Origin of the sequence: Anaerotaenia torta, assembly GCF_050433395.1 — a bacterium.
GTDB classification, from domain to species: Bacteria; Bacillota; Clostridia; order Lachnospirales; family Lachnospiraceae; genus Mobilitalea; species Mobilitalea torta.
The window spans coordinates 173,014-230,684 of record NZ_JBNPXH010000008.1 but is presented as its reverse complement, the minus strand read 5'-3'; the positions used below and the strand labels follow the sequence as shown (position 1 = coordinate 230,684).

41 protein-coding genes (1 of these 41 running past the window's edge) are annotated in these 57,671 nt (G+C 48.3%); 12 read left to right on the top strand and 29 right to left on the bottom strand.

Going from position 1 to position 57,671, the window contains the following annotated elements:
• Window positions 1–164: 164 nt before the first annotated feature.
• Entirely contained in the window at window positions 165–1,223 is a 1,059-nt protein-coding gene (locus HNQ56_RS14550) for a Gfo/Idh/MocA family protein (RefSeq protein WP_429147571.1), read from the bottom strand.
• Between the two features lie 9 nt (window positions 1,224–1,232).
• A complete protein-coding gene (locus HNQ56_RS14545) occupies window positions 1,233–2,114 on the bottom strand; it encodes a sugar phosphate isomerase/epimerase family protein (protein WP_429147568.1) in 882 nt (293 codons plus the stop codon).
• Window positions 2,115–2,328: 214 nt separating this feature from the next.
• Between HNQ56_RS14545 and HNQ56_RS14540 the strand changes: the two genes are divergently transcribed.
• Complete coding sequence (locus HNQ56_RS14540) at window positions 2,329–3,078, top strand: AraC family transcriptional regulator (RefSeq protein ID WP_429147565.1); 750 nt, start codon at window positions 2,329–2,331, stop codon at window positions 3,076–3,078.
• A 72-nt stretch (window positions 3,079–3,150) separates the two neighbouring features.
• Here HNQ56_RS14540 and HNQ56_RS14535 read toward each other — a convergent pair whose 3' ends face one another.
• The 17 genes from HNQ56_RS14535 to HNQ56_RS14455 form a co-directional block, all read right to left on the bottom strand.
• Complete coding sequence (locus tag HNQ56_RS14535; protein ID WP_429147562.1) at window positions 3,151–4,089, bottom strand: hypothetical protein; 939 nt, start codon at window positions 4,087–4,089, stop codon at window positions 3,151–3,153.
• A 127-nt stretch (window positions 4,090–4,216) separates the two neighbouring features.
• The gene (locus HNQ56_RS14530; RefSeq protein WP_429147559.1) at window positions 4,217–7,447 is read right to left on the bottom strand and encodes an alpha-mannosidase; all 3,231 of its coding nucleotides are present in this window, start codon (window positions 7,445–7,447) and stop codon (window positions 4,217–4,219) included.
• A 144-nt stretch (window positions 7,448–7,591) separates the two neighbouring features.
• Window positions 7,592–9,910 carry a glycosyl hydrolase family 95 catalytic domain-containing protein gene (locus tag HNQ56_RS14525; RefSeq protein WP_429147556.1) on the bottom strand — a complete coding sequence of 773 codons (2,319 nt, stop codon included), beginning with the start codon at window positions 9,908–9,910 and terminating at the stop codon, window positions 7,592–7,594.
• A 129-nt stretch (window positions 9,911–10,039) separates the two neighbouring features.
• Window positions 10,040–13,804 carry a glycosyl hydrolase 2 galactose-binding domain-containing protein gene (locus HNQ56_RS14520; RefSeq protein ID WP_429147553.1) on the bottom strand — a complete coding sequence of 1,255 codons (3,765 nt, stop codon included), beginning with the start codon at window positions 13,802–13,804 and terminating at the stop codon, window positions 10,040–10,042.
• 197 nt (window positions 13,805–14,001) lie between these two features.
• A complete protein-coding gene (locus tag HNQ56_RS14515; protein ID WP_429147550.1) occupies window positions 14,002–14,274 on the bottom strand; it encodes a hypothetical protein in 273 nt (90 codons plus the stop codon).
• A gap of 26 nt (window positions 14,275–14,300) precedes the next feature.
• Window positions 14,301–16,391, bottom strand: coding sequence for an alpha-galactosidase (locus HNQ56_RS14510; RefSeq protein WP_429147547.1), 2,091 nt, complete (start codon window positions 16,389–16,391; stop codon window positions 14,301–14,303).
• 259 nt (window positions 16,392–16,650) lie between these two features.
• On the bottom strand, window positions 16,651–18,750 hold the full coding sequence (locus HNQ56_RS14505; RefSeq protein WP_429147544.1) for an alpha-galactosidase: 2,100 nt from the start codon (window positions 18,748–18,750) through the stop codon (window positions 16,651–16,653).
• A gap of 55 nt (window positions 18,751–18,805) precedes the next feature.
• Window positions 18,806–21,031 (bottom strand): alpha-galactosidase, encoded by a 2,226-nt coding sequence (locus HNQ56_RS14500; RefSeq protein ID WP_429147541.1) that lies wholly within the window; start codon window positions 21,029–21,031, stop codon window positions 18,806–18,808.
• Between the two features lie 23 nt (window positions 21,032–21,054).
• Window positions 21,055–22,080, bottom strand: a complete 1,026-nt coding sequence (locus HNQ56_RS14495; protein WP_429147539.1) for a carbohydrate ABC transporter permease — start codon at window positions 22,078–22,080, stop codon at window positions 21,055–21,057.
• Entirely contained in the window at window positions 22,067–22,990 is a 924-nt protein-coding gene (locus HNQ56_RS14490; RefSeq protein WP_429147536.1) for a carbohydrate ABC transporter permease, read from the bottom strand. The genes HNQ56_RS14495 and HNQ56_RS14490 overlap by 14 nt, the downstream gene beginning before the upstream one ends.
• Window positions 22,990–25,620 (bottom strand): DUF5696 domain-containing protein, encoded by a 2,631-nt coding sequence (locus HNQ56_RS14485; RefSeq protein ID WP_429147533.1) that lies wholly within the window; start codon window positions 25,618–25,620, stop codon window positions 22,990–22,992. The genes HNQ56_RS14490 and HNQ56_RS14485 overlap by 1 nt, the downstream gene beginning before the upstream one ends.
• A 4-nt stretch (window positions 25,621–25,624) precedes the next feature.
• On the bottom strand, window positions 25,625–26,251 hold the full coding sequence (locus HNQ56_RS14480; RefSeq protein WP_429147531.1) for a YIP1 family protein: 627 nt from the start codon (window positions 26,249–26,251) through the stop codon (window positions 25,625–25,627).
• A gap of 4 nt (window positions 26,252–26,255) precedes the next feature.
• Window positions 26,256–27,713 (bottom strand): NHL repeat-containing protein, encoded by a 1,458-nt coding sequence (locus HNQ56_RS14475; protein WP_429147529.1) that lies wholly within the window; start codon window positions 27,711–27,713, stop codon window positions 26,256–26,258.
• Between the two features lie 10 nt (window positions 27,714–27,723).
• Window positions 27,724–28,614, bottom strand: a complete 891-nt coding sequence (locus tag HNQ56_RS14470; RefSeq protein WP_429147526.1) for a carbohydrate ABC transporter permease — start codon at window positions 28,612–28,614, stop codon at window positions 27,724–27,726.
• Window positions 28,615–28,625: 11 nt separating this feature from the next.
• Window positions 28,626–29,567 carry a carbohydrate ABC transporter permease gene (locus HNQ56_RS14465; RefSeq protein WP_429147523.1) on the bottom strand — a complete coding sequence of 314 codons (942 nt, stop codon included), beginning with the start codon at window positions 29,565–29,567 and terminating at the stop codon, window positions 28,626–28,628.
• 12 nt (window positions 29,568–29,579) lie between these two features.
• Window positions 29,580–32,480 carry an extracellular solute-binding protein gene (locus HNQ56_RS14460; protein ID WP_429147520.1) on the bottom strand — a complete coding sequence of 967 codons (2,901 nt, stop codon included), beginning with the start codon at window positions 32,478–32,480 and terminating at the stop codon, window positions 29,580–29,582.
• 95 nt (window positions 32,481–32,575) lie between these two features.
• Window positions 32,576–34,660, bottom strand: coding sequence for a hypothetical protein (locus tag HNQ56_RS14455; RefSeq protein WP_429147518.1), 2,085 nt, complete (start codon window positions 34,658–34,660; stop codon window positions 32,576–32,578).
• 517 nt (window positions 34,661–35,177) lie between these two features.
• On the opposite strand from HNQ56_RS14455, the gene HNQ56_RS14450 reads away from it, so the two are divergent.
• Entirely contained in the window at window positions 35,178–36,047 is an 870-nt protein-coding gene (locus HNQ56_RS14450; RefSeq protein WP_429147515.1) for an AraC family transcriptional regulator, read from the top strand.
• A gap of 144 nt (window positions 36,048–36,191) precedes the next feature.
• Here HNQ56_RS14450 and HNQ56_RS14445 read toward each other — a convergent pair whose 3' ends face one another.
• From HNQ56_RS14445 to HNQ56_RS14415, 7 genes are all read right to left on the bottom strand, one after another.
• Window positions 36,192–38,411 carry an ABC transporter ATP-binding protein gene (locus HNQ56_RS14445; RefSeq protein ID WP_429147512.1) on the bottom strand — a complete coding sequence of 740 codons (2,220 nt, stop codon included), beginning with the start codon at window positions 38,409–38,411 and terminating at the stop codon, window positions 36,192–36,194.
• A 117-nt stretch (window positions 38,412–38,528) separates the two neighbouring features.
• Window positions 38,529–39,125 carry a DUF1854 domain-containing protein gene (locus HNQ56_RS14440; protein WP_429147509.1) on the bottom strand — a complete coding sequence of 199 codons (597 nt, stop codon included), beginning with the start codon at window positions 39,123–39,125 and terminating at the stop codon, window positions 38,529–38,531.
• 30 nt (window positions 39,126–39,155) lie between these two features.
• Complete coding sequence (locus tag HNQ56_RS14435) at window positions 39,156–41,501, bottom strand: ABC transporter ATP-binding protein (RefSeq protein WP_429147507.1); 2,346 nt, start codon at window positions 41,499–41,501, stop codon at window positions 39,156–39,158.
• Window positions 41,502–41,833: 332 nt separating this feature from the next.
• Complete coding sequence (locus HNQ56_RS14430; protein WP_429147504.1) at window positions 41,834–43,042, bottom strand: ABC transporter permease; 1,209 nt, start codon at window positions 43,040–43,042, stop codon at window positions 41,834–41,836.
• 2 nt (window positions 43,043–43,044) lie between these two features.
• Complete coding sequence (locus HNQ56_RS14425; RefSeq protein ID WP_429147501.1) at window positions 43,045–43,920, bottom strand: ABC transporter ATP-binding protein; 876 nt, start codon at window positions 43,918–43,920, stop codon at window positions 43,045–43,047.
• The gene (locus HNQ56_RS14420) at window positions 43,904–44,566 is read right to left on the bottom strand and encodes a hypothetical protein (protein ID WP_429147499.1); all 663 of its coding nucleotides are present in this window, start codon (window positions 44,564–44,566) and stop codon (window positions 43,904–43,906) included. The genes HNQ56_RS14425 and HNQ56_RS14420 overlap by 17 nt, the downstream gene beginning before the upstream one ends.
• A gap of 88 nt (window positions 44,567–44,654) precedes the next feature.
• Complete coding sequence (locus tag HNQ56_RS14415) at window positions 44,655–45,173, bottom strand: RNA polymerase sigma factor (protein WP_429147496.1); 519 nt, start codon at window positions 45,171–45,173, stop codon at window positions 44,655–44,657.
• A 340-nt stretch (window positions 45,174–45,513) separates the two neighbouring features.
• Between HNQ56_RS14415 and HNQ56_RS14410 the strand changes: the two genes are divergently transcribed.
• On the top strand, window positions 45,514–47,598 hold the full coding sequence (locus HNQ56_RS14410) for a beta-galactosidase (RefSeq protein WP_429147493.1): 2,085 nt from the start codon (window positions 45,514–45,516) through the stop codon (window positions 47,596–47,598).
• A 63-nt stretch (window positions 47,599–47,661) separates the two neighbouring features.
• On the opposite strand, the gene HNQ56_RS14405 is transcribed toward HNQ56_RS14410, so the two are convergent.
• The gene (locus tag HNQ56_RS14405) at window positions 47,662–48,561 is read right to left on the bottom strand and encodes a DUF362 domain-containing protein (protein WP_429147490.1); all 900 of its coding nucleotides are present in this window, start codon (window positions 48,559–48,561) and stop codon (window positions 47,662–47,664) included.
• Between the two features lie 38 nt (window positions 48,562–48,599).
• Window positions 48,600–49,193, bottom strand: a complete 594-nt coding sequence (locus tag HNQ56_RS14400; protein ID WP_429147488.1) for a DapH/DapD/GlmU-related protein — start codon at window positions 49,191–49,193, stop codon at window positions 48,600–48,602.
• A 289-nt stretch (window positions 49,194–49,482) separates the two neighbouring features.
• On the opposite strand from HNQ56_RS14400, the gene HNQ56_RS14395 reads away from it, so the two are divergent.
• The 4 genes from HNQ56_RS14395 (at window position 49,483) to HNQ56_RS14380 (ending at window position 52,764) form a co-directional block, all read left to right on the top strand.
• Window positions 49,483–50,244 carry a tyrosine-protein phosphatase gene (locus tag HNQ56_RS14395; RefSeq protein WP_429147485.1) on the top strand — a complete coding sequence of 254 codons (762 nt, stop codon included), beginning with the start codon at window positions 49,483–49,485 and terminating at the stop codon, window positions 50,242–50,244.
• A gap of 277 nt (window positions 50,245–50,521) precedes the next feature.
• The gene (locus HNQ56_RS14390; RefSeq protein WP_429147483.1) at window positions 50,522–51,067 is read left to right on the top strand and encodes a flavin reductase family protein; all 546 of its coding nucleotides are present in this window, start codon (window positions 50,522–50,524) and stop codon (window positions 51,065–51,067) included.
• Window positions 51,054–51,185: a hypothetical protein gene (locus tag HNQ56_RS14385; protein ID WP_429147480.1), complete on the top strand. Its 132-nt coding sequence runs from the start codon at window positions 51,054–51,056 to the stop codon at window positions 51,183–51,185. The genes HNQ56_RS14390 and HNQ56_RS14385 overlap by 14 nt, the downstream gene beginning before the upstream one ends.
• A gap of 34 nt (window positions 51,186–51,219) precedes the next feature.
• Window positions 51,220–52,764, top strand: a complete 1,545-nt coding sequence (locus HNQ56_RS14380) for a flavodoxin (protein ID WP_429147477.1) — start codon at window positions 51,220–51,222, stop codon at window positions 52,762–52,764.
• 33 nt (window positions 52,765–52,797) lie between these two features.
• Here HNQ56_RS14380 and HNQ56_RS14375 read toward each other — a convergent pair whose 3' ends face one another.
• Complete coding sequence (locus HNQ56_RS14375) at window positions 52,798–53,739, bottom strand: LysR family transcriptional regulator (protein ID WP_429147474.1); 942 nt, start codon at window positions 53,737–53,739, stop codon at window positions 52,798–52,800.
• Between the two features lie 219 nt (window positions 53,740–53,958).
• Here HNQ56_RS14375 and HNQ56_RS14370 point away from each other — a divergent pair, with 219 nt between their 5' ends.
• From HNQ56_RS14370 to HNQ56_RS14350, 5 genes are all read left to right on the top strand, one after another.
• Complete coding sequence (locus tag HNQ56_RS14370) at window positions 53,959–54,180, top strand: hypothetical protein (protein WP_429147471.1); 222 nt, start codon at window positions 53,959–53,961, stop codon at window positions 54,178–54,180.
• A 68-nt stretch (window positions 54,181–54,248) separates the two neighbouring features.
• Entirely contained in the window at window positions 54,249–55,112 is an 864-nt protein-coding gene (locus HNQ56_RS14365) for a DUF3737 family protein (RefSeq protein ID WP_429147469.1), read from the top strand.
• On the top strand, window positions 55,096–56,292 hold the full coding sequence (locus tag HNQ56_RS14360) for a MalY/PatB family protein (protein WP_429147466.1): 1,197 nt from the start codon (window positions 55,096–55,098) through the stop codon (window positions 56,290–56,292). Before HNQ56_RS14365 ends, HNQ56_RS14360 begins: the two co-directional genes overlap by 17 nt.
• A gap of 20 nt (window positions 56,293–56,312) precedes the next feature.
• The gene (locus tag HNQ56_RS14355) at window positions 56,313–57,293 is read left to right on the top strand and encodes an aldo/keto reductase (RefSeq protein ID WP_429147464.1); all 981 of its coding nucleotides are present in this window, start codon (window positions 56,313–56,315) and stop codon (window positions 57,291–57,293) included.
• A 71-nt stretch (window positions 57,294–57,364) separates the two neighbouring features.
• Window positions 57,365–57,671: the beginning of an iron-containing alcohol dehydrogenase gene (locus HNQ56_RS14350; protein ID WP_429147461.1), read on the top strand. The gene runs 872 nt beyond the window's last position; 307 of the gene's 1,179 nt are visible here — the first part of the coding sequence; its start codon is at window positions 57,365–57,367; its stop codon lies off the right edge, out of view.

Here is a 57,671-nt window from a genome sequence, read left to right as displayed (position 1 = left end):
GGAAATCGCAAGCAAGCTTGCATTTCCTCATTCCGCTTTCATTATATCATGAACCAAAACCAGGTTCATGATCTTGTTGCTCCAATCGGAGAATACAAGTAAACTTGTCTTCTCCTCATTCCGCTTTCATTACATCATGATTTTAGCCATCAGGTATCTTAGTATTATAAGATCACCTCATGACCGGCTGCGGCCGATTCATAGATCGCATCCAAAATAGCCATAATATCAATGCCGTCCTGAGCGGGGGACATACAAGGTGTCCCATCCATAATACAGGAGACGAAATGATCGATTTCTTTGGCAAACAAGCCGTCAAAGCTTAGAGAAGTCTGCGCATCCAGTGCAATATCCGCCATATAATCATTAATCTCACTGTAAAGCTCCAGTTCCGGATCCAGTTTGGCACCACCCTTTGTACCAAAAAGCTCTATTTTTCCCTCATCTTTCTTAATATTCAAGCTGAAGCTCGCTTCAACGGAAAGAAGGGCACCATTATCAAAGCGAATCATGGCGGTCGCTAAATCTTCTACATCACAGATATCATGATCCGTAGCGCTGGAGGCCTTATAAGACTGCTTTCCCTTAATATTGCCCCTGTCGCCCAGTTTCTTAAAGGTAGCTCCGTATACGGAGACAGGTTTCGGGTTGCCCATTAAGAACCTTACCAGATCGATTACATGAACACCCAAATCAATCAATGGCCCGCCCCCGGAACGTGCCTTCTCACCAAACCATCCTCCGGGATTCCCTTTCCGCCTCAAGTAAGTAGCCTTTGCATAATAGATCTCACCGAAATAATCCGATTCGATAAATTCCTTTAAAATGCTGCAGTCATTTCCGTAACGTCTGACAAAACCAATCATCAGTAATTTAGCATTTTTTTCAGCTGCCTCTTTCATGGCCTGTGCGGCTTCTTTGGAAACCGACATAGGCTTTTCACACAGGACGTGTTTGCCTGCATTTAATGCCGCTATGGTACAGGGTGCGTGTGCGGAATTCCAGGTACATACGCTGACTGCATCGATTTCCTTCAGGCTCAGCATTTCATTCATATCGGTAAAAGTCCGCTTCACATTATATTTGTCCGCCATAAATTTCAGCCGCTCTTCGTTCAGATCACAGAAGGCATATAATTCCACATCTTTATTGTTCCGGTAAGCTTCGATATGCTGTTCGGAGATAGAACCTGTACCGATGATTCCGATTTTAATCTTTGCCATAACTTCCTCCTATAAACTTTTCATCCTGTTAAGAAAAACCACTGCATTTTTAATATCTTCTTCCGGATTGTCCCCGACCTCGCGCTCAATAGTCAGGAAGCCCCTGTAGCCAATGTCATCCAGAGCATTTAGATAGTCCTTGAAATTAACATCCCCTTTTCCCAGAGGAAGTTCAATAAATGGTTGGTTCGTATCCTGGGAAAGGAATTCATATTCGGCAGCATCACTGGCGGTATTGTCATCTTTGATTTTATAGATAATTTCAGGATCAATCACCTGAAGCCGCCTGCCATCTTTTGCATGGGTGTGTACAATATAATCTTTTAAGATATAAACAGCTTTGACCGGGTCATCTCCCGTAACCATTACAAAATTGGCAGGATCCAGATTGACTGCAACTCCTCTTGAATCGAGGGTATCTAAGAATTCCTTTAAAGTGGCTGCAATCTCCGGCCCGGTCTCAATGGCAAAATGTCCTTTCATAGAATCAGCAAAACGGCTCAAGCTATGGCAGGCTTCCTGCATAATCTTATATCTTTCATGATTCTTATCTGCCGGAATTACACCGATGTGGGTAGTAATAATATCCGTTTCCAGGTCCTTTGCCAGCTCCATAATGCGCTTTGACTTTTCAATGAGTTCGGGATTCTTGTCTTTGCTGCCAAAGCCATGGCCCAAATCCCCACATAGGGCAGAAAAAATAAGTCCATTTGACTTAACCATATCAAGAAGTTCTCTCCTTTTACTTCCCGTTAACGCTTCCGGGGAGTACTCCCCTGAGGTTGCATACATCTGGAGGCCTTTGGCCCCAAGGAGTGCCGCTTTTTCTATAGCATTTTTCGTACTCAGCTTAAAGGAATCCAGCATAACACCAATTGGAAAATCGTACATATCAACCATCCTTTCTATAAAAAAAGTTGTTTGTTTCTAAACCTCATTGTATAATTGAACTATTATGAAGTAAAGAAATGAAGTTGCCGCAAATTAACACTATATTGCTTAAATTCAATTTGAATAGAGGAAGACGACGATGAACGCAAATAATTTATACGAACCCCATATACACAAGGATCCTTCGTTTCCAATTATTTTCCACCTGGATACCATGAAAAAACATTACTCCGATTTTCTGCCTCATTGGCATGAAAACCTCGAGATCCTATATGTTCTAAAGGGGACGATCCATGTGATTGCAGATGCGGACAGTGTCACTGCCGGTAAGGACGAAATCATTGTTATCAATTCAAACAATGTCCATTATATCCAATCCTTAGCAGATGAATCCATCTACTACTGCCTGATTATAGATCAGAAATTTTGCGAGAACTTTAATCTGGATATCGGAGAAGTTGTATTTCAAAGAAAGATAACAGAAAATGAGCTAAGAGAGAAATATGAGATTATTAAAGAGGAATTTCAATTGCAAAAAGCTCTTTATAAAGCAAAAATAAAAGCAGCAACCATGGATTTAGTCATCTGCCTTTATCGGAACTACACCATACTCGAATCCACCTTATCTAAACAGATAAAAAACAACAAAATTGAAGTAATCAAAAAGGCAATCCGGTATATACAGTATCATTATTCTGAAAATCTTTCCATTCAGAGTATTTCAGAGGAAGTTGGCGTAAGCAAATATTACTTCTGCCGTATTTTCAAAGAGGTTACAGGTTATACCACCGTGAATTTTCTTAATATGGTAAGGTGTGCCAATGCAAAGAAGTTATTGCAAAGCAGTAAATATAATGTAGAAGAAGCTGCCCTGCTATGCGGTTTTGACAATCTGTCTTATTTCTCCAAGACTTATAAAAAACATATGAACCGCCTGCCTTCTTCCGATATTCCTTCAAAGTAAACACTATCACTTAACATATTATTTGCCCAGTTTAATAATAGTGGATTTTCGATATGAACCAGGAATACAATTTTACTGTTGAACCGAAGCAGGAGATAATAGCCTCATGAGTGTGCCATATAAGCTGTCCTCCAGAACCTTCCCTTCAACCTGGATATCCAATCCCAATTCCTCTGCCGTCAACAGCCTCCAGCTCTCCCTATGTCTGAGATTCTCCCCCGGTTTCAGCTTTGTAATAGGACTTAAGCTTTCCAGCTCTATAATCTCTAAATCCGTATAGATTTCAAAAGAAGATCCCATATCAGAATAGTTTGCATCCATGATATGCTTATACTTCTTAAGAAAGACCGTTTGCTCCAGCAAGTATGCCGCCCAGCCCTCTACATTGCCGGTTCCAGCCTTAAACCAGTCCTCAACCCTGCTGTCCTGCTTCAATGCTATGTAATCCTTGCATATATTCAATCTGCTGTCTTCCAGATTTGTATAGGGCCAGGTAACCAGAGCCTGATTTGGCAAGAAGCCGGTATCCCGCTTCGTATTCGGCCATATAGCCAGACCTCCGCCTGCCATGACCGACAGTGCCCAGGCGGTCAACTCTACCGGCCAGACCGTCTGGTTCCTGATCTCATGAAGGACTTCTACCTCGGCTCCATCCGAGGGTATCCGGATTGTAAGCTGCTTGCGCATGCCGGACAGGGTTTCCCGGTTACCTGTAAGGACAACCCCGTCCTTAAGAAGCTCATAACTGATTCTTTCATTATCCGGCTCATTGGGCCGAAAGCCGATCTGCGGACCATGCCACAGCCGGTGTCCTCCATAGATGCGCCATTCATCTCCGCCCGTCAGTCCCTGCTGCCCTGCTTTTTCATAAAAGATATTATTTCCTCCCAGAAAAGCAAACCGGAGCACCCTGGGACCGATCTGAGTCGCAGCAATCACCTCAATCCTGTCATTGGAGATTCTGACACAATCCTTCCAGCCATTATACTCACATAATTCTACCTTTACCATCGCCATCCCCCATTATAATCCTCATCGTTAATGCAGATATTCACAACACACCCTTCTGCTCGGCTCCTGTTCTCTTCCTTCTTCTGCCTGTCAGCAATCCGCTGCCTCCCGCCGAAGCATAACTGCCTTATTCCAATTTTAACAGAATTGTCTTAATTTCAAAAGGGCGAAAATCAAGTTCCACCTCATGGGCTGTTGCCGGCAACTCTCTTTCCTTCTTCTCCAGCATATTGCCCTCGTATGCCTTAAGTATCGGAAATGCACTGCGAAATGCACAACGGGTGCCCGCCTTCTTGGCTTCATACATTCGAAGAACCACGGTATCACTGCCATCCTCCGCAGGCTTTACCGTCTCGATCATGATATTGGCCTGATCTACGCTAAAGAAGCTTTGTTCACTGGCGAGGCCTGAAGCTGTCTCCAGAGGCACATTCAATTCGTAGCCCTCACGAACCACATCACTGTCCATGAAACTTCCTTCCCAGGCAGTAAAGGCATAGGTAAACCGGTGTATCTCGTTATCCGCGCGCATTTGCGGTGAAGCGGGTGCCCTCAGCAGGGTCAGATTGATAGAATGATCCAGCATGCTGACGCCATATTTGCAGTCATTAAGTACCGCGGCACCGTGGTTTTGTTCACAAAGCGCCGTATATCTGTGATTACACACCTCGAATCTGTCCCTGTCATACTGTCTGGATCGATGGGTAGGACGGGTGACATAGCCAAATTGAATCTCATTGATTCCCTCTTCGGCCAGGACATTGACCGGGAAGCTGACCTTTAATAACCGGTGCAGCTCCTTCCAGTCAACTGTGGTATCAAAGGTAACTCTGTGGCTGTCCCTGCTCAGTCCAATGATCTGCTCCAGCGAAGAATTTCCAATCTGCTTTTTCACACAGACCGCGCCATATACCGGCACAGCACAGCTTATGCTTATCTCCGCTTTCGGCTCCAGGTTGACAACAGCCTTCTCATAAGGGCTATCAATATCCCAGGCATCAAAATATCTGGGAACATCCTTATATAACAAGAATTGATTCATAGGCTGAGCGGCATATTCACGGCCGGTGGACTTCATTCTATATGAAGTGATCTCCCCATTGGCATTAAAAACGACCCGGACATACCCATTCTCCAGGACTGCACCCTCCGGGGTCACCGCTGTCTGTACTGCCATTCCTTTCTGCACCCCAGATATTATCTGGGCCTTTGTTATATCACTTGCTGCATTTCCTGCTATATCTTCTGCTGTATCTCTTGCCGTATCCCCTTGTGAGGGTGCGACAGGGATCAGAGCCAACACTCCGCAGGAAGGGACGGTAACCTCAGCAATGACCTCACCATCTTTCTCATATACATAGATAAATCTTCCCTCCGCGGTCATGGCTCCCTGTTTGAATTGTCCGGGAAGAACCACGATTCCCGTACGTTCCCAGGAAAGAGAGTTAAACACGGTTACGGCTCCCTCTGCCCTCTCTGTCAGCTTTCCTCTCGCTTCCTGTGCAATCAGGGCCGCCCCTTCCATAACCTCAAGATGTGTCCTGGCAACATCCTCATAGACTCGCGCAATGGAAGAGCCCGGCAGGATATCATGGAACTGGTTAAGCAGAACCAGCTTCCAGTATCGGTCCATGGTCTCAGCCGGATAAGAGAAGACTTTGCGGACACCGGCTATAGCACTCCATAATTCACTTTCCCTGAGCGCCAGCTCGCTCTTTCGGTTCCTAAGCTTTACTGCTGCCTGGGAAGTATATACTCCCCGATGGGCTGTAAAATATAATTCTCCCAGGTAGGTATGTTCCGGAGCGCCCTCCTTCTCCATATCCTGAAAGAATTCCAGAGGATGCGCAAACCGGAACCGGGGTACCCCCTCCAGATTCTCTTCTCTCAAACCATATTCGATAAAATCCCGGCTGGGTCCTCCTCCGCCGTCGCCGTAACCGAAGGGAAGGAGGAATTTATCCACAGGCTCCTCCTTTTGGACCCGGTTATTCCACACTTCAATCAACTGGCGTGGATTAGTATGATAAGTGTAACTGGTGGAAAGGAAGGAGATTACCTTGGAGCCATCCATCCCCTGCCAGGTAAAATAATGATAAGGAAACTTCTCCCCCTCGTTGCAGGACCAGAAGATCTTTTGCGTAAATAAGTAACGGATGCCGCAGTCCTTAAGTATCTGGGGCAATACTGCGGAGTAGCCAAAGGTATCCGGCAGCCAGAGTATCTCACAATCCACGTCAAATTCTTCTTTATAAAACCTCATGCCATGTACCAGCTGCCGAATCAAGGATTCCCCGGACGCCATATTAGTATCCGGCTCCACCCACATGCCGCCTTCACAGATCCATTGGCCCCGCTTCACCGCTTCCTTCATCCTGGCATACAGCTCAGGGTAATTCTCCTTGCATATCTGATATAATTGGGGCTGGCTCTGAAGGAATTTATACTCCGGATACATCTCCAGCAGCCTCAGCTGCTGGGCAAAGGTTCTGGCTGTCTTGCGGATGGTTTCGGCATAAGGCCAGAGCCACATAATATCCAGATGAGCATTGCCGATTGCGTACATAACCGGAGCCGTCGAACCGTTCTTCGCCTCCAGCATGGGCTTTAATATGCCTCTGGCTAACCTGTAATCCTCCATACGTTTATCCAGGGGCTGCTCAAAATCCACGGCATAGGTGAACTTCTTAAGGGCATCTGCTATCTTTGCCGCCCGAAGGCTGTTGTCGTCCAGGCACTGCATGGTCTCATACAAGGTTACCGCATCCAGCCAGAGCTGATGGGCCGTCTCATTCCATATGCCGATAGAGCTGGAGCCGATTCCGGACCGCAGCTCCTCCGGATCGGGCTCTTTAAAAGCCTCCGGCTTCACCGGCCCCACAGCAACCATGCCGAATTTGCTCATAGGAATATGGTGCCCCGTATAGGTCTCCATTACAAGCTCGTAACAGGTACCTTCCGCCCCTTGCTCCGTCAGTATATTATCCTGTACATAATGATGCCAGATACTGATAAAATCTGCCCGCTTAGTGCCAAACTCCCTGCCGTTCACATAGAGCACGGATTCCCCTCCGGGCCAGCCTCCGTTCCCCGTATCCAGGGACATAACGATTTTCTCTCCCTCAGCCTCTCTGGGAAGAACAATCTTAGCCCGGAACCATGCATATTCATACTGATGTCCCCACCTCGTTCCTTCCGGCATCGGCCGGAACTCCTGCTTCATGGCCTCTTCGTAGGATAATCTTTCACAGGTGGTAAACCCTTCAAATTGGATTGGCTGTATGGCCGTATAAAAATCCTGGGTCAGCAGGTCCAGCCAGTACTGCATACGTCCTTTCCATTCCGAAATAAACTCCATCTTAATAACCCATGCCTTTCTTTCAATCTATTTCTACAGCAATATCCATGCGCTGCCGCAACCCTGCGAATTGGGACAGCGCACAATCCGCGGAATGTAAAATCAAGATTTTCACTCTATTTCCGCTTGTCTTTCATAATCTGTTCAGCTTACCTCAAATACAAGCTTTCTTCCCTTTTTTAAAGATACCTGGTATACATCCTGTACCGGAAGCTGATTCCCATCTACCATCAAAGGCCTCTTCGACTTAGCAAAAGAGAATTCTACCTTCTCATCACAGCTTGGCTCCACAACCACCGATTTCAGCTCATATTCTTCTATAACCACGGATATCCTATGTCCGCCTTCGATGGTCATGCTGCGGCAGGAGCATTTGCCCCACTCATCCGGAATACCATAAGCGATATATACCCTGTCCCCGGACCGGTGGACAAACATCTCACTAAGCGCTGCCGGTACAATAAAGCCTGCTTCCACCGTAAAGGCATCTGAACTTTCCCCCGCATTGGTATCCGATACACGCAGAATACCGTTTTGATAGGGATCTCCGTTGACCACAAAGGTATTCCGTGCCCGGAAGGCCATGCAGTAAAGCTCCAGCATGGTGCGTGCCATATTGCCCCTGCCGCAGCGGGATGCAAAGATCGACATATACGGGAAGGACCATGCCGCATATTCCGTTAATCCCAGATCGATTACAGCATTGAGGGACCGCTCCGCTGTCGGGCTGTGGATATCCGTCCCCAGGGGGAATATGGGGAACAGCTGACAGAAATGACGATGGGATTCAAACACATCCTCATCCGGGAATAAAGGATATCCCTTCGCCGTGAGCTTGACCGGGGTCAGCCTCCGGTTGAACTCCGCATAACGGCTGCCATCCCTGCCCAGGAGCTTTGCATAACGCTCCATATGCTCCAGCAGATAATGAAGAGTGGAGATAACCACCGTGGCATCATCCTTAATCAGCATGGGCCCCCGGAATACCTCCGGTGAATTGGTAAAGGGAATATGATAATAGCCGTCCTCACCCGGATATGCAATTCCCTGATACAGATTAAGAACCCTTTCTATAAAGGGATATACACTGGACTCCAATTTCTCAAGGTTTCTGGAATACTCATAATACCAGCAAAAATCTGCCGCTACGAATAATTCCGGTCCCAATAATTCATTCCAGAAGCACCATTCCCCACCGGCTGCGTAGCCCTCCGGCGCCATCTGAACCGGACAGTGAATGGCATTCTTTATGCCGAACAGCTTATACGCCCGTTCTGTAAGACGCGGCATGGCTCCGGTATAATAATCAATGTAAGCTTCCGCCAATTCAATATTATTCGTCTTATATGCCGCCCAATAACAGGACTGCACATTCAGGTCGTTATGCATATCTCCGTACCAGGCGGGTATCTTCGCGTCATTATTCCATACGCCCTGCAGGGTGACGGGCCAGGAGCCCCTCCGTTCATTGGAAAATATTTTATACATCTCCTGATAAAAGGCCTGCTGCAGTCTGTCATTGGGTACGCTTAAATCAAACCGGCTCCAGAATTCTGCCCAGGAAGCCGTATGCGCCTCTCGGAATACTTCCTCATGCTCCAGATATTTCTCCAACAGCCCAGTATTCTCTGCAATCATTTCCTGGCTTGTTTTTTCTCCATAGTCTATTTTTCCGCCATGGTCCGCTCTTTCGCCATGGTCCGCTCTTCCGTTATGGCCTGCTTCTCCATCATGATCCGTTTTTCCGCCATAATCCGCTTCTACATCATAATCCCTAGAGGTATCTTTCTCCTGGATAACATGGGTATCCGCATTCAGGGTGATATAGATATCTCCGGGCTTCTCCATCAAGCTGATTACTGCCAGTCCCTGCCCGGAATAGGGCTGAAGCACATGATTGATGCTCTCCAGCCTCTGCACTGTATACCTGGAATAATTCCAGCCTGTCAGCTGGGCCAGCTTTCCGTCGGCGGTATCCCAGCCCTTGATCTCAACTGCATACTGCTCCGCATCAAGCTTAACCTTCAGGACATTAACGTTAGAGTCAACATAAACACAGCAATTAACCTGTTTTCCATTCTTTAAGATAACCCGGATATCCGCACTGGCAAGGGTAAGATCCAGTTCTGCGTAGAAGCCGGTTATCTCATCCTCCAATGCGATATTTAAGCTCAGCCCCGGAAGATGGCTGCGCCAAATTCTGGGCTCCGAAAGATTTGTCTGCGCCGTATAGGTTCCATTATGGAACAACTCCGGATTTTTCACAAAATCTGCAAATTTTGCAGCCGGCATATCCTGTGTGCTGTCCCTGGTCTCCCAAAGCTGTATACTATCCACGGAAAACCGAAGGGAATGATCAGCCACATACAGCAATCCCCCTATAAATCCGTTGCCCCAGAACAAGCCTTCATTAAAACGCTTAGGCAGTTGATCGATAATTAACTTTCTGTATTCTTTATTCATCAATTTATCCATCCTTATGTCCACGCCTTTTACCGCACAGATCGCTATGAAAATGCTGGCATGAACTCGGACCTCCCTTCATTATACCTTTTATTTCTTTCAACTCTCACTTTCCTTCGGGCTGATCCTCTATTTGCAAATGAGCCCCTCTTGGTGAATACCTACCGTCTGCCGGTGGATGTTAAAGCCCTCCACTACAAACTGAGGACTTTCTCCCATGAGATTACTGTTCCTGAATTCCAGCCGGACCCTCTTCCTCTCTCCGGGCATAAGGGAAAAATAATTATCCTCATAGAACACCGGCAATACCCGTTCCCCGGTCTCCTGCCGCAATACCTTGATCCGGATCTGCAAGGCCGGAACCTCCGAGAGATTGGCAAGCTCCATGCTGTATCCGCTCCATCCCGCCTCCTGCTGCCATGTCCCGTCCGCCTCTTCCATACAGGCCTGTAGATGAACATATTCCAGCTGTGACATGGTACGGAAATCCCTGCTGCTTCTATGGTTGTGCCAATAGAAATTCTCACCTGCAAGCCTGCCTTCTTCTCTGTCTGCTTTGCCAGCATCTCCTGTGTTCCCAGCAATATCTGCATTGTCAGTAATATCTGCGTCACCAGCAATTTTCGCATTCCCAGTAATGGATATGTCAACCGTGGATCCATCATCCGCAAAGTATACCCAGGTCTTAAGAAATACAATATCCGAAGCATACTCGCTGAAATCTACGGAAAACAACTCCTTCAAAGAAGACTTCTCCACCTTGGCGGTTTCCTTTCTCTCGCGGAGCAGCCTGCCCTGAAGATCATAAATTCTCAGAACCCCCGTCAGCTCCTCCTGTCTGGGTGTGCCATTAAAGAGCACCATCCGGTTATTGGCCCGGTTCCATATGAGGTTCACCGGCTGGCAGGCGGTCTTCAGGCCGTAATAACCTCCGTTCACATCATGGTAATAATCATAGCTCTGCCATACCAGGGAGGGCCATGCCGGATTGCTCATCCACATCATCAGACCGTGGCTGCGGGAAGCGATGGAACCCTCGAACATGGCCTTATGCAGCTCATAGCTCTGCATCTGGGCTCTCCGAAGCATCTCTTCAAAGCTGTCAAACCCCCCATAATCCTCTAATTTCTTCAAATAGCCTCCGCCATCCACATTCCACCGAAGGGCAAAATCATGAAGCGCCCACAGCTCATTATGAGGCCACAGCTTATCCTCCGAAAAAATCATCCGCATCGTCTCTGCCACAGGAATATTCGGCATACCCCGTTCACTGTTCATAAGATCCGGAAGAGTATTCTGAAAATAAAACTCCGGGAGCATTGCCTTATGAGGCCCGTCCTCGGCAACCGGCGCCTTGGCCGAATTGGGAATATAGTGCCTGACACCGTCCCGTACCCGCACATACTCTCTTATCCCCTTCTCAATCTCCTCCACCTCCGGATGCATCTCATTGGCTCCGCAATACAGGGCAATGCAGGCGTGGCTGCGGAACCTGCATATCCGGTCCCTTACGTTTTCAAGGAACATCCCAGGCTCCTTCGGGCTATGGAGCCAGCATCCGGGAAAGAAGAAATCATCCCAGATCAGAATCCCGTATTTATCACAGGCCTTATAAAGCTGCTCATCATAGGTCTGGCCGCCCCAGTTTCTTATGATGTTAAAATTCTCGTATTTGTGAAGGCGGATCTTGTCATCATACCGCTCCTCATCCACATTCAAATGAATATCCTCCAAGCCCCAGTTGCCGCCCCGGATAACAATGCGCACCCCATTGCACAAAATCGCAAGATTATTGCCGTTCTTATAACCATTCCTGTCTGTCTCATCACTTTCCGTCAGTGTATAGGTAAACTCCCTGGCACCAAATTGAAAATGCTTCGTATCCGATCCCTCTTCCTCCGCCGATGCCGTGACAGTCATATGATACAAGGGCTGTTCTCCGTATCCGTTGGGCCACCAGACCTTTGGCTCCTCAAGCACAAGAGGCCCGATAACTGCCTGAACGCTTTCTCCAGCCTTCAGTACCACCTCCTGCTCAAACACCAGCTCCGGCAGCTCTTCAATCCTTCCCCGAAGGACCGCCGTCACCGTCTCATCCGAGGAATTCGCCAGCTCCGCCTTTAAAGTCATATTCAGCCTGCTTAAATCCGGCTCCCCATTATCCTTCCGGTCAAATACGGTCACCACCCAGGGATCCTTCACCTGAATCGCCCCGGTATAGGTCAGATACACATCATTATAAATTCCAATATTACGTCCCCGTACCGTGGGAACCCAGTCCCAGCCGTTAGCCGCGCTGTAGGTAGGAGCATCCTCGCCGATCCTTCCGTCATTGCCAAACACCCCTCCCATGGTTCCGGGACCGTCATTGTTACTGGTATAGGCAGTCCCCGGATCCGTATTCTTAAGAATAAGAACGGCAAGGCTATTCTCTTCCCCATAGCGAATCAGAGATGAAATATCAAACCTTCCCCGGGTAAATCCTCCATTCACTGCGCCCACATAGGCCCCATTAAGGAATACCCTCGCTTTCCAGTTGATGCCGTCAAAATTCAGCCAAACCCTCTGCCCTTTCTTATTCCCAGGAACCGTAAAGCTGGTGCGATACCAAAAATCACTCTTAAAATGACTGTCGGAAGCACACCTCTGCCAGTCCTCAAAGCAAGGATCAGCCACTGCCCCGGCCCTTACATAGGAATAAAACACTGTCCCCGGTACTACAGCAGGGAGCCAGCCGGATGTGTCATACCTCTCGGATGCAATCCGCATCCCCAGCTCCATGTCGGAAGTACTGCAACTGCCGGTTTCAATCTCCCCTGCCAGCAACGTTCCCGCAAGCGGTACCTCGGGCAAGCCGTCTCGGTTCTCAAGTAATAATCCTAAGCTACCGGCTAATTCCGGGCTCTCGGGCAGTTTCAACCTCTCCGCCCTCTCCAGCTTCCAGGAATTCTGATTTAGGAATTGTTTCCCTTCCTCCTCTTTCCTGCCGCTCTCCGGAAGGTATTTCACATCATTGGTTCCAAAGACTTGGAATTCCCTCACGATATAAGCGATATTCCCCGGATCGGTTTCCTTAAGATACAGCCTCACATATCTTGCACTGCAGCTGAAAAAGCTTATTTCCTTCGTTCCCCCGCACCCCTGGCAATCCTCCGCCACCGTAACCCAGTTCCTGGCGTCCCCGGATACCTGAATCTCATACACTGTGGCATACATGCTGCCCCAATAAATCTTTACCCCCTGGATAACACTATCTCCTCCCAGATCTACATAAACCCATTCCTCCTGGTTGCCTGCGCTCATCCAGGCGCTGACATAGGAGAATACATTCTCATCATAGGATGCCAGAATCCGGCGGCCTTCCGTATCCTGAAGGGACCATTCCGCCATATGAATCCGATCCCCGCTTAACACCTCCTCGACGCTGAGCCGGTAATGAGTATAGCCCGCCGCTTCATCAACAGGATAGGTCTTCGTTTCATGCTGGGCAAACACCTGATTCACCTGGCGATCCAGCTCATGGTATTCCACCCCGTCTCCTGACCCGTACAAAGTCCAGACCGAAGGAAAAGGGCAGGAATCCCCGCAGCAGCTTCCCGCTTTTATCGTATAGCTGCCCAGCCGCGTTCTTCTCGGCAGCCGTACCTGTACCCATGTATCGGTGGTATAAGTCTCAAACTGAGTATCCTTTCCATAATCAAACAGATACTTCACATTACCGTACCTTGACTGATTCCCATCCCTGTGCAAAAATTCATATGCCATCTTCGACTCATCCGCAGGCTCCAGTCCGGCCGTCACCAGCTGCGCCGTCTCATTAACCGTATAGGAGCTGGACTGATAAGCCGCCCGCCGATAGGCAAGATTACGTACTTTCGTTATTTCTCCTGACATAAATCCTCCATATTTATAATCCATTCATTCCTTCTCATGGTTCGCTAATTAATTTCACCATTCACCAATTCAATTTTATAGCCTTCTCATTCAACTTTGCAGTTCACTTATTTAATTTTACAGTGCTCTTATTCAATTCTATAATTCCCTGCTTTAACTTTACCGCTCTCTCATCCAATTCTATAATTCATAGCTCACTAATTTAATTTTACAGTTCCCTCATTCAATTTTTTCAGTTCACTATTCAATGTTCCATCCAACAAAATGTTTCTCAATACTAATGCGGTAAATCTGAGTGGATCGATATCCATATGGGCGCAGACCGGGCTTCCCTTGATTGCCTGCACTTGGCAATCATGGGATGTTAAAGGCAAGCCCATATGGATATCGATCCACTCAGATTTACCGCACAGCCCAACCCATTCAATATCAAAAGGGTCAAAAGGCATCCTGCTCTGATCTATAACCATCCAGTATCCTTTTGACCCTCCTATCATTACACCCGTCTAATCCGGATAAAGCGGCTATCAAAGTCACCCCATAGCCCCGTCTCAAGACCCATCCTCATCAAAGTGCTTCCATGAAGAACCCTGTCATCCCCTTCTATCTGATATAACGCCTGGGAATCCAGTCCGCAAAGCTTCAGACTCGGCATTTCCTTCCCAAACTCATAACCCTGCCGGAAGGCAAATACTACAACTTCACTGTCATCCCTGCTGATATATTCCACCGCATGCAAGGTGCTCTCCCGTACGGAGGACAGGCGGTACTGCTTTCCATATTGCACAGTTTCCCGTATCTCTTTATACAGACTGATATAGTTCTTAAATTCCTCTAAGGTCTCCTCACTAAATTTGCTGATATTGGCCCCAATGCCCAGTCCTCCCATCATGGAAGAATGGAAACGGTAGCTGTAAGGTCTTTCAAATTTATTGGAGCATCCGGAGGAGGAATCCGTAACCCATGCAGTCATAATGCGAGGCGCATAGAAATAAGAGAAGCCCTCCTGAATAAACAGCCTTTCATATGCATCCGTATTATCACTGGGCCAGCATTGGTCTGCAAATTGCAGGATGCCCAGGTCAATCCGGGAGCCTCCGCCCGCACACACCTCAAAGTCCACCTTGGGGAATCTCTCCCGCAGGGTCGCCCATATCTCATAAAGGGCTTGGGCATGCCCGTACCAAAGCTCCTTATCCTTTGCCGTATCTCCCGCACTCACATCCGTCAGGGTCTTATTCATATCCCATTTAATAAAGGTGATATCCTCATGCTTTGATAACAAATCCGACATGAAACTAATAATGAATTCCTTAACCTCTTTCTTGCTGATATTTAAGGTATATTGATTTCTTCCCTGCATGGGCTCCTGGTCTTTAAAACGATAAATCCAATCCGGATGGGCACGGTACAGATCACTGTCCGGATTCACCGCCTCCGGCTCCACCCATATGCCGAAATCCATGCCCAGGGATTTTACATAATCAATGATCTCCGATAATCCGTTGGGGAACTTCTCCTTGTTCACATACCAGTCACCCAGTCCCGCCCGGTCATTATGACGCTCTCCAAACCATCCGTCATCGATGACAAACAGCTCCACACCGATCTGAGCCGCTCTCCGGGCAAGCTCCTTCTGATTCTTTGCGGTAACATCAAAAGCGGTCGCCTCCCAGGAATTATACAGAACCCTTCCCGGCTTCCGTCTGGGGAAGATATGGTCAACCTCAAAGTCATGGAGCTTACGGCTCATCTCGCCATAGCCTCCGGCGGAATAGCCGAAGGTCATAACCGGTGTGGTGATGCTCTCGCCTTTCCCCAGCCTATAGGAAAAATCAAAATTGCTGATACCGCCCGTTACCCGTACATTATTATAAACTGTCCTCTCAAAGGTTATCTGCCAGTTGCTGCTGTAGCCCAGGAGCCCGAACCATACACTGCCCCTTGTCTCATCCGCCGTACCGTCATCCAGGGCGAAGCTTGGATTATAGTGGGGTCCCGTATTGCCGCAGCGGGACTGGAGGGTAAATGCTCCGGTGGTGAGATACTGGTCATTAACCTGAGTCTCCGCAGCCCATTTGCCGGTGAGATATTTCACACGGTACTTCTCCAGCTTCGGAATACTGACGGAGGCAGATTTCAAATTCTCAAGAATGACCTCTTCTCCCTCGTTGGTGATCTTAGCATACCGGCAGATAATATCATATTCCGCATATACCTCATACACCACATCCGCATATAGCTGAGAGTAGCTGTTCTTAAACCGGAGAGTCAGACGCTCCAGCTTCTCATTCACCTGCTGGATGGAATGCTCCAGATAAACCATATCCAGCTTCCTGATCTCAGGATAATTCACCTTCAGGCAGCTTTCCAGGAAGGAATAGCTGTTCCAGAAGCCATATTCATCCCGTTCCAGGTTGAGGTTCGGATCAAAGCTGCTGTGTCCGCGTTCCTTGACATAGCAGGACAGATCCTCTCCATGAAGCTTCTCACCCCAGTAAATATTCTGCAGACAGTTGGAGTAGGCCATAACATAAGATGAATTCTTCGTAGTAATATTAAATAAATTATTCTGATGTGTAATCATTCGTTACCTCCATTGCGTGACCAGATGTCACCAAATATTTATACTATGATATTGCAAGCCATAATATGGTCATACCATGATACGGCAAGCCGTAATATGGTCATACCATGATGCGGCAAGCCGTAATATGGTCATACCATGATACAGCAAGTCATAATAGGTCATACCATGATACGGCAAGTCATAATAGGTCATACCATAATACGGCAAGTCGTAATATGATATGCTATGATACTGCAAGCTATCATATAGTGTATCATTACTCTCCTGCTTTGCAGGGACATATCCGGTACAGCTTCGGCTCCGCCTCTGCCATCCGAAGGGTTATCTCTTTCCTTACCGTCTCCCGCTCTCCCGACCACAGATCCTGAAGCACATAATCCCTGTCAGGATCAAGCCCCAAACGTTCCAGCTTAAGCTCCTTCACCTTCTTATCCGACGCACTGTAGTTGAACACTGCCAGATACTCGGCAGCTCCCTCTTCATCCTGCCGGATAAAGGTATCGCAGGCCTGATCACCCGTATTGCCCTCCACCGGACGGAAGGTGATCCCCGCCTTGGCAACCCCGTTGATCTCCTCGTTGGTGAGAATCTCCGCTGTTCGTTCCCTGGCCTCCTTAATCCGGAAATCATCGCTGTCAATCATCATGGTTCCGGAGATTGCCGAAGAGATATAGCGGGTCAGCCCCTCATGATAGAGAATGGGATCCCGGTGGTTATAGCTGTTATACACCACAATATGGTCCGGATCATTGAACCGGTATACGCTGTCGTTCATCCACCAGCCGTAGGTCAGGGAATTCAGCATGTACTCCGCAAAATTAATGGTTCCGAAGATATCACAGGAGATTCTGCGGCTGTGGGCATAGCAGGCCGGGAACAGGGGAGCGATGGACAGGCTGATAAAGAACTCCTGTTTCTCAATCTCCTCTTTCATAATATCCACTAACTGCTGCATTCCGTAGTTATAGGCAGCGATTCCCGTGGTGATATCCCGGTTATAATGAACCCCTTCTACACTGCCGTGGGACATAAAGTCCAGCTTCACATACTGGTAACCCCATGCACGGAATTTCCCGAACAGCTGCTTCAAATGCATATAATTTCCCGGATGGGTGGGATCGATGGAATAGCCCCCGTCATAGGCAGGCAGGATGTTCCCCTGCTCATCCTTCAGCAGCAGATCCCTCCAGGTATAAAGCCCCTCCGATTCCTCCACCGGCCGGTCAAAATCCTTGCCCCAGAAGGTAAAAGGTGTGGTATATATTCCGGGAAGCTGACCGTTGGCCTTCACATGCCTGGCCGCATTAATCAGCTGTTCCTCCGTAAGCTTGTTCCATCCGGCATCAAAATTAATGTATACCGCCCGGTCGCCGAAGCTTCCGGCCTGGAGCTTTTCCTTCACAAAATCAGAAGCTCCGGTATAGATCTCATAGCTGAGATCCTTGGCTACCGCCGACCAGCTGTTCCACCCCATGGGGACTCCCCTGTCCCAGGGAAGGGGCGGCGCAATAATCCCATTGGCCCTCCCGTAAGCCTCCAGACCGTCCCTGTAGTCCTGGAAGAAGCCGAAAAAAATCTTTGGCGATGATACGACTCTGCCTGTTACATAGCCATGGGGAAGGCTGTCTCTTGTCAGCTTTGAAGTAATGCCTCCAAATACCTTAAACCCTGTAAGCCCGGCATAACCTTCGGCACAGCTGCCGCTGTCATTGCTGCCGCAGTATTGCCCTGCCTGTATTCCTGTTTTCCAGATGTCATGGCTTACGGAGCCTGCTACCATACCCTTTCTTGTATCATTGTCAAAGATGGATGTAATCTCATAGCTTTCCCCGGCGGACTGCAGGGGCTGGGACGCGTACCGTACAAAATCATCATTGTCAAAGGGTGCGGATAAGAACCGCAGATCTCCCTTTATACTGCATTCCAGCTTTCCTTCCGCCAAGGGTGCAATATAGTTGGTGCTGATCCCGCCGTCCAGAAGCAGCACCGCCTCCAGCAGAAGATAATCATAGTCCTCGTAGGCATAAAAATTCTGTTCCAGAATTACCCCGTCTTCCCGCCTGCTCTGAACGGAGAGCTTTATCCCCTCTCCAAAGCCGTCCCTATGAGCGGTTACAAGACAGTCCGCTTCGGGATTTCTCTTCAGATCCTTACTGCTGATGAAGGTTCCATCCTTCAATTTCGCCTCAGCGGTTATTCCTTTCAGCAGATACTGATTGTCCGTATCCCTTAAAGCAACCGTCCCTGATGCTATGTCATATTCCATATGGAGCTTTCCTTTGGTTAACCGGATTCTCTGCTCATTCCGCTCTAACAAAATCTTCTGCCTGCAACAGTCTTTTTCGTGATTCCTCATAATTTCCCCGCCTTTCCTGTTCTGCATGATGCCAACCTTGTATTGTAATGTGCTGTTACTTATAGATCTTGAATATCTTAGGCTGCGCCTCTTCCAGGGTAATCTCTGCCGACCCTTGAATCTCCTGGTTTGTCTTTGACCACAGATCATACATCTGGTATTTTAACCCCGGATCAAGACCGATCCTGGAAAGCTCCACGGTCATCTTCTTATTCTCCGTGGCACTGAAGTTAAAGACTGCAAGATAGGTCACATCCTCCTCCGCGTCATAGCGCATAAAGGTATCACAAGCCCTGTCCTTCGTATTGCCCTCCACCGGACGGAAGCTGATTCCGGCCTTTGCCACCTCATTGATTTCTTCGTTGGTGAGAATCTCCCTGGCGCGCTCCCTGGCCTCCTTGATGCGGAAATCATCACTGTCAATCATCATGGTGCCGGCAATTGCCGAAGAAATGTAACGGGTCAGGCCCTCGTTATAGAGGATGGCATCCCTGTGGTTATAGCTGTTGTACACTACGATATGATCCGGGTCATTGAAGGGATATATGGTTCCGTTCATCCACCAGCCATAGGTCAGGGAATTCAGCATATATTCCGCATTCCCGATCTCGCCGAACACATCACAGGAGATACGTCTGCTGTGGGCATACTGGCTGGGGAACATGGGCGCGATGGAAAGACTGATGAAGAAATCCTGCTTCTTCACATCCTCCCCCAGGATATCCAGCAGCTGCTGCATTCCATAGTTGTACGCCTGGATTCCGGTGGTGATATTCTTATCATAGAATATTCCCTCTCTTGCCCCATGACTCATAAAGTCCAGCTTCACATACTTGTAGCCCCATTCCCGGAACTTGTCGAACATATATTTCATACGCATGGTACTGCCGGGGTGGGTGGGGTCAATGGACACTCCGCCGTCCACCGCAGGCAGAATGGTTCCCTTCTCATCCTTTAACACAAGGTCCTGCCAGCTGTATTTCTTATCGGTCCCTTCCACCGTACCTGCCGTGTAGCCCCCTCCCCAGAAGGTAAAAGGGGTATAATAGATTCCCGGTATCTGCCCGTTATCTATCACATGCTGGGCCGCCTGCTTCAGCTGGTACTCCGACAGGTTATCCCAGAAGGAGTCAAAATTAATATAAACCACGCCGTCATTGCTAAAGCTGTTATGCTGTAGATTTTCCTTAACAAAATCAGAGGAATTGGTATAGATATCATAGCTGACCTTATCGGCAACCGCTGACCAGCTGTTCCATCCCATAGGAACTCCCTTATCCCAGGCAAGGGGCGGTGCAATCACCCCGTTGGCCCTTCCGTAGGCCTCCATTCCGTCCCGGTAATCCTCATAAAAGCCCAGGAATATCTTAGGAGAAGCCACAGAGGAACCGGATACATAGCCATGGGGCAGAATATCCCTGGTCTGGATGGAGGTAATGCCGCCGAACACGCAGAACTGGGTAATGGCATCGATGCCGCCCTGCTTTACGGTAATCCCCGTCTTCCAGGTATCATGGGTGACGGATCCGGCAATCATGCCCTTACGGGTCACATTATCAAAGACCGCCGTGACCTCATAGCTTTCCTTCGCTGCGATTAACGGCTCCGAAGCATAGCGTACAAAGGCGTCATTATCAAAGGGAGTGAAGAGAAATCGGGTGTCCTCTCCGGGTATATTCAGTACATTTGATTTATAATCTCCCTTATTTGCCAGAATGGGTGCCATATAATTGGTCTTTACGCCGGAGGCGGAGCTTACCACGGATTCCAGGAGGATAAAGGGCTGCTCCTCATAGATATAGTAATTCTGCTGCAATGCGGTCTCATTCCCTTGGCTGTTCACCGTTACCAGGGCACCCTGGCCGAAGCCGTCGCTTATCTCCTGAACCTCTACAAAGTCCCGGGTATCCCTTGCCAGCTCCGTGCTTTTGACTGCGGTGCCATCCTCCAGGACGGTTTCCGCATATATACCGGAGAGAGCGGGAAGCTCCTCCTCCCCCTGGTAAATATCCGCCGTACCTGCGGTGATCTGGTATACTACCTTCATGGAAGAATTGGATATCACCAGTTCCTCCCCTATCTGATCTACCTGTAAGTTATTCTTATCCAGTAATTTTATCTCTGTCATGTCGTCTCCCTGCCTGTCTGCATTCTCATTCTCTTCGGTGTCTTCCTTCCGGCCGGTATCCGGCTGCCCCTTCCGGCTTCTGCTTGCCAGCAAGCCCCCGCAGACAACCAATAGGAGCAGACCTGCTATTATAAATAATTTCTTTTTATCCACTTTTACTCCCTTCCGCCGCAGCATCAGCCTACGATACCGACCCTGTCCAGATTCTCTACAATTTTACGCTGTACGAAGAAATAGATAATCATCAACGGTGCCAGGAAGGTAATAATGGAAGCCTGTTTTAAGGCCTCAAAAGCCAAATCATTGCTGGTGGAGGTGTCAAACCACTGCCGTGCCTGGTTATTGATATACCAGTTATTGGCATCCTTAAAGGTCCTGTCGATGATGACTCCGAAGTAGGGACCGTCCGGATTAAAATAGTTGGTGTAATAGGTGTCCCCGTAAGCCCATACAAAAGCCAGAACCGATACGGTCAATATGGCAGGCATGGCATTGGGCAGCATGATTTTAAAATAGGTCTTATAAAATCCTGCCCCGTCAATCAGGGAGGCTTCCTCGATCTCCACCGGCAGTCCCTTGAAAAACTGACGGAAGATGAAGATAAATAAGCTCTGATTGACACTGAAGCCGAAGATCGCCAGCAGGTACAGGGTCACCGGTTTATTGATCAGATCAATGTCGTGTCCCAGAAACAGCTTAAACAGCCCCAGAATATCAAAATGCTTAAAATGCAGGTACTGGGTAATCAAAAAGGACTGCCTGGGTATAAGGAACACGAATATTACCAGGAAGAACACCAGATTCCTTCCTTTGAAATCCGTTCTTGCCAATGAATACCCCGCCATGGCTGACATAAAGACCTGAATGAAGCTGATGCTCAGACCGTAAAACAGGGATTGTGCCATAATCATGGCCTCGCCCCGCATGACGGAACGGAATACGAATTCCAGACTGTTTACCCCGAATTTGCCGGGGAGCCATATGGCATCCGGTGATCCCAGATTGCGAAGGTCTGTAAATACCATGGGCAATAAGGTCAGAATCGGATACAGGATGGCAAAGCATACTCCGATGATCAGGGACAGGAAGAATACCTTTGAGGCAAAGCTTGTGAACTTTCTCATGGTAAAGGGATTCTCCAGATAGGCCGCCTCGCTTAAGGATGTGTTTTTCTTTATTCTCATGTCTTTACTTTTTCTCAATCAGATTCACCACCTTCAAAAACAGCATCACTATTCCCAGTGCTGCCAGAACATTAATCATGTATACGACGGACAACGCGGAACCAATTCCGATCTTGCTCTTGGCAAATGCAAAATTATATACCTCTTCTGCAATGGTTGAGCTTAAGAACAGATCGATCAGGGTATAAATCACCGTAAATACGGTTACATTGGCCAGCAGCGGGATCGTCACCTTCCAGAACACCTCATAGGAATTGGCTCCTTCGATCTTCGCCACCTCATAATGGGAGGGGCTGATGGACTGGAGACCTGCAAGGAATATCATGGTCTGTACCCCTGTCCTGGAAATCAGCTGAAAGATATTGCCGATGACCTCGGACAGGAAGAGGACCACCTTTCTGGGCAGGAAGGTATACTCAAACAACAGTCTGGCTCCCATCCGGTTGCCGAACAGTCCTCCTGACGCCGTCTCAATCAGGCTCCTTCCCACACTGTTCTCGGTCCACTCCACAATCAGCGGCAGTCCCAGGATGATGGGCAGGAAGAAGATGACACGGACGACACCCCTGCCGGGAAATTTGGCATTAGCCAGAATTGCCAGGAAGAGACTGAAGATAACAATCAGGGGCAGATTGGTCAGTATCTCCGCATTCTCATCCGCAAACAACCTCTGGATGGGCTGGCTTAAGGTAGTAACCTCCTTGGTAAACAAATCGATGTAATTGCGTATCCCATTGAAGGTAAGCACAATACCTCCCCCGTCCCCCACATCCACCTTGTTGAAGGAATACAGTATGGTATTCTTCAGCGGAACTGCAAAGAAGATAATAAAACCCAATAGCCAGGGCAGGACGAAGATAAAGCCGTTGACCCTTCTGCTGGTGGAATATTTCATTTTCCATTTTCTTTCTTTTGGTGTATTCTGCATTAATCTCTCCCGCCTTTCGATCGGATAATTGCATATCCAAGCGCTTCAATCTCACGATCTTCCAACTGAACCGGATATTTATTATAGTTGGTAATCACCCTGGCCCCATTGGCATAGGTGGTCTCAAAGACCTGATCTGCCAGAATGACATGATCCGCAATCTCCATGCTGCCAATCTGCTTATAGGCTTCTTCATATCTTTGATACAGCTCCTTAATGTCCTCGCGGAGTAAGCTGTACTGTCTGGATACGAATTCGGAATAGACCTTATTCTTCATAAGATCCAGGCTCTTCGCCGTGATAGTGAACTTCAGGCTGCTTCCCAGCTCCAGTGCCTGCAGGAGGAAATAATCCTCATCCACGCCTGCTTCATTCACATTCAGGGTCGTATAGGAGATCAACCCGTTCATAACCAGCTGCCGGAAGGGAATCTCCTCCGCAAAGCCGCCGTATCCGCTGCTCTCCCTGGAGATATTCACCGCATATTTGCCATAGGCAATCTTGTTCATATGGGGGTTATTTAAGGTCAGGGTCTTCTCTTCGCTCAGCTTCGTTAAATTATCATGAACCACTGCCTGGGCCTGAGCGGGCGTCACGATCTTATTCTTGCGGTAATTGGCATAATAACTGACAGCCAGGTCATCAATATACAAACTGTCATATGCCCCTGCGTTCTTAAGGAAGCGCTCCACCACCGAGGACAGATACTCCGGAGCCAATATATTATAAGGCTTAACCAGATCGGTGAACATGCCGGTCGGATAATGATAGCCGTAGACAAAAGCAGGATATCCGGTAAAGTCATAGGTTCCATGGGTGTTGGCGCGAAAGCCGCCGCCCTCGGCATATATCCTGGAAAAATCCGTACCCAGGTAGATTTCCTGTCCCTGTTCCTTTGCATAGCCCAGAAGCTCCTTCAGCTCCTTTCCGGAGCCGTTGGCCTTTACCGGTTCGGCATTGCTCATGAGCCGGTTATTCAAGCCCTCATCAAAAACTCCCAGGTAATCTACCACCAGGGGGATGTCCTGAAGATCCGTCATGATCTCCTTCAGCTCGGAATAGCTGGTCATGGAAATCACCTTATGATAGGCAATTCCCAGAAGCCGTTCCTCCAGAGTCAACGCTCCGGTCACATCCAGGTGCAGCTTCCCGCCGTCTTCATACCGGCGCGTCAGGCCGTATTTCTGAACCAGATAATCCTGATAGGTTCTGGCCATGGCATAATAGGTTACTTCCTCCGGATAGAGCTTATAGCAGATCCGATAGTCAATATCCATCATCCCCGTACCGGACATGAATTTACCGCCGCTGGAATCATAGGGCCCCATAATGCTCACCAGACTGTACTGGGTGGCATCAAAGCTGGAATACACCCTGTTATAAGTACCGCCTCCGCCATTGGCTTCTGCCGATGCCATAGCCGCCGTAATAAATGCCGTCTCATCTCCCTGATCAATGATGCCCAGAAAGCCGCCCGAGGCCGTCTCCCCTTTCCCATAGATCATACCGAAGACGGGCATGGAAAGGGATTCCGGATAGGAGTTCATATAAAAATAATCATTATAGTAAGTATTGTTGTATAATGCCCTGCTATAGGTACCGTAATTGGAGTTGAATTCATTCAGGTTTAGCAAAGCGCCCGATCCATCCGGTACGAAGGCATAGCCCTCCGCCGCCTGGGCCGGTGATACGGAGCCGAAGTAGGGAAGCACCTCGATCCTGGTTATGGTATAGTATTCATTTTCATTCTTAATCTGATTGGCGGGAACCCGGACGATAAAATCATCCCCGTCCAGAACCGCCTCCACCGGGATCAGGAAGCTGGCGGGTTCCACAATGTCCACGGATATTCCAAAATCCGCATTATCCGCCATCAACTGATCCTTCGTATAATTTAACAGCTTGGTAATCTGAATCAGCTGGTTGACAACACTGATGGGCGGTGCTTTGGAATAACGGTTATAATAGCAGTTCTTTTCCTCATCCCGTGCATAGGTCAGGGATAGCGCGGTGTCATATTTCTCCTTCTCCTCCGGCGTTATCACCCCCTGGGCCGCCTTTTCCTCCAGCCCTTTGACGAAGGTATCCTCATATTTTTCAATTGTGATTCTCTGGGGCACATATTCGTTCACCCGCAGGGAATCCAGCTCCTTCATGGCCAGATTAATTCTTACCCCGCCCTCAATCCGTTCAATGGTATAGGTTTTATCCTTTACGGAATATAGAAAGGAGTTCCAGGACAGGACCGTATTATCCTCTCCGATATAGGAAATCTTAAGGAGTGATTTCTCATCCTCGGTTCCCTCCGGATGAATGGCATTCCAGGTCTTTCCCGTCGCCTTATCCTCTACCCTGAGATTCAGAGTCCCGGAATTGAGATACAGCTTCCGGGTATCCGTCTCGGCAACCAGAACCTCACCGGCATCTTCTTCCACCATTCCTGCGGATGCAGCCAGCTCCCCCTGATATACCCGGGGTATGGGGGTCTGACGTATCTGAAGGGAAGGAAGCCACTTCAGTCCCCAGACCAGCGCACATCCCAGCAGGACCAGCCCCAGGAGTTTTATTACCGTATGCGTCCGGAAGACACGGAAAATAATTTTCTTGCTTTGATTCATCAGCTCTCTCACCTTGTCACCACCTTTTCGAGATTTCAGTTGCTATGGTGCTGACAAAGCTTATTACCTTCTCCAGAAGGGAGAAATACAGCACCAGCAGGAATATAATAATGATTGCAGCAGCCAAGGTTGCTAACAGAGTAACAATATTCTTTAAAACGGAGTATTCATGTATGGTACATAGGCCGGTAAAGATAAGAAAGCAGAACCAGACCACTCCAAGATAATTAAATGCCGAAAGAATGGGGCCTTCTTCTATGGTAATGACATTGCTGAGCAGAACCGTGGATACCTTGAACAGGATCAGCGGCAGCAGGGAATAGCAGGCCACAATATAGATATCCTTCAGCTTCCCGTTGCCGTTCATTAAGGTGGTGGTACTCCAGTTGCTTATGAAGAACAGAACCACCGGCAGTATGCTTGTCATGAAGAGATTGATGCTGTCCAGGGCAAAGGTGGGATAGAAATTGAAGATAAATCCGGTATATTGGGTAGAGAAGATCCCCAGGATACCATATAACAATAGCAATATCGTAGCCAGCAGGATGCTGCCCTTTCCTCTGAACTTGGTCTCAAAAAAGCCGTCGAAGGGATGAAAAATCACATATTGCAGGTATTTCACATCCATCAGGAATTTCTTCATATTCTCACCCCTTTCTTCTATGGTACCGGAATTCCGAATAAATCAAGGCGCCTGCTGCCAGCAGGAACACCAGAAGGATCCATATAAAATGATCCCGTACCCAGATATTCCGATAACCGTTGTATGCCTGGGAGTAAAACTTTCTGTCATTGCCCAGGTTAAAATAATGCATGGCCGCTTTAAAATCATCCTTCATCAGATAGTACTTGCCCAGGTTCACATAGGCCACGTCATAATTGGCGTTGAGGTGTATGGCCTCCTCTGCCAGCCGGGCCGCTTCCTCCCACTCCCCTGCATAATAATGCTTTGCCGCGCCCAGGGCTGCCTTGCCGAAATCCGTCATCTCATACACATAGGCACACCGCAGTGTTTTATCCGTTGCAATGAGCTTATCCCCGAACCAGGCAATAGCGGAGGGTGCCCGGAAATCTCCCTTCAGATCTCCGGAAGAGGCAAAGATATTGATGAGATTGCCGTCAAAATCATACAGGAATATTCTGCCCTTGGACTGATCCAGCAAAGCATACACGCCATAGTCATTAATGGCGATGTCCGTAAAGGCGCTTGGACCGGAATTCATATTAAAGGGCAGATCCCCCGTTACCGTCAGAGACCCCTCCTGGCGAAGAACATTCTCTCCCTTTGGGTTCAGGCGGAACACCATCTCCTGGGCGGCGCTGTCGATGGTGGTGGCATAGATAAAGCCTTGATCATCCACATCAATATTGTTAAAGGAGGGCGCATAGGTCTTCGCCATCTTGGATTTCTGTGTATCGCTGGAGAGGGTTTTCCAGAAATAATCCCAGAAGTTCACCACCGGTTTATTCACACCGAAATATCTGGAGAAGCTTCCCGACTCGTTCAGCTCTACGATACCCTCAAAGCCTGACTGAACGACAAAATAAATCTTATTGGCCTGATCCACCACGATCTTAGAAGGATTGAACTGGGTAGAGCCGATCATGTTATCCGGCCTTTCGATCATGCGCTTTAAATAATATCCCGTCCCGTCCAAAACAATGATCCGGCTGGCCCCCGTATCGGCAATATAGATCTCATCCATGGGCTCATGATACCAGACCCCCTCCGGATTGGTTAGAATCAGCTGGTTGCCTGTGTCCGGATCCGTCACAATCTTCTTGTCGGCATTACGGATCAGCTTTACGGAGGTGATCAGATTAAAATCCGCATCCAGAACCTCCAGCCTGGATTCCACCGTATCGATGAGGAAGACCCGGTCCTTTCCGGCACATACATCATTGAAGCCCTGTACCGTAACATCCAGTGACTTTTCATTAATGGTGCGGGTAAGCTCAAAGGCGGGAACACTCTTAACGGCCATCCCCCAGAAATCATAAGTATAAGTATCATCCATGCTGTTAGCGGCAAATGCCGGTGCCCCATGTAAGATGACAAGGGCAAAGGATAGCACAAAAATGATGATTTTCGCTTTCTGTCTCATAATCACTCTCCTATCCTTTTAAGCCTGAGGTTGCCATGGTTTCAATTACATTACTCTGGGATATCACGAACACAATAATGGGCACCGCCATCATAATCAGCGAGACAGCCGATGCCGTACCGGTTCTGGCAATCCCGCCTGCAATGATCTGGGACAGCATATAGCTTACGGGCTTTAATGTCTCCGTATAGATGAAGTTTCCTCCGGTGTTCCCCCAGAGGGACTGGAAGGAGAGGATAATCAGAGTCATCCAGGCCGGCTTTGACAGGGGCATGATAATCTTGAAGAAGATGCCTGCCTCCTTATAGCCGTCGATTTTGGCGGACTCAATAAGCTCTGTGGGAACCTGTACGATGAAATTCTGCATCAGGTAGAGCCCGAAGGTACCTCCGATGACCGGCAGCACCACCGCCCAGTAGGTATTCACCAGGTGAAGCTTCGTCATAATAATATAGTTGGGAATGGCCGTTACGGTCCCGTTGAACATCAGGGAATATACGATGGTGCTGGACATCAGCTTCGAACCGGGAAACTTATACTTTGCCAGGGGAAAGGCGGCCATGGAGCCCAGCAGTACGGAGCCGCTGGTTCCCAGAAACGTAATAATGACCGTGTTAAATATATATCTGGAAAAGATGGTATTGGAGGTGGTAATAATGACCCCCAGATCAAAAAAGTTGTTCAAGGTAGGGTTTTGTACAAACAGCCGGGGAGGAAACAGGAATATCTCACTGATGGGCTTAAAGGCTGCATTCACGATGAACAGCAGCGGCCATACACTGACAAATCCAATTCCGCTCAGCACAAGCACAAGAATAATATCCATGGCAAGGCTTCTGTTCTTCCTCCGGAACTTAAACAGTCTCCACCTTTTTCTTAAATACGAAATAAGCTTTTTCATATGACTCCCCCCTACGCCGCAACCTTTCTTAACAGCTTTTGGACAATAATGTTAATAAACAGCATCATAAAGAATAATATCGTTGCAATGGCACAGGCATAGCCCATCTCATACCGCAGGTTTCCATAATCATGGAGATGGGTGAGAATGGTATGTCCCGCATACTCTACCGACGGAAAGCCCACCAGATCGATGGAAATTCCCGATACCGACAGGGAGCCGGTGATCTGCATCACGGCGCCGAACATGAGCTGGGACTTCATCTGCGGGAGCGTGATAAACCAAAGCTCCTGCCAGCGGTTCCTCACCCCGTCCACCGATCCGGCCTCATACAGGGTCTTATCCACGTTCTGAAAGCCTGCGATAAAGGCCAGGAAGCTCACACCGATACTGAGCCATAGCTGTACGATGATCAGAATGGGCATGATATACTCCTTCGTATCAAACCAGAGCCGGGCAGATTGAAGAAGTCCCAGCTTCATCAGTATGGCATTGGCATAGCCGTATGCATCGGAGGAAAAGATCAGCTTCCATATCATATAAGCTCCGCCGGATATGGAGGGCGCATAGAATACCAGTGTCATCACCGCCCGGACCTTCGGGGGCAGCTCATTGATCACCCAGGCCAGCAGAAAGCACAGCAGATAGCTGATGGGGCCGGTAACGATAGCAAACAGCATGGTGTTTTTAATGGCGGTCAGAAATACCGAATCAAAGGCCACCAGATTGATGTAATTATCCAGTCCCACAAACCTGGGGAATTCAAACAGGTTAAAGGAGGTGAAGCTCAGCACGATGGAGGTGACCACCGGAATAAATGTAAATACGACAAATAAAATAAAAAACGGCAGGATCAGCAGATATTTTTCCTTATGCAGCCTCCAGGTCTCCCGGAGCGGCACTCTGACGGCCTTTCTTTCTGCCGGCGATGATGTAACTGTTTCTTTTCCCATGATCCCACCTCCTTATTGTACAGTGCTCAGGCCAAATTCTTTTCGTTTTTTGGTCAGTTCCAAATTAATCTCTTTGATTTTTAAATACAGCGTCTCTCTGGCATTGGCTCCGCTGGCAACAACGGCCTTGAAGGTATAGTCGATCATACGCGAGGTCATGTAGTGGCCCGGAAGAGGCGGCAGCCCCCTGGTATTCTCAAACTGCTCCAGAAGTGTCTCCGCATCCGCCGTTGACCAGGGCAGCTTCACCAGCACATCACGGTTCGCCGTGGGATATCTGGCGGAGGCACCAAGGATCGCTTCTATGGAGGTGGCAAATTCCGTCTGTACCTCTGTACTCATCCACCATCTCATAAAGGTCCAGGCATCCTCCATAACTCCTTTTTCCTCCGCCGTCTGCAGCATTACACACTGGGTCGTCGTACAGGCCACGGTATTATCCACGGTGCCGTCCGGACGAAGCACACCCGGAATCGGACTGAAGGACCACAGGCCCTTGATCTCCGGAGCCAGCAGTTCAAACTTATTATACTCGGTGTAATCCGCAATCCCGATGGGCACTTCTCCGGTCCGGAACCGGTTGGCGAAGTCAACCGTTACCGGTAATTTGTATGCGGTGAAGAAATCCGTCAGCTCTTTGAAGGCTTCCATGGCGCTTTCACCGGCAAGGCCGCTTTCTATTCCATAATCCTTACCCTTCCCAAGGTACACATCCCCGCCCCGCTGAAATATCATGGAGGACAGAGGCGCTACCGTAGGAATATAGGCTTCATAATTATGCATACTGAGAACCGGGATAATCTCTTTAAAATCCTCCCAGGTCCTGGGCGGCTGTAAGCCAAGGGCATCAAAGATATCCTTCCGGTAGAACAGCATGCCGAACATCTGGGTCTCCGGCAGTCCATATACCCCATCCTGATAGGTCACGCCTTCTATGGCGCTGTCAAAGTACTTGGCCCTTTCTTCTTCAAAGCCCTCCAGGGAAGACAGATCCACCAGGGCATTACGCATGGCAAAGTCCATCAATTTCGTTTGGTCTATGCTCAGCACCACATCCGGCCCTATCCCTGCCAGGGTGGAGGGTATTACCACATCCAGGGGAACCAGCTCCAGATTGACTCCGATATTGTATTCCGGGGTGAAGCTCTCGTCGATCATCGCCCGGAGCACCTGGGCCTGATCCCGTCCCGTCGGAATCCATACCTTGATGGAATCACGCTTTACCTGATCCTCTGTATATACCTTGGTGTTATCCACGAAGAAGGTAGCAAAGAAGCGGATCGTATCATTATACAGCTGCTTGAAAAAGCTGGCCCGAGCTTCGGCAGGCTCCTTATCGCCGCCCAGCAGGGTAATGCTGTCAATCTCCAGGGGCATCTCACCGATCTGGATCAACCAGGTGGCAAGAGAGGTAATATTGGACTTAAAGGTGGATAGTTCACCGGACAGAGCCGCACTTTCCGGCTCCTCCTCCAGCCTCTTCAATTGAATCAGCATCTTCTCCACCAGATTGGCATTCTCGCCCTTTTCGCCGGTAATCACCAGCAGCTCGTCAAATACGGAAGCCAGGCGTTCCTGTTCTGTCCGCGCTGTTTTAACAAAATCAGGTATCTTCTTAACAATCTCATAATCGATGTACTTATCGGGAGCCGTGCCGGTGATTTGGACAATTCTCCGGTACAGGTCATTAAGATTATATAGGCTCTCGTTGATCTGGGTATAAGTCTCGCCGAATTCCCCCAGCACGACCTCCATGCTGATAATGTTCTCGCCCTTATGAAGGGGGAACAGATAAGCTCCCTCCTGAGTGCCGTCGCCCAGTACATAGTTGGTCATCCCCGTACTGTAATCAAAACGCAGGGACTGTGCCTCAAGGAAAGGCACTTCGCCGTTAATTCGGAGCCTTCGATAAGAGGTCACTCCCCGCTTTACATTCTGGCTTGCCTTCACCGACAGTTTATACAACCCGTCCTGCGGCACCTGGATCTTCCATTGAATGCTGTCTCCCGGACTCTTCCAGCTATCTCCGCCAATGGTGTTATAAACCACCTGGTAGGGGTGATAGGGCTGCAGGTTTGGATCCGTTACATTATTTTTCGTTGTTATGGCAGAAGAGGACCTTATGATTTCAAGGGTATTTCCATCCGCACGTTCTGCCTGGCATACAATACTTTCCCCGTCATATACGCTGTACCGGTCCCTGAGGGAGTCCGCCGCTTCGCTGTAGGACGGTATTTCCGGCATGCTTTTTAAAGTAATCCCGGTAATTTTCATGGGTTCCTTAACGGATATCAGCGTCAGACTATGCTCTCCGCCGGAAAAATAGAATTTATAAGGCTGTGCGCTTCTTCTTTGGGAATCCTCAATATAAACCGTCTGTTCCTGGAATAGTTCCAGAGCTTTCGGCCTTACTTCATTCTTATTCTTAACCTCCGGCACCGAATTGGAATCGGTAAACATCCGGTTAAAGACAAGCTGCCTCAATCCGCTGTGGCTGCTCTCCCCATCAATGTGAAGAATGCGCTTTATCTGGGATTTGGTCCCCTCCAAAGGAAGGTAACTCAGTTCTATATTATAAAAACCTGCTTCTTCCACATAAAAGTTCCAGGTAATACTGCCGCGTTCCTGTGTTATCACACCCTGGTCATCCCGGCTGGCATCCATCCCGTCCGCAGCGGTATAATTCTCCAGATCCACCGGTACCTGTGAGGAAGACATAGTGCCGTCATAGCCTTGGGCGTCCAGATATTCCTGATAGGAGCTCTCGTAGAATTCCTCTGTCGAAGCATCTGCCTTTACCTTTAGGGAATCCTCCGCTCTGGTCACCAGGTACGCCGCAATAGCCCCCAATACAAGAACCGCCGGTATTACATATTTTATTAAGGCAGGGTTTATTTTTCTTTTCTTTTTCATTCAGCATACCCCTCTATACAATAGGATAGGGAAGCAGACTTCCCTATCCTATTGTCATTCTGTTATTTGGTCCAAATGGATTTTGATAGAGGTAATTATTCTTTTACTACTTGCACTATAATGGTTTCTGCCGCTGTATTGCCTGCATAATCGGTAACGGTTAATGCAACATTATATTCCCCTGCGGTGGTAGTATCCAGTTCGGACAGATCTGCGCTTACCGTTCCCTTGATGTCAAGGCCGTCCTTATCGGCTGCTGTCTCCACAAAGTCATCCTTCCAGTTAATCTGCGCGGTATCTTCATTCAGCTTAATGGTTCTGTAAGCATCCGCCGCCTTTACCACCAGGGTCGGAGGTGTTGTGTTATTACCGTCATAGATGACAACCGACTTGCTGTCCGTACCCTCGTTGCCGGCTGCATCCTGAATCGTGTAGTGCAGCTTGCCGTCATATTTGCCGACGGTATTAAAATCAATCTCGCTATAGTCAACAACCGCATTGGCCATATCCAGTTCACCATCCAGATTGTCGGCAGCCGTATTGTACTGCTTCCAGTCAATGGCAGCGGGATCGGTACCTGCTGCAAATTCAAGCTTCGGACCTTCTACCGTAGTAAATTTGGGTTTAACATTATCGATGATTTCGGCACTGCTTAAAACTCCGGAATAATTGCTCATCAGGTCATTAATCTCATTCATCCTGGCCTCTGCCTGAACAGCATATTTGGGAGAGCCGTTCACTCCATACAGGGAATAGCCAAGAATGTCATGGCTCCACAGGTCATAGATACCGGCCATCTTGCCGTAGTCGTTCACCGGAATATTCTTATCCTCACTGAGATACTGGAAGGCCTTGAAGATATTAGCGCCGTATTCCTCGTTAGTGATATCCAGGTTCAGACGTACTGCCGCATTTCTGATGGACGCATCCGACTTGATATAATCCATGGCCTTGTCGGAATTAGCCATTTTCTTATGATAAGAGGAGGTGTACTCCTTGAATACCTTGATGGCCAGCTCTGCCTTCTCCTTGGAAACGCCCTTGGGGATTGCATAGCAGTCTGTTGCATCATTCAGCTGACGGTAGCTGGGATCGTCCGCCGCAACACCGTCCGGTCTGGGGAAGGGAACATAACCCATAGCATCACCGCGGTCCGCAAACTGTCCAACCATGTCTCCGGCCAGCCACTGTGGCAGGTTAACGAATGCGGAATGACCCCACTGGAATCTCCAGGTATCCATCAGACCCACTACATCCGCATTGCCGTTATATTGATTTTCGCTGAACATCAGGCCCTTCTGAATAAGGCTGTCAATGAAGGAAACCGCCACCTTAGCCTGCTCCGTATTCATACCGAGACCGTTGTCCCCGTATACCTCACCGCCGTTAGCATAGATCGCATAAAGAGCGGCTGAACGGTAATCCGTCTGATATGCACGGTATCCGTCCCATTCCTGCTTGAAATGATCGTTGATCTTCTGCAGATAATCTTCAAATACGCTCCAGGTCCAGTTGCCTTCTGCAAAATAATCGGCAGGATATTTGGTCTTACCATCCACCTTCAGAGCTTCTACCTTTTTGATCATCCCGATGTTATAGCACAGGAGCTCATTTCCTCCGAATCTCATGACATTGTTAAGGAAATAGTTATGTCCGTATACCTTGCCCCAGTACATCCAGGAATCATCCGGATCAGAGAACAGATCCGCATATTCATCAATGGGCTGCAGAACGTTCTGAGCCAGGATCTGCCCCTGGGAACCGTTGGTAACTCTTACGATATCCGCAATGGGATCACCCGCAAGGACGGACTGCAGAATGCACTCGGTCAGATCGGTGGGATACTGAACGAATTCAATCTTGGCATTTAATTTCTCCAGCACCTGCTGCTCCGCATACCTTCTCGCATTCAGTTCCTCTTCACCCAGTGAAGATTCCCCGGTTACAGGATCCATAAAATTGGTGTCCATCTCACGGCTCCAGTTATGTCCCCATTTAATAACCACCGGTTCTCCCGAAGGAACCTCGGCATCGGACGAACCGCCGTCATCCGCGGCGGCATTGGTAGGGGCCGCCGTCGGTGTCGTGTTGTCATTGTCCGAACCGTTGCTTGCTTTGCAGCCGGTCAATACAATTATGAGACATAACAACAGACTTAAAACTTTACTTCTTTTCTTCATAATGATCCTCCCTTAAAATTTTTTACATAAAGAAAATTAAAACATCTCTTTCTTCATTTCTCATTAAATGGGCTGCCATACCAACTTTATCGAAATATGGCATATTACTATATTGCACAAACAGCGCAGATTCACCCATCCAAAGAATTTCCTATCTTTTAAGCAGAATAAAATCCTTTGGTTATTTCATTTTTCTCTTTTCAACTCATTTGGACGTCTTTTGACACATAGGATAAGATATAATTTAGCCAGAATAAGCCAATTCCAAAAAGATAAAAATAGGTATTTTGCACATATAATTTATACAATAAGCATTTTTAACCAACTAGCATCTACATTTGATATTGTTTATTGTACATTTTGAAGTATATCGTGTTGAGCCCCAATAGTAAATAGAAATTTGCTAGATTTATATGGAATAATGCTAGATTTCTGCCGCCAACATTGGATTTCTTCTTGTAATAACAGACAGATCGGATATAATGAAATTGTAGAAGGAAGATAGGAGTGTGAACTTATGGATAAACACATTGCTGATAATCTGCAGCATACCGACCTATACGTATACCAATGCGGGTCAGAGCCCTGCCCCAACGGTCATGCCTACGGCCCTGCTGTCAGGGACCATTACTTAATCCATTACATCCATAGCGGAAAAGGAATTTTTAAGATCGGCAATCAAATCTACAATCTAAAAGCAGGCTCCGGCTTTCTCATATGCCCGGATATTATCACCTATTATAAAGCGGATGATGAGGATCCCTGGCATTACTCTTGGATCGGATTTCATGGAATTAAGGCAGAATCCTATCTTAAGGATGCGAATCTCGCCCTGGATAATCCCATATTCCATTATGAAGAGGATGATTTTATTGAGACATGCTTCTCAGAAATGAATAATGCATATTATCTGAAACGAGGCGGGGAGGTTCAGAGACTGGCTTATCTTTATCTCTTTCTGAACAAGCTGATTCAATTGAATCCGGAGGGCTTATATTATGACTCAGCCGACAGCCGCAGAGATGCCTATATCACCCAGGCCCTGCAATTTATTGAAATGAATTACTCCAGAAAGATTACCATCGATTCTATCTCCAGACATGTGGGATTAAACAGAAGCTATTTCAATTCCATCTTCAAAAATGCCATGAATATTACACTCCAGGAATATCTCATTGAATTCCGAATACGAAAGGCCTGCGAGCTTTTACCCAACCCCAATCTCACCATCGGGAATATCTCCCGCTCCGTGGGATACAACGACCCCCTCCTCTTCTCTAAAATATTCAAGCAGGTAAAGGGCTCGACACCCAGCGATTACCGGAATATCCTGCAGGAGAGCTTTCGGGCAAAATATGCAGATCTTATGGTAAGTACCAGCGAATAAGGGGTTAAAGCGCAGCTATGGCTGCCGACAGATGCCATACGTTGTTAACAACGTATTCTCCCCATTGCAGGGGGGCAATCTGCGGCAGCCTTAAACTTTTTCCTTTACTCTTTACTTCCGATGTTTTACTTGTCCTTCTTCTTTCTACGCTCCCAGTACTTCTTCTTCCTTCTCTTCCTTCAGGCTCTGCATCTCAAGCTGTGCCGTAACCAGCTTATAGTAGAGTCCTTTCTTCTCCATGAGCTCATTATGGGTGCCCACCTCAGCGATATTATGGCCGTCGATAACCACCAGCCGGTCTGCCCCGTGCAGTGTGGACAGACGGTGTGCAATGGCAAATGTGGTTCTTCCCTCCGTCAGGCGCTCCAGGGCCTTCTGGATCAGATATTCGCTCTCCGTATCCAGACTGGAGGTAGCCTCGTCCAGTATCAGCAGCCTGGGATTATTGAGAATAGCCCTGGCAATGGCAATTCGCTGGCGTTCCCCGCCGGAGAGACTGTGCCCGTGCTCTCCCACATAGGTGTTATAGCCGTCGGGCGTCTTGCAGATGAAATCATGAGCATTGGCCATCTTCGCCGCCCGGATAATCTCCTCCTGGGTGGCATCCGGCTTGGCAAAGCGAATGTTGTTGTAGATGGTTCCGGAGAACAGGAAGGTTTCCTGAAGCACCACGCCCAGCTGGGAATGATACTTTTCAATCTCCAGGTCATTGATATTATAGCCGTCGATGAGAATTTCCCCGTCGTCCGCCTCATAGAGGTGCATGATCAGATTGATCATGGTGGATTTTCCTGTGCCGGAGGCACCTACCAAACCAATCATCTCTCCCTGCTTCACCTTCAGGTTAATCTTCTCCAGAACCGGTTCGTAGGATTTATATCCAAAGCTTACATTTCTGAATTCCACATCACCCTTTACCTTATGGCTGATGGCATTTTCCTTGTTGGTGATTAGGGGCTCTTCATCCATGACATCGCAGATACGCTCCAGGCTGGTCACCATCTGGGTGATCATTCTTGGCAGATGGGTCATCCAGCCAAGAGGCCCGTAGAGCATCCAGGCATAGGAGCTGAATTGGGTCAGCGTTCCCAGGGTCATCTCCCCGTCCAGGATACTGCGGCCGCCAAGGTACAGGACAAAGTAGATACCCATGCTCATAACGAAGGTAAGCGCCGGATAGAGGGAAGCCCAGAAGATCTCATTCCTCTGCTGAACCGCCGCGTATTCCTCACTAAGACGATCAAACTTCTCCGATTCCGCCTGCTCCTTGCCGAAGGATTTGACCACTCGCATGCCGGAGATTACATCCTGGAGCGAGCTGTTGATCTTATCGCTCTTTATCCATTGCAAATGGAAACGCCGGTGGATATTCTTGCGAAAGGCAGTGGAGATGATAAATACCACAGGCAGGAAGACAACCGATACCAGGGTCATGGTCACATCTATGCTGAACATAATGCTGATGGCGCCCACCATAACCATGATATGGGAGAACATGTGGCCGAAGCCTTCCTGCATGAACCGCTGTATCATCCTGGTATCCTGGGACACCCGGTTCATCAGCTCACCGGGGCGTTTATCCGTGATAAAGGACAGGGTCAGCTCTTGAATCTTATGATACATCTTCCGGCGGATATCCATGCTAAGCCTTGCACCCAGGGATACAAACCACCAGTTCTTGAGCACCTCGGTGACAATCAGCGCCGCGGTCAGCGCCAGCATAACTCCCACGAAGACCAGAACCTCCCGGAGGGTTCCGGAACCGGTTGTAAGGGTATTGTCTATATAGTTCTTTTGGTATACCGGAAAGTACAGATGAAATACTGCCGTACCGCCGGAAAGCAGACACATGATCAGCAGTCCCAGCTTATAGTCCTTCACCAGCCCCCAGAACTTGGACAGCGTTACCAGCCTGCCGTCACATTTGGGACATTTTCTTGTACCCGGCAAGGCCCTGCCGCATTTGAGACAGGTCTTCTCTCTCTCCTTGGCATCTATGGGCCTGTTATTCCTATCCCGAAGCCGTTCCGCCCCCTTTGCCACAAAGGAAACTCTGGTCAGATGATGCATGGAAAAACGGACCACCCGCATCTCGTAATTCTTATTATATTCCTTGATCAACAGGATGCCGTTATTCACCAGCGGTTCGCATTTAATCTTCTCCAGCTGCTGCAGCTCCCATTCATAATCAATCCGGTCACCCGCCGTGATGAAGAGACGCCTGGGCGTAACCACAATGTATCCCGTATCTCCGAAATGTTCCTCTTTTGAGATATCATAAGGAACACAGTATCTGATATCCTCACCGGGGTCCAGGGAAAGAACCCCTCTGACAGATCCCGGCAATTCAAATAATAGCTCCATACTTAAACGATCCTTTCTGTATGAAATGCTTCCAAGGCAAGCTCCGCCAATACCATTCCGTTAAGACGGCGGCGCTCTGCCATGTCACTTTTGCTTGCCCTGCCTCGTGCCCCCAAATTACAGGAACATATCCAGTTTCTTCAGCTCCGGTGCGGTCAGCCTTGTCACATCCGGGACCTCAAAACGGTTTCCGTCCAGATCCGTGATCATCAGACGGGTATCGGACAGGTTCACCACCGAACCTCCGCCCATATGGATCGTGAAACGGCAGGCACCATGATCCGTCAGCACATCAAAATAAGCAAAGCCATATTCATCCTTGATGTCGATAATCTTCTCAATCTTCGGCGTGAAATAGCGCAGGCGGATCTGTTCCTCCAGCATCTCCCTGGTTTCTTTGGAGACATCCTTCTTTAAGCTCTTGATGATCCCGATCTCCTTTGCCTTCTCATCCGGCTCCCGGATGGAAATATAAGCATCGGGATCCGTAAAGGGAAAGGACTGGTGCACCTGCACTCTGGGATAGCTTTCTCCTTCTATCTCAAGGGATACAAAGCCCCCCTCTGTACGCCGGAATACTGCATTCTCCTTAGTTATGAAACGCAGCCGCAGCATCTCCTGTGTTTCCTTCTCCATCATCTCTAAATCAAACTCCTCCGGGTCGGCACCGTCCTTCGTTCCCCCGGCAGGCATGTTGTTTATCTTATCTGGCATCTCTAAACTCCTCCTTACTCTCTTCCCTCATTATTCAATACCGCGAAGAGCTAAAGCCTTCGTTTGCAGCTCCTTCAGTTTATAATAAGTCCCCTTCTTCTCCACCAGCTGGCTATGGGTTCCCTCTTCGGTGATCTCACCGTTGTCGATGACCACCAGCCGGTCCGCATCGCGCAGCGTGGACAGACGATGGGCGATGGAGATTGTGGTTCTGTCCTTAATAAGTACATTAATGGATGCCTGTATGGCCTTCTCCGTCTCCGTATCCACGGAAGCTGTAGCCTCATCCAGGATCAATATCTTCGGATTCGCCAGAATCGCCCTTGCGATGGAGATTCTCTGCCGCTCACCGCCGGACAGATTTCGGCCGGAAGAGCCGATCACCGTATCATATCCGTCCGGCATCCTGCAGATGAAGTCATGGGCACTGGCAAGGACCGCCGCATTGATAATATCTTCCCTGGAGGCAGACTCATTGGCATATGCAATATTCTCCGCCACGGTTCCCATGAAGATATAGGTCTCCTGTGATACCATGGCTACATTTTTACGCAGATCCCGAAAGGCAATGTCCTTAATATTAATTCCGTCCAGGAAGATCTCTCCCTCCTGGGGATCATACAATCTTGAGATAAGATTAACCAAAGTGGATTTGCCAGCGCCGGAACGTCCTACAATGCCCAGCATCTTTCCTGCTTCAATCTTAAGATTGACCTTCTTAAGAATCGGCTTGTTCGGCTCATATCCAAAGGTTACATTCTTCAGCTCTATGTCCCCGCGGATGGTTTCCATCCGGACCGCATCCGGCTTCTCTGAAATCTCAGGAACCGCATCAATAATCTCATAGATTCGCTGGGCGCTGTTCATGCTGTCCGTAAACCAGCGGAACAGCCAGGACATGAAATCCAGAGGACCATTCAGCTGATTCGCATAGCCTACGAAGGTAACCAGCATACCGAACTCCATATTGGTTCCGGTGATCAGCAGATAGGAACCGAGTCCCCAGATCATCACATTGGCAAGGCGCTCGAAGGTTACATATAAAGCATAGAACTTATTATCAAAGCCTACCAGGGACATCTCCGCACTTCTCACCCTGTTGTTATTCTTGTCAAAACGCTTCAGCTCGCTTTCCTGCTGTCCGAAAGCCTTCACCACCCGGGCGCCCGTCAGGTTGTCATTGAGCCTGGAATTCATGGCCCGTTCGGCCCTGTGCCGCCTTCCGTAGAACTGCCACAGGCGGGGCATCAGCCGAAAGCTGATGGTGAAGATAAGCGGCACGAAGATAAGGGTCAGAAGCGCCAGTCTCCAGTTCATCCAGAACATCACGGCCGCCGTAGCCGCGATGGACAAAAGATTGATCACCAGGTACGGAAGTCCGTCAACAAAGAACCCGGTCACACGTTCCGCATCACTTAACACACGGGTCATAAGACTGCCCGTCTGACGTTTGTTGTAAAAGCTGATAGAAAGCTTGCCCATGGAACGAAATACATGGGTCTTCATCTCCTTGACTACTTTAAAAACGATGGTAGCAGTCAAAATTCCCTGAAGAATACCAATCGCCTGCATGGTAATCCTGGTCAGCAGCATGGTAAGGACGATGAGGCCAAGGGCTGTTACAAACTTTATCCCAGGCAGTCCCAGCATCTGCAGGAAGTGCTCATCCCTTGCCAAAATCCTGTCATACAGAATCGTACCGCTAAAATAAGGCCACACCAGATTAAGCCCCGCGATAGCGATATAACAAATAACCATAATTGCCAGCTTTAATTTATACGGCGCAAAGTAAGAGAGAGACCGTAAGAATACGGAACGCCGGTCCATACATTTGGGACAGATCCTGCGTTCTTTATCCGGGTACATGGTACCGCACTTGGGACAGTACTCCTCCTGATCCTCCGTTGCCAGATCCTCCTCCGTCAGAGCTCCCTTCTCCTTCAATACGTCAAAAAGCTTTACGATATGAAGCATATCCCCCACTCTCATATTCGTAAATGCCGCCAGCTGGATATCCGGCACACTTCCCGGATTATCCTTCTTCGAGGTGGAATAGAGAACACCTCCGCACACCGTCCGAAGTACATCCAGCCGTTCCAATTCCTCTGCCGGATAAAAGCTTGCCGCCCATGTCTTCTCCGTCCGGAGCCCCGTCTCACGAAGGCTTCCCGCCCCCTTAAACTGGTATACCTCCGTACGGTCCGGTTCCGAAGCCAGCACAACCAGCTTCTTCTGTGTCAATACCACATAACCTCTTGCAAATTCCCCCTCCAGATTCATGTCCGTCTCTGCGTACGCTGCAATGTCCGCCTTGTTCACCTGGTAGCCTTCCAGAAGCTTTATCACTCCCGAAGGCATCTCCTTCTTTTTGTTCAATTTCATCACCCCTGCGATTTGTCAGTTGCTCCTCCAACAAATAATTTATTGTTATGTAATTAACAGCACCACCTATGATACCACATTCTCTCATTTTTTACCATGGGTAAAATAAAATTTCCGAAAATTTGTTCGTATTTTGTTTACGGTACAGAGTGCAATATCAGTAAGTTAGGCCAGGAGCACTCCGCCAAGTCACTTTTGCGCTGACCGTCTGAGTGCATCTTGTGAAGCAGAGCGTTCTGAACGCACGAAGGTAAGGCAAGCAAAAGTGACTTGGCGGAGTGCTCCTGGCCTAACTTACTGACATTGCACTCTGTGCTGTAACGTATTTAAACTTTTAATCTCCCGGACCAGCTTCTGATTGCCAACGGAATGCAGAGAATTCCAAACAAAATCGGAACAGTCATCAGCAGATAAGGCGACCATATTATTTTCCCTAAAACATGATATATATTTGTTCTAAAAATATCCGCCGGACTTCCCACCAGGGGCAGCAAATCCAACGCCTTCTGTGCCCACAGCGGAAGATACTCCGTAATCATCATGGGAAGATACACAACTGCCATACTAAGAAGCACCGCAGTAACATTGCTTTTCACAGCTGCGGATATCAGCATAACCACCCCTGCAAATCCAATCGCCCCCAGCAAAAGAAAGGCATACTCATAAATTTCTGCCTGAAGCATAGTCATCGGTGCGATAGCAATCAATTTGATATTTTGAACAGGCATATTCCATCCTGCTGTTCCCATAAAAAATAATTGCGACACTACATTGCCGGCGATAAGCAGGATGAATAATTCCAGAGTAAATGCCAGACCGGCGAAAATCTTAGCATAGGCCAGCCTTTCCCATCCATTCTTTGTCGTCAGCACCAGGGAACCGGTATTATCATGCCACTCCCCCGCAAATACCGTTGACAGAATAATCGCAAGAAACACCGCTGCTACCATCCCCATATCCGCAATGGCATTTCCAAGAAGCTGTGACCAGCCTTCTACCCATTCATAGCGGAAGGGTTCCCGCACTTTTTCATTGATCCGTAATAAATATTCTCTCTCTTCCCCTGTCTGCCCGCTGATCTCCAGAAAATCCTCGATTTTCTGCCGGCGTCTCTCATAAAAGCCCGTAAGTTGTTCTGGTTTCACATAGCTTATCATTAATTGATAGACGCCCGGATCTTCCAGCTCCGGCCACAAGGCCTTCAGCCAGCTGTTTACTGTGATCCAGTCGGTCTTTTTCAGCTCCTCTTCCTTTCCGGCAGCCTCTATTCTCTGATAGTCCCTTACCAGCTGCCGCAATTTTTCATCCGTTAAATCTCCGCCCCTTTCCTTCCCGTACTCCTGCAGGTTTCTTATATTGGAGTATCCGTCGAAATTGTTGCCAAACCCACTGGAATAATTAGAGCTGCCATGAGAAAACCATTGATAGGAAAGGACGCTCCCAAATATAACAATAATAAGGAAGCATAGAAAAACGCTGATTCTGACAATTTTTCTTCTCCATATTTTTTTGTGTTCTAATACAAATAACTCCATTGCTATCTCACTCCTTCCTCTGACGGAAAATAGTATAAATATAAGTCTTCTAAGGATGCTTCGCATGGAATTGCCTGCTCTGCCGGCAGGGAATCGCCTATAATACGGAGCACCATGCTCTTTCCTTCGTGCCGGAGATTGGCCACCGTCGCCTCTGCCTGCCATTTGCGGGCCTCTTCCGGAGACACCTTCAGTTCCCAGACCCTGCCCTCTGCCTTTTTCACCAATTCAGGCACGGTTCCCTGTAATAAGAAATTCCCTTTCTTCATCAGCAATACTTTATCTGCAATTGCTTCTATATCAGATACAATATGGGTGGAAAGAATTATAATCCTGTCCTTTGCATAATCGGACAGCAAATTACGGAAGCGTACTCGTTCCTTGGGATCCAGGCCGGCTGTCGGCTCATCCAGAATCAGCACCTTCGGCTGATTCAGCAATGCCTGTGCGATACCGATTCTCTGTTTCATACCCCCGGAAAAGGTCCTTATCTTCTGGGAAGCCGCCCCCCTCAGATCCACCATATCCAGCAGTTCGTTTGTCCGTTTCCTTGCGGCTTCTCTTGGTATTCCTTTTAATGCGGCAATATACATTAAAAATTCTGAGGCAGTATAATTGGGGTAGCAACCAAAATCCTGAGGAAGGTAACCGAGAAGGTTTCTGTAATCGGCCCCCATATCAATTACATTCCTCCCATCCAGCAATACCTCCCCCGAGGTGGCCTCCAGGATGGCACACAGCATACGCATTAACGTTGTTTTTCCCGCGCCGTTCGCTCCCAGTAATCCATATACTCCGGGGGTTAATGCTGCGCTGACGCAATCTACCGCTATTTTACTTCCATAATGCTTTGTAAGACGGTCAAGAGATAATTCCATACATTCTTCCTTCCTTTCTCATTTCAATAATAAAATGAACCTCTTTTATGAAAAATACAGCAAAAAACAGGAGCGCAATGATCCAAATTCCCATCGCCGAGGTTTCATACAGCCAGGGCAGCACCTTTGCCGATACTCCCCAGCAAGCGCAGGAACCAAGGGTAATAAACAGAGCCGGGACAGTGCTCTCTCTCCTGCACAGCCTGGCACAGCGCAGCATCAAAACCATACAGACTAAATATGGCACCAGCGAATATAAAATCATTTGTCCGACCTCCTTGACGGAGTTTTGTAAGCGCAGCTCCAGGCAGAATAACACCGTCATACAGACCAGATTCGATGCGCCTGCCAGTATTAGCTTTGCAAGGATGATCTGCGCGCCGGATGCCCTGGTGGCCGCTTCTATCTCACACATTCCACAGGTCTGACTACGAAACAATACCGGGATAACCGCCAATGCAAACAACGGCATAAAGATTGGTATGTTTTCAGGAATATCCGCTATTGTTGAAATTCCCAGGCAGACCAGAAGCAGTGTAAGCCCCTGTAATCCAAATACCCTGGCGCCTTCAAAGCGAAACACATCGGATAAATAGCCCCAGAACCCCGTTCTCTTTTCCTCCGGTAATACGGAAAATTCGCGCATAATTGTAATACATAATGCTATTGTTTCCTCCATCCTTTCTGGTTCCGGGGATTCCCTCAAGGATTGATGCAAGGATTCCTTCCACTCTTTACCTCTCATAGCCTTGCTCCTTTCTCATAATCTTTAACCCGTTTCTGACCCTGCTTTGCGCCGTTCGCATGGTGCATCCCATCACTTTTGCTATTTCCAGATAGCCCAGCTGCTCTACAAATCTCAGAAGAATTGCTTCCTTTTGCTCCGGTGACAGATTTTTCAATAAATAATTCATCTCTTCCCTGTCTTCAATTTGAACCAGCTCATTACATTCCTTCGCCCAATTTTTATTATTTTCTAATTCCAATGGATAACACCGGGCTTTTCTGCTTTCATCAATGCACAGGTGATTTGCAATGGTATATAAATATGCTTTAAAACATTTCCCACTATATTGCGGTAAGCTTTTAAACAGCCTGAAAAAGGTTTCCTGGGTCAGGTCTTCTGCTTTTTCCATGTTGAAGCAGTGCCGCCGGCAATATCGCAAAATGGACGCATAATAACGTTTTATCAGCTCCTCCGCGGCATTCTCATCTCCTGCTTTTATTTGTTTCAGTAATTCATCATCCTTCACACACGCCCCGCTCCTTTCCCGCAAACTTTTCTTTCCCTGCTTATCGCACCATTTTTTATACTTGTCTCTCTATTAAGAACGGATCAAGAGCCTAAAATGATCAAATAATTTTATTTTTGTTTTGAGTTTTTTCAATCCTTTCATAAAGAAGTGGAATGGTTCACGATTTCATAGTAAAATAAAGCTGTCAGCGATTTATACCGTATTTGCCAGAAAGGCTGATTACGAAACCACTCAACAACAATTGAAATATGGCATCAATAAAGTTGCTTCATGGGAATTAGACAATAAGATAAGATTAGGGAGAGTTTCATTTTATTAACAGAATGGAGGTATTATCATGAGTTCAACCAGGAGAAGGTATGAAATCGTCCGGGGAAGCGAACAGCTTACGGAGAATGGAGATGTGGTCTTCACCTGCCCGGCAGAGGGACTTGATCTGTGCATCTACAGGAAGGGCAGCAATCTGTCCGGCGCCGATGCGTTGGAGCAATTAAAGTATATCGTAATGGAAGCCAGGGTGCTGGAGGATGCCTCCATGTGTTTTCAGGTGAATGTCTACCGGAATACCCCGGAACCGGATTCTGAATATCATCCGCAGGACGGCACAGCCTCCCGTCAGCTATTCCGGGAAGCCGATCTGCGGATGATCTTCGGCCTTCTGCCCCAGATTGACCTGACGGTTCCCGTCGATCTTAATCTGTTGGACAGCCAGTCCATCTTCCCGCCCAGGACGCCGGGCCGCCTTAAGATGACGGTCTTTGGAAAGCCGATCAAAAAATCGGAGGTTCAGGAGATTCATCTGACCACCATGCCCTACCTTAAGGAACACCGGGTACTGCTTCGCAAGCTTTATCTATCGGCAGACGTGCCTGAGATACAGTTGGAGGACAGGAAGCTCATGGATGAGCTGGGCCAATGGCTTCCGAAGCGCTGGGAGAATAAGCTTGACAGCCGGGAACAGTGCAGCAGACACCTTCAGCAGCTGTCCGATGCGGCAAAGACCTATGACTATTCTTACAGCTACCCGGACTGGGACCAGTATGGAGGATGGACCGGGAAAGCCTTCGACGCAACCGGCTGGTTCCGCACCCAGCACGACGGAAAACGCTGGTGGCTGGTAGACCCGGAGGGCAATGCCTTTCTTTCCACCGGCATTGACTGCCTGCGGACCGGAGAGGAGACCCGCATTGATGTTGTCCGGCAATGGTGCAGCTTCCTTCCTGATAAAAATGGCATCTATCAAGCCGCTTATACCGGGGAGCGCCACCCGGGGCCCGGCATGGAGTTCCTTAACTACGGCATCGCCAACCTGATCACCGCCTTCGGACCGGATGACTGGTGGGCAGAATGGGCACGAATCCTTAAAATGTATCTCTTCCGATGGGGGATTAACACCATCGGCAACTGGTCTGATCTGAATTTTATCCGTTACGCAGGGATGCCCTATGTGCTGCCCCTGGATTCCTACAGCAAGCGCGGTTATCCCTCTACAGACGTGAAGCTTTTCCGGGATTTCCCCGATGTTTATTCCGAGGAGTACGCGACACGCTCTGAGGAATATGCCGACGCCCTGCTGCCCTTCCGGGATGATCCTTATCTCATCGGATATTTTATGCGCAATGAGCCTGCCTGGGCTTTTGTCCACAATCTGAATATTGCCGAGGAGATGCTGGCCAACCCTGAAGCCACCGCCTCCAAAGAAGAATTTATATCCAGGATGGCCTCAAAATACCGGGATATCACTGCCTTTAACGAAGCCTGGAAACTGGAGCTTGCCGGATTCCATGAGTTAAACAGGCCCATTGATCATGCCTGCTCCTTATCCGAAGCGGCAGCAAAGGACCTCGGTGAATTCTCCGTTGCTATGATTACCCGGTATGTGGAGCTTCCTGCAAAGGCCTGCCGCAAAACAGATCCGAATCATCTTAATCTGGGTATGCGGTATGCCTATATTACAGATACCACCCTTCTCAGCGGACACCAGAACTTTGATGTCTTTTCCATCAACAGCTACCAGCATTCCCCCTATAACGAGGTGGAGAGCATCGGCAAATTATTGGATATGCCGGTGATGATCGGTGAATTCCACCACGGCGCTCTGGATATGGGATTAACCGCACATGGTATTAAGGGCGTGTCCGACCAGACCCAGCGGGGCAGGGCTTACCGGTACTATGTGGAGCAAGGCGCCCTCAGCCCTTATTTTCTCGGAGCCCATTATTTCCAGCTGAACGACCAGAGCTGCCTGGGACGCTTTGACGGCGAGAATTACCAGATCGGCGCGGTGGATGTGGCCATGCAGGAATATAAGGAACTGGCCGAAGCGATGAAGGCCTGCCACAGCGGCATCTACGCAGTGGCAAGCGGACTGGCTCCGGCCTATGATACAGTACCTGAATATGTCCCGCCGATTCATTATTAAAAATTTCGATTTATTAAAGCCGACAACGTATTATTAAGATTGCTTTGATGCCGCGGCAAGTCTTCAGCGGTCAAGGCTTACCAGCGTATATGCTCTGCTTCCAAAGCCGATACGCTCCGCATGCTCCAGGGTATGAATTCCATTTCTGGATTCCATGCGTTCAATGAGTGACTTTCCATCCCTGGCGGCATATACCAGATCCACACAAGCCTGATCCAGGGCCACCGGGTCAAGGGAGGCAAGAATGCCGATGTCGCGCATATCCGGTTTAGCCGGATTACCGTCACAATCGCAGTCAACGGATAAATGGTTCATCACGTTAATATAAACGATGCGCTCTCCATGGCCGAGATAATCGGATATAGACTTACCCGCCTCGGCCATAGCTTCCAGAAATGAGTCCTGATCGGCATCCCACCGAATGATTCGGCTGGTTCCTCCGGTGTGAATCCACGCTTTTCCCTCGGATGAGGCAATTCCGATAGCGATATTTTTGATTGCGCCGCCGAAACCGGCCATGGCATGACCTTTGAAATGGGACAGCACAAGGCAGGACTCATAATTTGCGAAGTTTGCTCCCACAAGGTTTTCCTTCAGACGGGCTCCGTCTGCTACGGGCAGCGACAGGGAGCCGTCAGCATCCATAATATCCACATCGGCAATGTCGGTAAAGCCATGGTCTTTTGCCACCTGCAAATGCATCGCCGTACCGGCCCGGGAACCGCCGTAGGCTGTGTTGCACTCCACAATCGTGCCTTTTACCTGCTGTACCAGCTCCTTGATGAGGACAGGAGACAGATAATGGGTGTTCCCAGCCTCGCCGGTGCTGAGCTTTACCGCCACCTTGCCGGCGGGCTGCCATTCCAGCGCTTTATAGGCCGCCATCATTCCCTCCGGCGATATATCGGTGGTCATGTAAACAACCGGGTTATTTTCCAGATTTGTTTTTGAAGCTTTTTGCATTTTGCTTTCCTCGCTTTCATATCGTTGTTATTTGTCAGTTACTCCTGCTTTTCTTCTTCCTTGGAAGGAGCTGCTTTTTTGATGAATTTAGCTGGGACACCTCCCACGATGGTGTTTGCCGGAACATCCTTCGTCACTACCGCACCGGCGGCGACGATGGCTCCGTCCCCAATGGTGACTCCGGCAAGAATGGTGGCATTGGAGCCGATCCACACATTCTTCCCGACCGCAATGGATGCCGGGTGCATGGTGCTCCGGTTTTCCGGTGCAAGGTCATGATTAAGGGTAGCCATGACCACGTTATGCCCGATCAGGGAGCCGTCACCGATGGTAATACCGCCCTGGTCCTGGAACTTACAGCCTGCATTGAGGAACACATTTTTTCCTATGGTGATATTCTTGCCGCAGTCTGTGTAAAAGGGCGGGAACAGGGCAAAGGATTCGTCAATGGGCTTTCCCGTCAGCTTTGACATTAAGCTGCGGATTTCTTCCGGTGTGTGATAGGTATTGTTCAGCTGTGCTGTGATCTGCAGCGCTTCCTGGCTCACTTTATGCATAAAGAGATGGACTTCGGACCCTCCAATCACTGGGCGCCCGTTATTTAGATGATCTAAAAAATCTTTTAATTCCACGTTATCGATCCTCACTTTTCAATATTGGATAAGAGCAAGCTGCTATTTTCCATATTCTAAATTATAGAAAATATTTATTAGTATGTAAAATACTTATAATAAATATTATCTGATGCCTAAAACGTATATTATTTGATCCACGGACTATTAACCTGTATACTTAGTTTTATAGAGCTTTGTTCCAAGCATTAAAGATGTATTATCAACAAGTAATTTTCTTACACAGGAAAGCAGTTCAGACGGACGGCAGCTGTGCAACGAAGTAAAATATAGGGGGGGAAAGAACAGTATGGCAGTTACAAAAGCTACACCTGTGAATTTTCGTGATCTTGGCGGTATGACCGGGTATGCCGGAAAAAGGGTAAAGCCGAACCGGCTGTATCGGGGCGGGCAGCTTTACGAAATGTCCGACCTGGAAAAAAAGGAATTCTGCAGTACCTATCATATTGATACCATTATTGATCTGCGAAACAAGACCGCCTGTGATACGGAGCCCGACGGGGAGATTCCCGGTGTGAGCCAGCATATCTTTGAGGTCATGCAGGATATGAAGGAGCAGTCCCAAATGAATCCCATGTGGTATCAACACGCGGAGGGTACGGATGACTACATGGGTAAAATTTATGCAGGATTTATCACGAACAAGTATGCTAATAAATGCTTTCATGATATTGTAGAGCTCCTCTCCACTCGGACAGAGGGCGGAGCTTACATTCACTGTCATGCCGGGAAAGACCGAACCGGCATTATACTGGCAATTATTCTCACCATCCTGGGTGCCTCCAGGGAGGATATATTGACCGATTATCTGCTTACAATCGAGAGCAGGAAGGAAGAAAATAAGCGGCTGATGAAAGAGGCACGCAAGAGCGGAAAAACGGAGGAAGAAATCCATGCAATGTCGATCTATCTGAGTGTGAGACCGCATTGGCTTGAGACCTCCTTTAACAAAGCCGAAGAGTTGTACGGCTCCTTCATGGCGTATATTGAAAAGGGGATTGGCATCCAGACAGAAACAATGGACCGGATACGCTCGTCTTTCCTTGTATAAATAATGATGCTATTCTATATAAGTACAGCGTGTTCCAATGACCGGAACACGCTGTATTCTTTCATTATCCATGGGTTTTCCTCCTCTCTATAGCATGTTCTATCGCAGATTCATGGTTCTATCGTAGATTAATCATATCACAAACAATTATACCTTTTGAGCATAGTGAAATATCAAATATAAGCATTTTACATATTAATACAGGTTCCATATAATAAAAAAGAAGAAATCATATGTAAAAGTTAGAGTTTCTATAAATAATCAGGAGGAAAACATCATGAAGAAGAATATTGGATCTGTTATTGCCTTATACCCTACGCCCGTTACCGTGGTAGGTGCCATGGTGAACGGAAAACCAAACTGGCTATTGGTAGCCCATGTGGGAATTATGAGCCACGACCGTATTATGATTAGCTGTGCGAAACCACACTACACAAATCAGGGAATCAAAGCCACGGGGGCCGTTTCGGTAAATATTGCGGACGAGGCTCTGCTGCCGAAGGTTGACTATGTTGGCTCCGTCAGCGGCAGCGACACAGATAAGTCCCAAGTCTTTGATTACGAAGTGGGTGCTGCGGGTGCGCCCATCATCAAAGCCGCACCGGTTTCCATGGAGTGCACCGTAGAGCATGTCTATGACACCAATGGCTTTGATAATTTTATTTTGAAAATCGAGAACACCTATGCGGAGGATGGCGTGCTGAACCAAGAAGGCAAACTGGACTATCGCAGGCTAAAGCCTGTCCTGTTTGAAATGCCCACCTATGAGTATCTGCGCACCGGAGAGGTAATCGGTAAGTGCATGAAGATTGAAAAGGAATAGCCTATCAGCAAATGCGGCCTCCATTACGCTGACAGAGGATGAGACGTCTGAGCTGGAGCATCTGGCAGCTCAGACAGGGGTAGATACAAGAGGATCTTGGGAACATCCCATGGATTGAGTTTTTAGCAGGGCAAGGAAGAAAGAAGCGAAACATGAGACGAGTTTTTATATTTATTATAGGATTTGTGCTGGTTCTGGCACTGACTGCCTGCGGTACAGAAGAAGCGAATCCGGGCAGCAGTACATCCATTGCGCCTTCAGAGCAAACACCTGCTGCAGAAGGGGCTGAGCCGACGGCCTCCCCCGGGTTAGAAAAATCCGGCTCAACAGATGAAGCAAATTCAGAGAAATTGAATGCAAATATGCTGGTGGCCTATTTTTCCTGCACCGGAAATACTGCCGCTTTGGCAGAGTATGCGGCGGATATTTTGAATGCAGACCTATATGAGATCGAGGCGGAAGTACCTTATACCAAAGAAGACCTGAACTACAATGACTCTTCCTCCAGATCAATAAAGGAGCAAAAGGATTCTTCTGCAAGACCTGCAATAGCCAGCCAAGCGGAAAACATGGGACAATATGATACCGTGATCTTGGCCTATCCCATTTGGTCGGGACAAGCGCCGAGGATCGTCTCCACATTCCTGGAGAGCTATGATTTTTCCGGGAAGACCATTGTGCCTTTCTGTACCTCAGGCGGCAGCGGCATCGGCTCCAGTGCAACCCGCCTGCATCCACTATGTCCTGACAGTACAAATTGGAAGGACGGTAAACGCTTTGCAGCAGGGACATCCAAAGAGGAGCTGACAGAATGGCTGAACAGTCTGGACCTGGTAATCAAAGCATCATCCAATGCTTCCGCCAGTTCCTTTGACTTGGGTACCGGTAAAAACGGAAAGGCTCCCACAGTCCTGCTCAATAGCGGATACGAGATGCCTGTTGCCGGGATCGGCACCTACAGTCTGACGGGGGATGAATGTGTGAAGTCCATTGCAGCGGCACTGGAAAGCGGTGTTCGATTGATCGACACCGCCTATATGTATCACAATGAGGCAGAAGTCGGCAAAGCGATCCGGCAGTCCGATGTTCCGAGGGAGGAAATCTTTGTAACCACGAAGCTATATCCTAATCAGTTTGATCATGCTGCAGAGGCTATTGATGAAGCGTTGGAAAAGCTGGATGTGGGATACATTGATCTAATGCTGCTGCATCATCCTGGAGAGAGAGATGCCGAGGCGTACAAGGCTATGGAGCAAGCCGTTCAGGACGGTAAAATCCGTTCCATCGGTTTGTCCAACTGGTATATTGAAGAGATGGAAGAATTTTTACCCCAGATCTCCATTGTACCGGCTCTTGTACAGAATGAAATCCATCCCTACTATCAGGAAAACGATGTAATCCCATACATGCATGAAAAGGGTATCGTAATGGAGGGCTGGTATCCGCTGGGCGGCAGGGGGTATACAAAGGAACTGCTGAGCGATGAAACCATTGCAGCCATTGCACAGGCCCACGGCAAATCAGCAGCGCAGGTCATCCTTCGGTGGAATTTGCAAAAGGGCGTGGTGGTCATTCCCGGCTCCAGCAATCCGGACCATATCCTGGAGAATATCTCCCTGTTCGATTTTGAATTAACCGAGGATGAAATGAAGCAGATTAACAGCCTTGACCGCGGAGAAAAGCATGACTGGTATTAAGGGGTGCTTAATGCTCATGGTAATGCTTGCTGTTTATCTAATGAATTTTTCTTGCAGTCTATTTAAGAAAACCTCTGCCGCCTTGGGAAATACCTGATACTTTTTCCAGACAATATGCCATCGGGCTTCCAGCTTAGGCTTCAAAGGCCGGAAACAGAGCCCGCTGTCCTCCGAGGTGCTGATGATTTTATCAAGACATAATGCACAGCCGATATTATCCTTCACCAAAAGCGACGCATTATAGAGAAGCGTATAAGTAGCCACCAGATCCAGTTTTTCATAATCATCCTTCAGCCATTTTGAAAATGCATTGCTGGTCAGCCGCTGGCTTGAGCTGATCAGAGGAAGCCCCCATAAATCACTTGCCTCGATGGAAGCTTTCCCGGCCAGAGGATGATCCCTGCGCATGAGAAGTCCCCAGGTATCCGCAGCAGGCAAAGAAATTGCGTTATATTTTGAAATGTTGGAGGGCTCGGCCAAAACCCCAAAATCAATCAGGCCGTTATCCAGCCGTTCCGTTACATGATCCGCATTGCCGCTGAAAAAGTGAAAGTGTATATCGGGGTATTCCTCCCGGATTTCTTTGATTTCTTTGGACAACAGGCTGATTACATGGGTTTCCCCGCTGCCAATGTATATGTTCCCGCTGATGTTATCTCTTGGCGTCACAAGCTCTAATTCTGTTTTTTCTACCAAATCCAATATTTCTTCCGCCCGTTTACGAAGCAGCATTCCTTCTTCTGTCAATGTGATGGTCCGATTCCCGCTGCTGCGCAGAAATAGCTTTGTGCCCAAATCCGACTCCAATTCCATAAGCTGACGCGAAAGTGTCGGCTGTGTTACGTGAAGGATTTTCGCAGCGTTTGAGATGTTTTCCTCTCTGGCCACAGCCAGAAAATAACGCAGTACTCTTATATCTATGGGAATTTCCTCCTCTCTATTGCAGGTTCTATCGTAAATCCATCGTGGGTTCATGGTTCTATCGTATCACAAATAATTATACCTTTCAAGCATGATTAAATATTAAATATAAGTATTTTATATGTTTATGGCTATGAGCTATAATAGGAACACAAAGATGGAAAAGGAAATGAGATCCATAAGAAATAGATTGGCCGCCATAAGAAACGGTATAACAGATCAGATGGGTCTGTTCCTTTAATATAAATTTATTTTCAGCAAGAAGGTGACAATATGACGGAACATGACAAGAGTGAAAAAACATTTAGAAATCTGCTGGATGCCGGATGCAGCCGGGGCTTCGCAGAGGATTTCTTCGAGCTTGAAGACAAACAGAAGAAGCTGCGGCTGCTCTCATGCCACAGATGCTCCCTTCTGGATAAAATCCATGAACACCAAAAACAATTGGACTGTCTGGATTATTTGATTTATTCCATAAGAGATAACAAAGGATAAGTTGATTCATTTGCATAAAGGAGCAAATCACAGATTCAGATATAGCAGAATAGGAGGAAATTGATAGAATGAAGTCTATAAAGGAACAGGTTTTTACAGGTGAGCGTGCCCTTTTTCATGGGCGGGAGCTTGCAATCAATCATTCCATTTTTGAGGACGGTGAATCTCCCCTCAAGGAATCCCGGAATATTCGGGTGGATCAAAGTATTTTCAGATGGAAATATCCCTTTTGGTACAGCAAAAACGCCAATGTTCAGGACAGTATCCTGCTGGACGGCGCACGGGCCGGTATCTGGTACACCGATCAGGTCCGCATCAGCCATACCGCAATCGAGGCCCCCAAGACCTTTCGCCGTTCCGCCAACATCAGTCTGGACCATGTAGATATGCCAAATGCCAGCGAGACCTTTTGGATGTGCGACGGCATATCTCTCAGCGATGTAAGCGCAAAGGGTGACTATTTCGCCATGAATTCTTCCAATATCAAAGGAAAAAACCTCCGTCTTGCCGGAAACTACTCCTTTGACGGCTGTAAAAATATTGAGATTACCGGATCTAAGCTTCTGTCTAAGGACGCGTTCTGGAATTGCGAAAATGTGGTTGTTTCGGATTCCTTCCTCACCGGGGAATATATCGGGTGGAATTCCCGCAACTTAACATTCGTAAATTGCACCATTGAGAGCCTGCAGGGCTTCTGTTACATCGACGGATTGACTCTGGAAAATTGCCGTTTGCTGAAAACAAATCTGGCCTTTGAGTACTGCAAAAATATCTCGGCGGACGTCACTACCACCATTGACAGCATTAAAAACCCTATCAGCGGCGTTATCAACGCAGCAGGGATCGGTGAAATTATCTTTGATGATCCGCAGATTGACCCGGAGAATACCTGTATTACCTTAGGAGGTGTGAAAAATGCCGTTTGCTTTTGACAAAGTAACAGATCGCCGGGATTCCTTTTCCATGAAGTGGGATGTGGGAGAAAACGAGCTGCCCATGTGGGTGGCCGACATGGATTTTGAAACCGCACCTGCTGTGCTGGATGCCCTTCGGCGGAAGGTAGATAGAGGAATATTCGGTTATACTATCGTGCCGGAGGAATACCGTCAGGCGGTAAGCGGCTGGTGGGCCAGGCGGCATCAGTTTCCCATGGAACCGGACTGGATTCTCTTTGCAACCGGTGTGGTGCCCGCCATCTCGTCCATCGTCAGAAAGATGACCGATGTGGGTGAGAATGTGCTGATCCAGCCCCCGGTTTATAATATTTTCTATAACTCCATACGGAATAACGGGCGGAACCTGCTGGAAAACAAGCTGATTTACCGAGACGGCCAATACAGCATTGATTTTCATGACCTGGAGCGCAAGCTGGCCGACCCGCAGACTACACTGATGATTTTATGCAATCCCCATAACCCAATCGGCAAGGTATGGGACAGAGATACCCTCGCCAGAATCGGTGAGCTGTGTGCAAAGTACCGGGTGCTGGTGCTTTCTGATGAAATCCATTGTGATCTTACCGACCCCGGAACAGCATATACCCCATTCGCCTCCGTATCAGACCTGTGCGCCGGGAACAGCATCACCTGTACCGCTCCGACAAAGGCATTTAATCTGGCGGGATTACAGACTGCCAGCGTCGTTATTCCCGATCCCCATATTCGTCATAAGGTCAACCGGGGACTGAACACCGATGAAGTGGCGGAGCCAAACGCCTTTGCCATGGAAGCCGCTATTACCGCCTTTACTCAAGGGGATGCATGGCTGGATGAATTGCGAGGGTATATTAAGGAGAACAAGAATATCGCAGCAGAATACATTGGCCGGCATATCCCCCAGATACAGGTTATCCCGTCCGAAGCAACCTATCTCCTGTGGATGGACTGCTGCCAAATCACCTGTGACACAAGCCGGTTGTGCGAAATAATCCGGGATGAAACCGGACTGTATCTGTCATCCGGCTCGGCTTACGGACAGAATGGGCAATCCTTTCTCCGGATGAACCTGGGCACCCAGCAAAGCCGGGTGTTGGATGGCCTGGAAAAACTGAGACTAGGGATACAGCGGTATGAAGAGCTTGCCGCCAAGCATCCCTGCGGTATTGTAATTTAAAGCAGAAGGAGGTAAACAAAATGCAATATGTGAATTTAGGAAGATCCGGACTGAAAGTCAGCCGCCTCTGTCTTGGAACCATGAACTTTGGCTATGTGACAGACGAACAGGAAGCGTTCAAGATTATGGATGAAGCGGCCGCACAGGGAATCAATTTCTTTGACAGCGCCGATGTATACGGCGGACCGCAAAAACCGGATATGGAAAAGGGCTTTGGAATTTCTGAAGAAATTATCGGCCGCTGGATGGAAAAAAGCGGCAGGCACGATGATCTGGTAATTGCAACAAAATGTTATCAACCCATGGGATTGGGGCCAAATGACAGGCGCTTGTCTGCGTATCATATCAGAAAGGCATGTGAAGACAGCCTTCGCCGCTTGAAGACCGACCATATCGATTTGTATCAAATGCATCACATCGACCGCTTCACTCCATGGGAGGAAATCTGGCAGGCCATGGAGCTTTTGGTCCAACAGGGAAAAATTCTTTATGTCGGCAGCAGCAACTTTGCCGGATGGGATATTGCCACCGCACAAGGTGCTGCAAATTCCCGCCACTTCCTGGGCCTTATTTCGGAACAAAGCTTGTACAATCTGTCTGTTCGCAGCATTGAACTGGAAGTCATTCCTGCCTGCCGCTATTATGGCTTGGGAATACTCCCGTGGAGCCCGTTAGCCGGGGGCCTCTTGGGCGGAATGCTGAAGGGCGGGCTTGACACACGCCGCTCAGCCCTAAAAGATGCAGCTGAAAAAATCAGACCCCAGCTCGAAAAATATGAGGCTTTATGTGAAAGACTGGGAGAGTCTCCGGCAGCGGTTGCCCTTGCCTGGTTACTCCACAATCCTACTGTGACCGCCCCTATTATAGGACCTGAGACGGCAGACCAGTTGAAACAGGATCTTCATGCATTGGAGGTCCAGCTCTCTGATGAGACTCTCCGTGAACTTGATAACATCTGGCCCGGACCGGGGGGAGAAGCGCCGCAGGCTTATGCCTGGTAATTCTCCTGCAGCGCCGGAAGCTGCGTGCTTCTAAAACACAATATTTTTTTAATTGAAGAAAGGTGATAACTATGTATCATAATTTCCATTCCTATATCCCAACCCGCGTACAATTCGGAGCGGGCAAGCTTAACGAGCTTCATGCACAGGCCCTTCCAGGTAAAAAGGCTATGGTGCTCATTTCCAACGGTAAATCTACCAGGACCAACGGTTCCCTTGACCGTACGCTGGCCCAGTTAAAACAAGCCGGTATTGAAACCGCCGTCTTTGACAAAGTAGAAGCCAATCCTCTCAAATCCACCGTTATGGCGGGTGCAGCTTTTGCCAAAGAGAACGGCTGTGATTTCATTATCGCGCTGGGCGGCGGCAGTGTCATGG

Bases quoted from the DNA above. Each gene is read 5' to 3' on its own strand.
- HNQ56_RS14545 (WP_429147568.1), bottom strand. From the start codon at position 2,114: ATGTACGATTTTCCAATTGGTGTTATGCTGGATTCCTTTAAGCTGAGT.
- HNQ56_RS14540 (WP_429147565.1), top strand. From the start codon at position 2,329: ATGAAAAAACATTACTCCGATTTTCTGCCTCATTGGCATGAAAACCTC.
- HNQ56_RS14440 (WP_429147509.1), bottom strand. From the start codon at position 39,125: ATGCCAGATAAGATAAACAACATGCCTGCCGGGGGAACGAAGGACGGT.
- HNQ56_RS14425 (WP_429147501.1), bottom strand. From the start codon at position 43,920: ATGGAATTATCTCTTGACCGTCTTACAAAGCATTATGGAAGTAAAATA.
- HNQ56_RS14515 (WP_429147550.1), bottom strand. From the start codon at position 14,274: ATGGTTATAGATCAGAGCAGGATGCCTTTTGACCCTTTTGATATTGAA.
- HNQ56_RS14365 (WP_429147469.1), top strand. From the start codon at position 54,249: ATGAAGTCTATAAAGGAACAGGTTTTTACAGGTGAGCGTGCCCTTTTT.
- HNQ56_RS14510 (WP_429147547.1), bottom strand. From the start codon at position 16,391: ATGATTACACATCAGAATAATTTATTTAATATTACTACGAAGAATTCA.
- HNQ56_RS14450 (WP_429147515.1), top strand. From the start codon at position 35,178: ATGGATAAACACATTGCTGATAATCTGCAGCATACCGACCTATACGTA.
- HNQ56_RS14460 (WP_429147520.1), bottom strand. From the start codon at position 32,480: ATGAAAAAGAAAAGAAAAATAAACCCTGCCTTAATAAAATATGTAATA.
- HNQ56_RS14420 (WP_429147499.1), bottom strand. From the start codon at position 44,566: ATGCGCGAATTTTCCGTATTACCGGAGGAAAAGAGAACGGGGTTCTGG.
- HNQ56_RS14455 (WP_429147518.1), bottom strand. From the start codon at position 34,660: ATGAAGAAAAGAAGTAAAGTTTTAAGTCTGTTGTTATGTCTCATAATT.
- HNQ56_RS14430 (WP_429147504.1), bottom strand. From the start codon at position 43,042: ATGGAGTTATTTGTATTAGAACACAAAAAAATATGGAGAAGAAAAATT.
- HNQ56_RS14550 (WP_429147571.1), bottom strand. From the start codon at position 1,223: ATGGCAAAGATTAAAATCGGAATCATCGGTACAGGTTCTATCTCCGAA.
- HNQ56_RS14465 (WP_429147523.1), bottom strand. From the start codon at position 29,567: ATGGGAAAAGAAACAGTTACATCATCGCCGGCAGAAAGAAAGGCCGTC.
- HNQ56_RS14355 (WP_429147464.1), top strand. From the start codon at position 56,313: ATGCAATATGTGAATTTAGGAAGATCCGGACTGAAAGTCAGCCGCCTC.
- HNQ56_RS14405 (WP_429147490.1), bottom strand. From the start codon at position 48,561: ATGCAAAAAGCTTCAAAAACAAATCTGGAAAATAACCCGGTTGTTTAC.
- HNQ56_RS14375 (WP_429147474.1), bottom strand. From the start codon at position 53,739: ATGAACCCACGATGGATTTACGATAGAACCTGCAATAGAGAGGAGGAA.
- HNQ56_RS14525 (WP_429147556.1), bottom strand. From the start codon at position 9,910: ATGAATAAAGAATACAGAAAGTTAATTATCGATCAACTGCCTAAGCGT.
- HNQ56_RS14470 (WP_429147526.1), bottom strand. From the start codon at position 28,614: ATGAAAAAGCTTATTTCGTATTTAAGAAAAAGGTGGAGACTGTTTAAG.
- HNQ56_RS14445 (WP_429147512.1), bottom strand. From the start codon at position 38,411: ATGGAGCTATTATTTGAATTGCCGGGATCTGTCAGAGGGGTTCTTTCC.
- HNQ56_RS14535 (WP_429147562.1), bottom strand. From the start codon at position 4,089: ATGGTAAAGGTAGAATTATGTGAGTATAATGGCTGGAAGGATTGTGTC.
- HNQ56_RS14410 (WP_429147493.1), top strand. From the start codon at position 45,514: ATGAGTTCAACCAGGAGAAGGTATGAAATCGTCCGGGGAAGCGAACAG.
- HNQ56_RS14505 (WP_429147544.1), bottom strand. From the start codon at position 18,750: ATGAGGAATCACGAAAAAGACTGTTGCAGGCAGAAGATTTTGTTAGAG.
- HNQ56_RS14530 (WP_429147559.1), bottom strand. From the start codon at position 7,447: ATGGAGTTTATTTCGGAATGGAAAGGACGTATGCAGTACTGGCTGGAC.
- HNQ56_RS14480 (WP_429147531.1), bottom strand. From the start codon at position 26,251: ATGAAGAAATTCCTGATGGATGTGAAATACCTGCAATATGTGATTTTT.
- HNQ56_RS14520 (WP_429147553.1), bottom strand. From the start codon at position 13,804: ATGTCAGGAGAAATAACGAAAGTACGTAATCTTGCCTATCGGCGGGCG.
- HNQ56_RS14395 (WP_429147485.1), top strand. From the start codon at position 49,483: ATGGCAGTTACAAAAGCTACACCTGTGAATTTTCGTGATCTTGGCGGT.
- HNQ56_RS14360 (WP_429147466.1), top strand. From the start codon at position 55,096: ATGCCGTTTGCTTTTGACAAAGTAACAGATCGCCGGGATTCCTTTTCC.
- HNQ56_RS14490 (WP_429147536.1), bottom strand. From the start codon at position 22,990: ATGCAGAATACACCAAAAGAAAGAAAATGGAAAATGAAATATTCCACC.
- HNQ56_RS14380 (WP_429147477.1), top strand. From the start codon at position 51,220: ATGAGACGAGTTTTTATATTTATTATAGGATTTGTGCTGGTTCTGGCA.
- HNQ56_RS14370 (WP_429147471.1), top strand. From the start codon at position 53,959: ATGACGGAACATGACAAGAGTGAAAAAACATTTAGAAATCTGCTGGAT.
- HNQ56_RS14390 (WP_429147483.1), top strand. From the start codon at position 50,522: ATGAAGAAGAATATTGGATCTGTTATTGCCTTATACCCTACGCCCGTT.
- HNQ56_RS14475 (WP_429147529.1), bottom strand. From the start codon at position 27,713: ATGAGACAGAAAGCGAAAATCATCATTTTTGTGCTATCCTTTGCCCTT.